This is a genomic window from Tenacibaculum sp. E3R01, assembly GCF_003318185.1.
GTDB classification, from domain to species: Bacteria; Bacteroidota; Bacteroidia; order Flavobacteriales; family Flavobacteriaceae; genus Polaribacter; species Polaribacter halocynthiae.
In genome coordinates, this window is record NZ_QOCC01000023.1 from 110,018 (window position 1) to 167,688 (window position 57,671).

Consider the following 57,671-nt stretch of genomic DNA (forward strand, 5'->3'; position numbering starts at 1 on the left):
CCTTTATTTGTTTTTTAAATTAAGATATTTAGCCTCCCATTGGATCTTTAACAGCAGTTTCTGTTCCTCTAGATCCTTCAGGGTCTTCGTCCCATAGATATGTTTTTATTTTGGTAATTCCCATAGATTTATAATCTTGATCTTTAACCTTAAAAGTAATACCATAAATATGAAATGAATTATCAGGAGTTGGTGCTTTATCAACCCCAATATAAAAAGCTAATTTGTTTGAGTTAGTTTGTAATTGATTTATAGTAAAAGTTTTGTTCTCTGTTCCAAAACTAGCTGGTAAAAACACAAATGTAGATACATTTATAAATCCCTCTTTATCAAAACTAGCCATTGTTACCGGTGCTACAGGTCTTGATTTACTTACATCTTTACCAAAATCAAACGCTAATGGGTTTGCGCTTTGGGTTATTTTTGTTATTGTTTTTCCAGGTATAGGAATCATTGGTTGAGTACTCATAATTTTAAAATTTAAGGTTAGTATTTATTATTTTGTTTTCTTAGTTTAAAGAAACAACAAAATAGTAAACTATAAAAAAAGAATGAGTTTAAAACCTTATTTTTTTGGTATAAGTTGAGAAATTATTGGAACGGAATAAATTCAACATACCAAAAACGTGAATAAAATGTTTAAACACTTTATTCACGTTTTATAAAATTAATTTATTTGCTTAATTAGCAACATTAATAAATGGATCCCATAAGTAAAAACCTAAATCAGCTCCATGCTCATCTAATAATTGAAAAGTAATATAGTACTGTACATTTCCTTTTTTAGTTAACATTCCTGCAAAACAATAGTTTTGAAACTCTACTGGGTTAGGAGCAACAGTTGCACTACCCACATATAAATCAATGTCAATATCTAAAGAAATTGGATCTATAATACCACTAGCAGAACTAGAGTTCCAATCCATTAATATAACATTATTTCCTGTTCCTCCCCCTGGACAAGTAATCATCCAACGAACAGTATCTCCAACATTAGCAGTTATTGTTAACTCTGATTTTGCTTGGTCATTTACTACGTAGTTATTTGCTGTAATCATATAAATATAAGCATCAGATGTACCATACGACCCTAAAGATGTAGGGTTTGTTTTTGTTCCTTTTTTTAATTTTCCTGACGCTACCGCTTCTTGTAAAGATACTGCGTCAACTACTGTTAAAATATCGATTGTATTAGACATAGTTATTAGTTTTAAAATTCCTACTCATAAGGCTTTTCGGATATCGCCTCGTTTTTTATAGTGGGTACTGCTCCACAAGTTTGGTTTTTAAAAGAAAAAAATAACTAGCTAGTGTTTATGTTTCTCGAAGTAAAATTAGGTAACAAACCAAAACAAAATAATTAAAACCCTATAAAACAGGCATTTTCGGCTATAAGAAAAGGAAAATTGAGGATATAGCTTTTAAATCGACAGATTGTTTCGTCGTACCTCCTCGAAATGACATATATAATCGTCATTACGAATGTAGCCTAGCGAAGTGAAGTAATTTTTCTAATCGAATAGCAGGTGCTTTGTTGTACTTCCTCACAACGACATGTATAATCGTCATTACGAACATAGCCCAAGCGAAGTGAAGTAATCTTCTTAATAAGAATAGCAGATTGTTTCGTCGTACCTCCTCGTAATGATGTATATGTAAGTACCCATAGGTAACTTATCAATAATAACTAATCGTTATTTTAATGTACGCACTTTTTTTATAACTCCTCTATATTTTTCACTAAGAGGTACTTTATGTTTTTTATCTAGTATAATAAGGTTATCAACAGGAATAATCTCTTCAATTTTTTCAATATTAACGATAAAGTTTCTATGAGTTCTACAAAACAATGAATTATCTAAAAGTTTTAAAATTTTTGTGAGTGATATTGATATCACAAACTTTTCTTTTGCTGTAACTATAGAACAGTATTTCTCTTCAACTTCAATAAAAATAACATCATTAATATGTACTTTTTTTAAACTCTTTCCTTTTTTTATAAAAACATAATTTTCACTTATAATTGTTTCTTCTTCCTCATTCAAAAAAGTATTGTCTTCTGTATAAAACATTGAAACAGCCATTTCAATAGCATACAAAATTTCTAACTCGTTAAATGGCTTCATCAAATAACTATAAGGTCTTGTTAATTTAGCTCTCAAAAAAAGTTGTCGGTCTACCGAGTTAGTTAAAAACACAAAAGGTTTTGCTGTTTCAGGATTGGCTTGGATCATTTCTGCAAACGCAATTCCATCAGGACTACCATTCAAAAAAACATCAATTATAACAATATCTACTTTAACTTTATGAAATAGAATTAAAGCTTCTCTAAAGCTTTTAGCTACACCAGATATAGAATAACTATTAGCTTCAAGAAATTTTACTAATCGATTGCTTTCTGCGGGGGTATCCTCAATAATAAATACATTAATATTATTCATTGAGTATCTGTTTTAGATAAAATTTACTATTACAAAAAGACCGATTTTTTAACCAAATTCATTAAAAAAGGTTACAAAGCATTAAAAATCAAGTATAAAACAAGGGGAGAAAGGAATAGAAAAATAGCTTCTATAAATTAGACTCGAAAAGTTATTTTTTTTAAAAGACGTACAACCTCAACATACAACCAAATTAATGTTATTAGAAAGCCCCAAGTAGCCAACCATTCTCTTTCTTTAGAAGCTTTACCAAGGTATCTGTGTATATAATCAAAATCTAATAACAAACTCAACGATGCTACAATAGCTGTACAAATATTAAAAGCAATAGCAAACCTTGAATTGCCTGATAAAAAGAAAACACTAATTCCAAACCACCAAAATATCCATCTTATAAAATACAGCAAAAATATAGTTACAGATGTGGTTATTATAGCTGATCGAAACGCCTTAGTAACTCTAATCACTCTCCATTTATATAAAAAGAACATTACAAAAAATGTAAGTAAAGTAACACCATCAGCCTGAAAAGGTAAATTAGGAATCTGTTTATGAGCATACGCACTAATACCTCCTAAAAAAAATCCTTTTGCCAAGGCATAAATGGGTAATAAATATTTTGCTGCATTATGTTTATAAGAAATATATACGCTACAAAAAACAGCTACCAAAGCTCCAATAGACATGTACCATGTTACTACTACTCCACTAAAAAACAAATGCCAGGTATAAAAAGCAGTACAACATACTAATACTAACATGAAAAGGGTTTTTGTTATAATCTCTTCTAAAGTCATTTTATTTGATGAATAACTTTTTGACTTCTTCCAAAAGTAATTGGTAAATGCAGGATTTGAAGTTCTAAGCCCGAATACACTCATTAAAAATATATTTGATTAGTTTTGTGCATGTACAAAGTACAATAAAATTTGAAGACAGAAAAAATCATATTAGGTATTGACCCTGGAACCTCTATCATGGGGTTTGGTATTATTAAAATCATTGGTAAAAAAATGGAATTTGTTCAAATGAATGAATTACTATTAAAAAAATATGACGACCATTATTTAAAATTAAAACTCATTTTTGAACGTACTATAGAGTTAATAGATACTTACAACCCTGATGAAATTGCATTAGAAGCTCCTTTTTTTGGCAAAAACGTTCAATCAATGTTAAAACTTGGACGTGCTCAAGGTGTAGCTATGGCTGCAGGTTTATCTAGAGAAATACCTGTTACTGAATATGCACCAAAAAAAATTAAAATGGCTATTACGGGTAAAGGAACAGCAAGTAAAGAACAAGTTGCTTTAATGCTTAAGTCGTTACTTAATTTGAAAGAGTTACCTAAAAACTTAGACGCAACTGATGGTTTAGCTGCTGCTGTTTGTCATTATTATAACTCTGGAAAACAAATTGGAGGAAAAAATTATACTGGATGGGCAGCTTTTGTAAAACAGAATCCTAAAAAAATAAATTAACTAATATTTATAATGGCAGGAATTTATTTACACATTCCCTTTTGTAAGCAAGCATGTTTTTATTGCGACTTTCACTTTTCAACTTCCTTAAAAAAGAAAGATGAATTAGTTCATTGTTTAATAAAAGAATTAGTACTAAGAAAAAACGAATTACAAAACGAAATAATAGAAACTATCTATTTTGGAGGAGGGACCCCTAGCCTATTAACAGCTAGTGAAATTGACCAACTTCTTAATGCCATTTATAAAAATTACAATGTAATAGAATCTCCTGAAATTACATTGGAAGCAAACCCTGATGATTTATCTAAAGAAAAAATAGAAGAATTAGCAAAATCTCCTATTAATAGATTAAGTATTGGTGTTCAATCTTTTTTTGAAGAAGATTTAAAAAGCATGAATCGCGCTCATAATTCAAAAGAGGCAAAAGAATGTTTAGCTATAGCTACTCGCCATTTTGATAATATTACCATCGATTTAATTTACGGAGTACCAAATATGAGTACTAAACGATGGAAAGAAAATTTACAAATTGCTTTTGATTTTGGAATTAATCATATTTCATCATATGCCTTAACAGTTGAACCTAAAACTGTATTAGATAGTTTTGTGAAAAATGGAAAGTATCCTGAACCTGATGAAACCGAAGCAAAAGAGCATTTTAATATTTTAATGGAGGAAACTTCTAAAAATGGATTTGTTCATTATGAAATTTCTAATTTCGGAAAACCTGATTACTTTTCAAAACACAATACAAGTTATTGGCTAGGTAAAAAATACATTGGTATTGGTCCTTCAGCTCATTCTTTTAACAATACTCATAGAAGTTGGAACATTGCTAATAATGCTAACTACATTAAAAACATACAACTTGGAAACTTACCTAACGAAGTTGAAAAACTAACCAAAGAAGATCAATTTAATGAATATTTAATGACAGGTCTTAGAACAATTTGGGGTGTTTCTTTAACTAAGATAAAACAAGATTTTGGTGACGTTTTGTATAAAAAATTAATTACAAACTCTCAAAAGTTTATAAATGAAAAATTATTACTAATAACTGTTTCGAAAACAGGAAACGAAGTATTAAAAACTACCCAAAAAGGAATGTTCTTAGCAGATGGATTAGCTAGTGATTTATTTATAATTTAAGTATCTTTAGCCCATGATTGCAACTATTAAACATCGTTTAAAAGAGTATACCATTGATTTATCTAACCCATTAGATATTTCAATTCCTATAAACATTTCTAAACAAAATATTAATGCTTGGTATTTAGAAGAACCTGAAATATCACCTGTTTCAACTGATAATTGGGTAGGAAGTGTTGCTGCAGGTTCAGCAGTGAATTTTAATAACATTGCATTTAATCCGCATGCACATATAACACATACTGAGTGTGTAGGACACATAACTAAAGATGTGCATTCAATAAATAAAAATTTACAAAAATTTTTCTTTATTGCAGAAGTGGTGACGATAGCACCTGAAAAAAAATCTAATGGCGATCAAGTAATCACATTACAACAACTTCAAAAAGTATTAAAAAACAAAACATGTGAGGCTATAGTAATTAGAACACTCCCTAATTCAGAAGAAAAAAGATCAGCTAGATATTCTAATACAAATCCTCCATATATGTTAGAAGAAGCGGCTGTTTATTTACAAGAAATTGGGATTAAGCATTTGCTAATAGACCTTCCTTCAGTTGATAAAGAAAAAGATGAAGGAAAGTTATTAGCGCATAATGCATTTTGGAATACGAAGGGAATCATTCGTTTTAATGCTACCATAACAGAATTTATTTACGTTCCTAATAGTATAAAAGATGGAACATACTTTTTAAATCTTATGATTGCACCTTTTGAGAATGATGCTTCTCCAAGCAAACCAATTTTATATAAACTGGTTTAAAGTGTGTAGGTCTAGCGATTATCGTTTGTAATAAAAAAGCTATTACAATTAAAAGGTAAATAGGTATCATAAACATACTTATATAATTTTTTCTATTTGTTTGTATTATTACTGTAAATGTTTCTTTTTAGTGACTTCTATCTATTTGGCGAAATTTACTTTATGTTTCATCTACACTTCAAAAATAGCACAACTATTCAAATTCAATTTACAATTTAAGTTGAAAGGTAAATTACTATCGACGAATTGAATACAATTACCTTTTAAGTCGAAATACCTTTCGATAATTTACATTAAATACTAGTTTTATTTTCTTTGATTTTTACTTAACTAAATCAGTATTACTTATCTAAAATCAATATAAAGAAGAAATTAATAACCATCATTTGTAAAAGCTATTCCTTTTTTTTATAGTTTTACGGCATAATTATATAGAAAAATGACAATTTATAATACATATAAGCAATGTAAATCATCTGTTAGGCACAGAAGATATCGGGCTATTAATGTATTATGATTATATGAAAATAAAATATTACTATTATAAAAAGTCCGACTTCACAGTCGGACTTTTTACTTTTATATCACTTCCAAACAACTAAATTTATAACACTATGAAAAAATTGTACTTCAATTATTTAGACACATTTAAAGGCCTCTCAAAAGAAGTTTGGTGGTTGGCCTTAATTACGCTCATTAATAGAGCTGGAACAATGGTTATTCCATTTTTATCGTTGTATTTAACCAAAAGTTTAGAATTTACCAAAATCGATGTCGCTTGGATTATGAGCTGTTTTGGACTAGGTTCAGTAGCAGGGTCATGGTTAGGTGGTAAATTAACGGATAAAATTGGATACTATAAAGTAATGAAAGCTAGTTTGCTTTTAACAGGTTTATTATTTATAGCATTACAATTTGTTGATACTTTTTCAGGGTTTTGTATTGGTATATTTTTAGTAATGCTAGTTGCTGATACTTTTAGACCAGCAATGTTTGTTGCATTAAGTGCCTACAGTAAACCTGAAAACAAAATACGTTCAGTAACTTTAATTCGTTTAGCGATAAATCTAGGTTTTTCAGCTGGACCAGCGGTTGGAGGAATTATTATTACCTCATTAGGGTATAGCGGACTTTTTTGGGTAGATGGTGTTACTTGTATTTTAGCTACTATTTTATTAATAAATGTATTACATCCTAAAAAATCAAAAGTCGTTGATGAAGTAAAAGTAGAAAATCCAGTATCAGTTTTCTCTGATAAAGCTTTCTGGATCTTTTTTGTGAGTATGTTTATGTTCGGGTTTATATTCTTACAGTATTTTTCAACAATGCCTCTATATTATAAAGATGAACATCATTTGTCTGAATTAAAAATTGGTTTACTTCTAGGGTTAAATGGTTTTATAATATTTGCCCTTGAAATGCCTTTAATTGCGTGGCTGCAAAAAAGTAAATACTCAAAAGAGTTTTTAATGTTTTTTGGATTGTTTTTAACCGGCTTAAGCTTTTTAGTATTAAACCTTACTGGCTGGATAGGTGTATTAATAATAGGTATGTTACTTATGACTATTGGTGAAATGATAGCCTTTCCTTTTTCAAATGCATTTGTAATGGATAGAGCTAAAAAAGGAAATCAGGGAGAATATATGGCATACTATAGCATTGCTTTTTCAGCATCTCATATATTTGGTCATAATGCAGGATTACAATTAATTGACAAATTAGGTTTCGATAGTACATGGAGTATCATGACAGGCTTATCAATTGTAGGAATGTTAGCGCTTCTACTATTAATGCGTGTAATTAAAAAAGAAAAACATGAACTTAAACCAAGTAACTCTGCCTTCAACTAATGTTGATAAAGCAGTAATTTTTTACACAAAACTAGGCTTGCATCTTATTGTAGATGCAAGTCCTAGATATGTCCGTTTTGAATTACCTAATGGAGATAGCACACTATCTATTCATAAAGTTGATCACATTGCAACAGAAAATATTCCTATAATTTATTTTGAAGATGAAAACCTTGATGCTCTTGTAGAAAAACTACAAGAAAAAGGTATAGAATTTTCTCAGTTGCCTAAAAGTGAAACTTGGCTTTGGCGTGAAGCTCACCTAGAAGATCCTGATGGAAACAAGCTTATTTTATATAAAGCTGGAAAGAATAGAAAAAATCCGCCTTGGAGAATTAATTAGCAGTAAGAAACTTTATATTTGAACTCTTAAAAGAAGATTAAAAAAACTACCTAATGAATATTCAAGACGCACAAAAACAAGTAGATAATTGGATTAAAAATCATGGAGTTCGTTATTTTAACGAATTAACCAATATGGCACAATTAACAGAAGAAGTTGGTGAAGTTGCCCGAATTATTGCGCGTAGATATGGAGAACAAAGTGAAAAGGAAAGTGACAAAGAAAAAGATTTAGGAGAAGAGCTAGCTGATGTTATGTTTGTGGTACTTTGTTTAGCCAACCAAACAGGAATTAATTTACAAGAGGCTTTTGATAAGAAATTAGATATAAAAACAAAACGAGACCATAATCGTCATCACAACAACGAAAAACTAAAATAAATGAGTTTATTACAAAAAATACAGCAACCAATATTTTGGAAAAACGTAGCCAAGGTTGCTATTCCTTTTTTTATAGTGGTAACAATTATTACGCTATTTATGAATAGCTGGCGTGATATTTTTGCAGGAAACTTTGATCTTGTTAACCAAACAAATTTTTCAGAAGGAAAATGGAAACAATTTTGGGGTTTCAAAATCGTACTAAGCTTTTTATATGGAATTTGGATGACTAACAAAAAAATGGCATAAACCCCATGAACTTACAACTAAACACAACAACTACAGCTTTAGATGCTGAAATTACTATTTCAGGTTCTAAAAGTGAATCGAACAGGCTATTAATTTTACAACAATTATATCCTAATTTACACATTGAAAACTTATCTGATTCTGATGATACTCATCACTTACAAGATGCTTTATCTTCTAAAAAAGAAATAGCAGATATTGGTCATGCAGGAACAGCTATGAGGTTTTTAACTGCTTTTTTTGCATCTCAACAGGGAGTTACAAAAATTTTACAAGGATCAGATAGAATGCATAACCGTCCTATTGAAATTTTAGTAGATGCATTACGCTCTTTAGGTGCTGATATAACTTATTTAAAAAAAGAAGGATATCCTCCTTTAAAAATTGTAGGTAAAGAATTAACTAAAAATACCGTTTCTATTAACGGTAATGTAAGTAGCCAATACATATCTGCATTAATGCTTATTGCACCTAGTTTAAAAAATGGCCTTAGTATTGAACTTGTAGGTAAAATTACTTCTGTACCTTATATAAACATGACACTTTCACTGCTACACCAATTGGAAATTGAAGCTAGTTTTAGTGGACAAAATATAAACATTTCTCCTAAAACTGCGACAAACAATCAAACTATCGTAGTAGAATCTGATTGGAGTTCAGCGTCTTATTTTTACTCATTAATTGCAATGAACGCAATAAAATCAACAGTAAAATTAACTGCTTATAAAGAAAATAGTTTACAAGGAGATAGCTCTTTAGCTACTATATACAGTCATTTTGGAGTTTCTACTCATTTTGAAAAAAACAGTATTATTTTAACCAAAAATGAAACTCATATTAATGATACTCTTATTCAAGATTTAAAAAATGCTCCAGATATAGCACAAACAATTGCTGTAACTTGTTTTGGTTTAGGTATAGCTTGCGATTTAACTGGATTACACACCTTAAAAATCAAAGAAACAGACAGATTAGAAGCTCTACGTGAAGAACTTACCAAACTAGGGGCATCTATTACAGTTACCAATGAAAGTTTACATTTAAAACCTTCAACAAAAATTAATAAGGACATACAAATTTCAACCTATAACGATCATCGAATGGCAATGGCTTTTGCTCCATTAGCTTTAAAAACAACCCTTACAATAAAAGAAGCAAAAGTGGTAACAAAATCATATAGAAGTTTCTGGAATGATATGAATAAAATAGGGATAGATACTTGCGAGTTATAAAATAATACGCTATTAACTTGACAACGCCTATTTCGATATTGTATATTTGCCATCGTTTAGAAAATTTTACATATGAAGTTATCAAATTTTGAATTTGAATTACCAGAAGAATTATTAGCAGAATATCCTTCAGAACATAGAGATGAGGCTCGTTTAATGGTATTACACCGTGATACTCAAAAAATTGAACATAAATTATTTAAAGATTTAATCAATTATTTTGATGAAGGTGATGTAATGATGTTAAACAATACGAAAGTATTTCCTGCCCGTATGTTCGGTAATAAAGAAAAAACAGGAGCTCGTATTGAAGTATTTTTATTACGTGAATTAAATGCTGAAAATCGTTTATGGGATGTACTAGTTGATCCTGCTCGTAAAATCAGAATTGGAAATAAATTATTTTTTGGTAATGATGATAGTTTAGTTGCTGAGGTAATAGACAATACAACCTCTCGTGGTAGAACTTTACGTTTCTTATTTGATGGTTCTTATGAAGAATTCAGAAAAAAATTACTAGAATTAGGAGAAACTCCTTTACCAAAATATATAAAACGTGATGTTGAACCAGAAGATGAACACCGTTACCAAACTATTTTTGCAAAACATGAAGGAGCTGTAGCTGCACCAACTGCTGGATTACACTTTTCTAAACACTTAATGAAGCGTTTAGAAATTAAAGGAATTGATTTTGCAGAAATGACTTTACATGTTGGTTTAGGTACTTTTAACCCAGTTGAGGTTGAAGATTTATCTAAGCATAAAATGGATTCTGAAAAAATTATAATTCCAGAAGAAAGTGTTAGTACTATTAACAATGCAATAAACACAAAACGTAAAGTTTGTGCCGTAGGAACTACAGTAATGCGTACAGTAGAATCTTCTGTATCTTCTAGCAACAGATTAAATGATTACAACGGATGGACAAATAAATTTATTTTCCCTCCTTATGACTTTAGTATTGCTAACTGTATGATTACAAACTTCCATACACCTAAATCAACTTTATTAATGATGGTCTCTGCTTTTGCAGGTCATGATTTTATGATGGAAGCATATCAAGAAGCTATCAAAGAAAAATATAAGTTTTACACTTACGGTGATGCAATGTTAATTTTATAATTAACACAATAAATTATAACAGAAAACTGGTAATCAAAAATGGTTACCAGTTTTTTAGTTTAACTTTGCAACTAAATTTTAACAATCAATTTTCAATCTAATAGGTTTGAGTAAGAAAAAAGACATACGCGCATTAACTAAAGAACAATTACGTGATTTTTTTGTGAAAAATAACGATAAAGCTTTTCGTGGTAACCAAGTGTATGAATGGTTATGGCATAAAGTTGCCCACTCTTTTGATGACATGACTAATTTATCTAAAGAAACACGTAAGATGTTAGATGATAATTTTGTTATCAATCATATTTTAGTTGACACCATGCAACGCAGTAAAGATGGTACCATTAAAAATGCCATAAAACTACATGATGGTTTAATTGTTGAATCTGTTTTAATACCTACTGAAAAAAGAACTACTGCTTGTGTTTCTAGCCAAGTTGGTTGTAGTTTAGATTGTAAATTTTGCGCTACTGCTCGTTTAAAACGTATGCGAAACTTAAATGCAGATGAAATCTATGATCAAGTAGCTGCAATTGATAAGCAAAGTAGATTGTACCACAACCATAAATTATCAAACATTGTATTTATGGGAATGGGAGAACCTTTAATGAACTATAACAATGTTATTAAAGCTATTGATAAAATTACTTCACCAGAAGGATTAGGAATGGCTGCAAGAAGAATAACAGTATCTACTTCTGGAGTTCCTAAGATTATAAAAAAAATGGCAGATGATGAAGTGCGTTTTAATTTAGCTGTGTCATTACACTCAGCTATTGATGAAGTAAGAACTTCTATCATGCCTTTTAACAGTACTTTTCCTTTAAAAGATTTAAAAGAATCTTTAGAATATTGGTATGAGAAAACCAACAAAACAATAACCTACGAATATGTAGTTTGGAATGGAATTAATGATAAGAAAGAAGACATTGATGCCTTAGTTAAATTTTGTCAATATGTTCCTTGTAAAGTTAATTTAATTGAATACAACCCTATTGATGATGGCGAATTTCAACAAGCTTCCGAAAGAGCTTTAAACAATTATATTTCAAATTTAGAAATGAATGATATTGTGGTTAATGTTAGACGCTCTAGAGGAAAAGATATTGATGCAGCTTGTGGACAATTGGCCAACAAATCGTAAATGATTTTTTCAAAAACACTCTTAGGTCAAACTTTACAAACCCTAGGATGGTTATTTTTTGCTATTTCATTAGGCCTTTTTTTAGATAGTAAATTTATTGCGGAACATTATTATCATAATACGCAACATATAATTACGCTATTAATTATTCCATTATTTCTCTTTTTATATTATAAAGCAACATCTAGAACAAGAGAACTTTTAATATACGCTACACTTATAGCAATTGTAGGAGAATATCTTTTTTCTAAAACTTTAGGCATGTATACCTATCGTTTGAAAAATATTCCACATTATATACCACCAGGACACGCAATCGTGTTTCTTTTAGTATATTATTTTAGCAGAAAGTCACAAGTAAAATACAATAGAAAAAAAATAGAAGTCTTTTGTACTTCACTTATTATTCCTTTTTCTTTATATTTTTTAATTCTTAAAAATGATATTTTAGGCTTTGTATGTACTTTTTTTGTTTTTTACTTTTTAAGAAAACATCCTAAAGAACGTTTATTTTTTCTAGTTATGTATTGTGTAGTAGCAATTACTGAACTTATAGGAACTAGTTTAGAATGTTGGCAATGGCCATCAGTTGCCTTTAATAAACTTAATTTCTTACCAAGTGCTAATCCTCCAGCTGGAATAAGTTTATTTTACTTTGGCTTAGATAGAGGAACTATGTCTTTTTATAAACGACGACATAAAGCAGCTTGGAAACGATTAAAAAAAGTGAGAAGTTTTAACTAATTTTTCTTTTTTAAATAAGCTCGCTGAACAACTGAAATAGGGTATCCATATACAAAGGGTATTTCCTTCGTTCCTTTTCCTGTAGTTATTTTATTTTTAGTTGCAGTAAATAAAATTTCAAAATCAACCTTATCATCTGTAAAAGCCAAACGACTAGTTAACATATTTCCTTGTACTTCAAAAAAACTATATAGAACATTTCCAACTACACGTACAGGTAAAATAATGCCATTATTTTCGTCAATATCAAAGATTCCTTTTATTTTATCTTTTACAACTAATGTATAATTTCTTGGTTGACCATTATACACTAACTTGTAATCATATTTTCCCTCTGTTTTAGTTTCTAACAAATGAAACTCCATAGGTATTTTTTGAACTCCTCTTTTGCTATTTATAGTTAAGTCTCCTTTATAAATTCCTAAAAAATCATCAGGAAATATTTTTGATGTTTGTGCTGAAATCGAAATTGTAAAAAATAAATAAAAAACTACTCCTAAAAAATGTTTCACAGTTATGCATATTGTTTATTCTTCAAATATAAACAATCCCTAATTTATTCTTACTTTTGTCCACTATTATGAAGCCAGTAGAGCAAATAAAACTTCCTATAGCAAAAGAAATGGAACTCTTTGAAACAAAGTTCAAAGATGCCATGTTGTCTAAAGTTCCATTATTAAACCGTATTACCTATTATATCGTTCGTCGAAAAGGAAAACAAATGCGTCCAATGTTTGTATTCTTAGTTGCCAAAATGGTTTCTGATGGCGGTTTTGATGAACGAACTTATCGTGGTGCTTCAGTTGTAGAATTAATTCATACTGCTACGCTAGTTCATGACGATGTGGTTGATGACAGTAATCGTCGAAGAGGTTTCTTTTCCATTAATGCTTTATGGAAAAATAAAATTGCTGTTTTAGTAGGTGATTTTCTACTTTCAAAAGGGCTACTTCTCTCTATTGACAATGAAGATTTCGATATTTTAAAACTTATTTCTATCGCAGTTCGAGAAATGAGTGAGGGTGAGCTATTACAGATCGAGAAAGCTCGTAAATTAGATATTACCGAAGAAATTTATTTTGAAATTATACGTCAAAAAACCGCTACACTAATTGCTGCTTGTTGTGGTATAGGTGCTGCTTCTGTTGGCGCAAACAATGAAACTGTACAACAAATGCGTAAATTTGGTGAATATATCGGTATCGCTTTTCAAATTAAAGATGATTTATTTGACTATACTGAAGACAAAATAGGAAAGCCAACAGGAATTGACATTAAAGAACAAAAAATGACATTACCTTTAATTTACACGCTAAATAACTGCTCTAAAAAGGAAAAAGCTTGGTTAATTAATTCTGTAAAAAAACATAACAAGAATAAGAAACGAGTTAAAGAAGTTATTACTTTTGTTAAAAATAATGGCGGATTAGAATACACTACTCAAAAAATGCATGATTATAAAAATAAAGCATTAGCTATTCTTAATAATTACCCTGACTCTACTTATAAAGATTCTTTATTGCAAATGATTGATTACGTGGTAGAGCGTAAAATTTAATTCCTTTAGCTATACCTTTAGCTTTATTTCTGAGAAGTGACTTGAAATATAATAGAAGAATGACTTACCTCAAGAAGGTATTGTTTTAATTTTAAATTGTTTTTTATAGATTTTAAAACGAATTAAGCTACTGCTCTCTTTTTTTCTAACCACGAATTAACTCCTCCTAATCGTTGTGCTTCATAAAAATTGGCTTCTTTTAAAATACAGTTTTCTGGAGATAAATTATTATCAACTTTTATAAATCGATATAAAACTAGCTTCAATATAGATTCTTTAACATCTTCATACGTAATATCGTTATTGCTATCAAGTACCTCTTGAATAAAATTTTCAATTCTAGTAAATTTTGTATTAAATAATAACGCTTTAAAAACTACCTCCTCCATAATTAAGTATATTATATATACAAAGTTATTTATAAGGTTCTTTATTAAAAAGGTGATGTCCGCAGAAAATAATGTGATTTTCCGTAAAAATTCAAGTATCATTTCTCTAGAAAAAGTGACAAAACAATCTATTTTATTAACGTTTAAACTTAACTATCTAAAATATAAAAACAGCTTTTTAAAAATTATTTCTATAACAACAAAAAAGCCTCAGGAAATCCTGAGGCTCATTATATAGTTTTTTACTAAAAGTTATTACAAGTTAAAACTCTCTTTAACTTTAGCTACGTAATCTAATTTTTCCCAAGTAAATAACTCTACGTCCATTGTTTTACTTTCACCATTTGGTTGAGTAAAACTTTTAGACACTACTTCATTTACACGTCCCATATGCCCATAAGCGGCTGTTTCACTGTACATAGGTGTACGTAATTTTAATCTAGATTCAATTGCATGTGGGCGCATATCAAAAATCTCAGAAACTTTTTTAGCTACTTCACCATCATTTAAATTAACCTTAGCAGTACCATACGTATCTACAAAAATTCCCATTGGCTCCACTACTCCAATTGCATATGAAACTTGTACTAAAACTTCATCAGCTACACCAGCAGCTACTAAATTTTTAGCAATATGACGCGTAGCGTAAGCAGCAGATCTATCTACTTTACTAGGATCCTTTCCTGAGAAAGCTCCACCTCCATGTGCTCCTTTTCCTCCATAAGTATCTACAATAATCTTACGTCCAGTTAACCCTGTATCACCATGAGGTCCACCAATTACAAACTTTCCAGTAGGATTAATATGATATTTAATATCATCATTAAATAACGCTTGAATTTCTGGTGTTAATTGAGCTTTAACTCTAGGAATTAAAATATCAACAATATCTTTTCTAATTTTTGCTAACATTTCTTCATCATCAGCAAAATCATCATGTTGCGTAGAAACAACAATCGCTTCAACACGTTGTGGTACATTATTATCAGAATATTCAATAGTTACCTGACTTTTTGCATCTGGACGTAAATATGCAATTGCATCATTTTCTCTACGTAAAACCGCTAATTCCTTTAATATTAAGTGCGATAAATCTAACGCTAAAGGCATATAGTTTTCAGTTTCTTTAGTAGCATATCCAAACATCATTCCTTGATCTCCTGCTCCTTGTTCTTCTTTACTAGCTCTATCTACACCTCTATTAATATCATCAGATTGTTCGTGAATTGCTGATAAAACTCCACATGAGTTTCCATCAAACATATACTCACCTTTTGTATATCCAATTTTGTTAATTATATCTCTAGCTATTTTTTGAACATCTAAATACGTATTCGACTTTACTTCTCCAGCTAATACCACTTGACCTGTTGTAACTAATGTTTCACAAGCTACTTTAGACTCAGGGTCAAAAGCTAAAAAATTATCTATTAAAGCATCAGAAATTTGATCAGCTACTTTATCAGGATGTCCTTCTGAAACACTTTCAGAGGTAAAAAAATATGGCATAATTTTCTTCTTTTTTATGTTGAATGAAAGAAGTTTATTTTGATTGCTGCAAAAAGAAGTAGTAGATACTGCTTTAGCATTTTTTAATGAGGTTGCAATCAGAACAAATTTCTCCTCTTATTATTATCGAACAAAAATAAAGATTATTTAGATACTAAAAAACAAACTAGCAATAAAAACTATTGATATAGTGATAATAAAAACTAATTTTCTTAAAATTGAAATGGCAAAATATTTGTTTACATTTGTAATAGTAAACGAGAAATAATAACCTCTAAATAAAAATATAATAGAATGGCATTAGAAATTACAGATGCTTCTTTTGAAGAAGTAGTATTAAAATCAGACAAACCAGTATTAGTTGATTTTTGGGCAGCTTGGTGTGGACCATGTAGAATGGTTTCTCCTATTGTTGATGAAATAAGTGGTGAATACGCAGGTAAAGCAGTTGTTGGTAAAGTTGATGTTGACGCTAACCAAGAGTTTGCTGCTAAATACGGGGTAAGAAATATCCCTACTGTATTAATTTTCAAAAACGGAGAAGTAGTTGACAAACAAGTAGGTGCAGCTCCTAAAAAAACATATACAGATAAAATTGACGCTAACTTATAGTAGTTAATTTTACTAATTATAAAAAAAAGGTTTAGCAATTGCTAAACCTTTTTTTTTATTTTTACTTTTTAAACAAACAACCTCAACACGAACTACTATACTTAAATTATGAATAAATACATACTCTCTTTAAGTTTATTGGTATTGTTTTTTTCTTGTAATAAAGAACAACAGCCCATTAATAAAAATATTGAAAAAGGTATTTCTTTAAACTTAGCTAAGCTTAGAAATAAACAAATAAAAGATGTTATTTATAATTTAAATTTCCATATACCATCCAAAAAAGAAGAAAAAATACCTGCTAAGTTATCTTTATCCCTCAATATAACTAACATAAAAAACGACTTAGTTTTAGATTTCAATGAAAAAACGAATCATTTAAAATCAATAATCGTTAATAATTCTACTAGTTCCATCCTACATAAAAATGAGCATATAATTATAAACAAAACTCTTTTGAAAGTAGGTATTAATAAAATAGTAATTGAATTTGATGCTGGCGAACTTTCTTTAAACAGAAACGAAGAATATTTATACACCCTTTTAGTGCCAGATAGAGCAAGTACTTTATTTCCTTGTTTTGATCAGCCAGACATTAAAGCAATTTACAATTTAACAATTACAGCTCCTAAAGACTGGAAAGTACTATGTGGTGCATTTGAAAAGAATGTAATTCCTAAAGGTGATTTTTCAGAACATCACTTTAAACAAACTGATAAAATGAGTACTTATTTATTTTCGTTTGTTGCGGGTAAGTTTAACGAAGAAATTAAAAACCCTGGTGCATTTCCTATGCGCTTTTTATATAGAGAAACAAACCCTAGCAAAATAAATGAAAGTTTAAATACTATTTTTTCTATTCACCAAAACTCATTAAACTTTTTAGAAAAGTATACTAACTACAGTTTTCCTTTTCAAAAAATGGATTTCGCAACCCTCCCTCCTTTTCAATATGGTGGTATGGAACACACTGGGGCAATTCAGTATAGAGAAAACTTACTTTTTTTAGATGAAAACGCTACACAAACTCGTAAACTACGTCGAGCAAAATTAATAGCGCATGAAACTTCTCATATGTGGTTTGGTAATTTAGTTACAATGCGATGGTTTAATGATGTTTGGATGAAAGAAGTTTTTGCAAATTTCATGGCTGATAAAATCATGAACCCAGTTTTTCCTGAGGTAAATCATGACTTAAATTTTATGATGTCTCATTACCCTAGTGCATATTCAGAAGACAGAACCAAAGGTACTAACCCTATTCGTCAAAATTTAGACAATTTAAAAAATGCAGGTTCATTATATGGGAGAATCATCTACAATAAAGCTCCAATTATGATGCGACAATTAGAATTACTAGTAGGAAAAGACAACTTTCAAAAAGGAATTCAAGAATACATTACTACTTATGCTAATAGTAATGCTGATTGGAATGAACTTGTAGCTATCTTTGATAAAAACTCATCTAAAAACATTACTCAATGGAGTACTATTTGGGTAAATTCATCAGGACGTCCTATTATATCTGATGCTATTAACTATAAAGATGGAAAAATAGATTCTTTTACTGTTAAACAAAAAGCAGAAGATGGTTCGTCTAATATTTGGGAACAATCATTCTCAATTGGTTTAGTATACCCAAATGAAGTAAAAATACTTTCATGTAATTTAAACAATCAATCAATTACTATAAATGAAGCTATTGGACTTCCTAAACCTTTAGAAATAATATATAATTATAATGGTTTTGGTTATGGTATTTTTCCTTTTAACAACGATGCTATTTTTTTAATTAAAAACGATATTGCTAGAGGGCATAGCTATATTAATTTATTCGAAAATATGCTTTCTGGAAAAACTCCTATCAAAACAGCCATGTATTCTTTTTTAGCAGGATTACGTTCAGAAAAGAATGAATTAATACTCAATTATATTACCAACAGTATCAATACTATCTTTTGGAAATTTTTAAATGAGAATGAACGTATAGAAACTGGTACTAATTTAACCAAAATGATTACTACCGAATTATCAAAATCAAATTCTAAAAACATACAAAAGACACTATATAATTTACTTACAAAAGTAGCTTATCAAGAAAGAGGTACTGCAATTTTATATAGATTATGGAGCGGACAAGTTTCTACAAAAAACTTTACATTAAATGAAAGTGAGTTAACGAGTTTAGCCATGAAATTAGCTATATATAAGCATCCTGAATCTGATATAATTTTAGCAAAACAACTTGAAAAAATTACTAATAAAGATAAAAAGGAACGTTTTACCTGGTTACTTCCTTCTCTTTCTTCAGATGAAAAAATTCGTGATGATTTTATGCATTCCTTAAAAGAAGCTAAAAATAGAGAAAAAGAATCTTGGGTTACAGCTGCTTTAGCTAATATTCATCATCCTCTTAGGCAAGAAAGTGCTACTAAACACCTAAAAACATGCTTAGAACTTTTAGAAGAAATTCAATTAACCGGTGATATATTTTTCCCAAAAAGATGGTTAACAAGTTCTGTTGGTAATTATACATCTAAGAAGGCACACTCAATAGTTCAAGCATTTTTAAATGACAATCCAACTTACAATCCTATATTATTAAAAAAATTATTAATGGTAGTTGACACAATGGACAGAGCACAACAAATAAAAAAGTAACTTACTTAAAAGATATAAACTAAAAGGTTTGGCTATTGCTAAACCTTTTTTTATTTTCGGTACTTATGATTGATTTAAACAACTCTCTTTCGTCAGAAATAAAAAACCTTGAACTACACGCCAAACAAGTAGTAGAAGGCTTTATTACAGGGATGCATAAAAGTCCTTTTCATGGGTTTTCTGTGGAATTTTCAGAGCATAAATTATACAATAAAGGTGAAAGTACTCGGCACATAGATTGGAAACTTTTTGCTAAAACAGAAAAGCTATACACTAAGAAGTATGAAGAAGAAACAAATTTAAGATGCCATATTATCATTGATAATTCTGCATCCATGCACTATCCTATTATTGAAAAACAAACTATCACTAACCTTAATAAGATTGGTTATTCAGCAGTTGCAAGTGCATGTTTGATGGATATCTTAAAAAAACAACGTGATGCAGTAGGTTTAAGTATCTATTCTGACAAATATGAGTACTATGCACCTGAAAAAGGAAGTGAACGCCATAGGAAGATGATTTTAAACCAATTAGAAACATTAATCAATTCAACTTCAAAATCATCTACCCGTACTTATGAATATCTACACGAGATAGCAGAGAAAATTCATAGACGATCTTTAATATTTTTATTTACCGATATGTTTCAAACAACTAAAGATAATGAAGAACTTTTTGATGCTCTTAGACATTTAAAACATAATAAACACGAAGTAGTTTTATTTCACACATATGATAAAGAATTAGAATTTTCGTTCAATTTTGGAAATTCACCCAAAAAATTTATTGATGTAGAAACTGGAGAAGAAATAAATTTATACGCAGAAAATGTACAGCAAAAGTATACAGAATTAACAAACGATTTTTTTAAAAACTTAAAGAACAAATGTTTACAATACAAAATAGATTATATACCTGTAAACATACATGAAGGCTACAATGACATACTTACGTCTTATCTTATTAGTCGTCGAAAATTTTTATAAAATTTCCTTTTTTAATTAAAATAAAGTTATATATTTGCATCCGCTTAACGCAACGGTCTGGTAGTTCAGCTGGTTAGAATACCTGCCTGTCACGCAGGGGGTCGCGGGTTCGAGTCCCGTCCAGACCGCGAAAAGTTTCTCTTACATAAAGAGACGTTCTTTATAAAATATTTGTAAATAACAGAAGTAATTCTATATTTGCAATCGCTTTAAGCAACGGTCTGGTAGTTCAGCTGGTTAGAATACCTGCCTGTCACGCAGGGGGTCGCGGGTTCGAGTCCCGTCCAGACCGCAAAACCTCTTCAATTTTTATTGAAGAGGTTTTTTTTTACACAAAAGTTTGGTTATGTAAAATTAATTTCTAAGATTTGTCACGTACAAATTAAAGACACAAAGAATGTTACAAAACGTATGGCAAGGTTTCTATTTTTTCTTTTACTATTTTAGTAAGAGCAGAGACTTTATATCATATATTTAAATAACAAAAAAATATTATAACCATAAAGTCTCGATAACATCGAGGCTTTTTTTTTACACTAAAATGAAAAAAATAGCCATTCAAGGAGCCGAAGGTTCTAATCATCATAAAGTAGCTCGCGATTTTTACGGGAAAGATGTTCAGTTAGAAGAATGTTTGTCTTTTGATATTCTTGTAGATTGCTTATTAAATAAAACATCAGATAAAGCTGTTATGGCTATAGAGAACACAATTGCTGGCTCTATTATACCTAATTACGCTTTAATCGACTCTAATAATTTACACATAAGTGGAGAGGAGTACTTAAATATCCATCATCATTTAATGGCTTTACCGGGTCAAAAAATTGAAGAAATTAAAGAAGTATGCTCACATCCAATGGCTTTATTACAATGTAAAGAGTTTTTTAAAAAACATCCGCACATTAGATTAGTTGAAGATGTAGATACAGCTGAAGTTGCTAAACGTATTGCAAAAGAACAATTAAAAGGAGTTGCAGCAATTGCACCTAAATTAGCCGCTGAAATTTTTGGTTTAGATGTTTTAGAAGATGAAATACAAACCATGAAAGACAACTCAACTAGGTTTGTAATTATTCAAACAGAAAAACCTAACAATGGTATTGACAAAATAAACAAAGCTTCTTTTAAGTTTCAATTAGATCATAAAAGAGGAAGTTTGGCAACTATTTTAAATGTATTAAGCGATTGTAAAATGAATTTAACAAAAATACAATCATTACCAGTTATAGAATCACCTTGGAAATACTCATTCTTTGTTGATGTAACTTTTGATAGTTATAAAGATTATGAAAAAGCAATTGCAATTATAGAAATAATGGCAGAAGAATTTAAAGTTTTAGGAGCTTATAAAAACGGAAGAAAATGATTCAATCAGCAAAAAGACTAGAAACCGTACAAGAATACTACTTCTCAAAAAAATTAAAAGAAGTAAGGCAATTAGCCTCTGAAGGAAAGCCAATAATAAATATGGGAATCGGTAGCCCAGATTTACAACCACCTTCTACTGTAATAAAAGCTATTCAAGATAGCTTAACAGATGTAGGTGCTCATAAATACCAAAGTTACCAGGGCTTACCTGAATTTAGAAATGCTGTTGCCAATTTTTACAAGGCTAAGTATAATGTTATTATAAACCCTGACAACGAAATTCTTCCTTTAATGGGAAGTAAAGAAGGGATTATGCATATTTCATTAGCTTTTTTAAATGAAGGTGATCATGTTTTAATTCCAAACCCTGGTTACCCTACTTATAGTTCAGTGACCAACCTAGTAGGAGCTAAATCGGTTTTTTACGAATTAGACGCTACTAACAATTGGCAACCTAACTTTAATGAGTTAGAAAAACTTGATTTAACAAACGTAAAATTAATGTGGGTAAATTACCCACATATGCCAACAGGTACAAAAGCCTTAAAAGAAACCTATCAACAATTAATTGAATTCGGAAAAAAACACCATATCATAATTGTAAATGATAATCCATATAGCTTCATATTAAACGATACTCCAAAAAGTATTTTGCAAGTTGAAGGAGCTAAAGATATAGCACTTGAGTTAAACTCCTTAAGTAAATCATACAACATGGCAGGTTGGAGAGTTGGTAAATTAATTGGTAATCAACATTTTTTAAACGAAGTTTTAAAAGTAAAAACTCAAATGGATTCTGGTATGTTTTATGGTATTCAAAAAGGAGCTATAAAAGCACTAGAACTTGACGATAGATGGTTTAAGGAACAAAATAAAATATACCAATCAAGACAACAATTAATTTTCAAAATAGCTGACACATTAGGCTGTACTTATAACAAAAATACTTCAGGAATGTTTGTTTGGGCTAAATTACCTGAAGGCCAAGAATCGGAAAAAGTAGTTGACGATTTATTACATAACAAACACATATTTGTTGCCCCAGGAACAATTTTTGGAAGCCAAGGTGAAGGATACATTCGATTTTCATTATGTGTACCCGAAGAAAAGATTAAAGAAGCAATAACTCGATTTTAGAATGAACGTATTTGTAATAGGATTAGGATTAATAGGTGGAAGTTTAGCACTAGATATTCAACATGAATTTAATGAAGTGATTATTTACGGAATAGACACAAATGAAGAGCATCTTAATCAAGCCTTGGAAATTGGAATTATTCAACAGAAAGCTGCGTTTAGCGACTTAAATAATGCAGATATTGTTATTATTTCTGTACCAGTAGATGCTTCTCTTAAATTAACCCCAAAAGTGTTAGATGAAATTTCTGACAACACATTAGTTATGGATGTAGGCTCTACTAAGGAAGACGTTTGTGAAATCATAAAAAACCACCCAAAAAGAAGAAACTTTTTAGCTACCCATCCAATAGCAGGAACTGAATTTTCTGGACCGAAGGCGGCTCTTAAAAACCTATACAGAGGCAAAACAAACATTATTTGTGAAGTAGAAAAAACAGCTTTTAAGCTACAAGAAAAAGCATTAGATATTTTCTCAAAAATTGGAATGCGTATTCGTTATATGGATCCTAAATCACATGATAAACACATTGCTTATGTTTCTCATTTATCACACATAAGTTCTTTCATGCTTGGAAAAACAGTAATTGAAAAAGAAAAAAATGAGCGTGATATTTTTGATATGGCAGGGAGTGGTTTTGCTTCAACTGTACGTTTAGCTAAAAGTTCACCTGCAATGTGGGCTCCTATTTTTGAGCAAAACAAGACTAATGTTATAGAAACATTGGAAGAATATATTCAAAACTTACAACAGTTTAAAGAACTCATGCTTCAAGATAATTTTGCAGAAATTTATCAAGAAATGGAAAGTACAAATCATATAAAACAAATTTTAAACGGCATAAACTAAAAGCCACAACAACAAGTAAAATGGAAAATACAAAAGAATTAAAAACATGGTTGGATGATATGAATCTTGCTCATCCACTAGTAATAGCAGGGCCTTGTAGTGCAGAAACCGAAGATCAGGTTTTAAAAATTGCACATGAATTAAAAGATTCTGATGTAAACTATTACCGTGCTGGGATCTGGAAACCAAGAACAAGACCTGGTAATTTTGAAGGTGTTGGCGCCTTAGGTTTAAAGTGGTTACAAAAAGTAAAAGAAGAAACAGGAATGAAAACCTGTACTGAAGTAGCGAATGCTGCTCACGTAAAACTAGCCTTAGAACACGATATTGATTTGCTTTGGATTGGTGCCCGTTCTACAGTTAGTCCGTTTATTATGCAAGAAATTGCTGATGCTCTTCAAGGTACCGATAAAATAGTTTTAGTAAAAAACCCTGTTAATCCAGATTTAGCTTTATGGCTAGGTGGAATAGAACGTTTATACTCAGCAGGAATTAAAAATCTTGGAGCTATACATAGAGGTTTTTCTACCTATGAAAAGTCGAAATATAGAAACATTCCAGAATGGCAATTAGCTATTGAATTTCAAAACAGATTCCCTGATTTACCTTTAATTTGTGATCCTTCTCATATTACAGGAAAAAGAGATATGGTTTTTGATGTTTCACAAACTGCTTTAGATTTAAATTTTGATGGTTTAATGATAGAAACTCATATTGATCCAGACAATGCATGGAGTGATGCCGCCCAACAGGTAACACCAGATACTTTAAAGCAAATGATGATCGACTTACGTGTTAGAAAAGAAACAACTACCGATCAAACCTATAGAGAGTCTCTTGATAACCTAAGAGCTCAAATAAATATTACCGATAATCAATTGATTGACATGCTTGGAAAAAGAATGACAATTGCTGACAAAATTGGGGAACTAAAAAAAGAAAAGAATGTAGCTGTCCTTCAATCTAAGCGATGGAATGAAATTCTAGGAAATATGATTTTAGAAGGAGAACGAAGAGGATTGAGTGAAGAGTTTGTTTTAAAAATGTTTAAAGCAATTCACCAAGAGAGTATAAATCATCAAGAAAAAATCATTAAAGGATAACATCTATTTTAATGTTAATAAATGCTATAAGGTTGCCCAAAAGGCAACCTTTTTATTTGTGTTTTTTTTGTAATTTCAACACAACCAAACTTATATTAAAATGCCACCAATTGAAACTATAGATGATGTAATTGAAACATTACAAAATATCATTGAAGATGCTATTAAAAATGAAAGTACTTTAGGCTATTTTGCTGCTCTCTACCTTAAAGTAACTAAAAAAGTTAAACAAGGTATTTCTGAAAATTTCTTCGAAGATGGAAAACGAATGGAAAAATTAGATGTCATTTTTGCTAAAAGATACATCACGGCGTATTATGATTACAAAGAAAACAAACCAATAAGTGCATCATGGGAAAAAGCATTTAGCATCTCTACAAAATACTGGCCTATTGTTTTACAACATTTACTAATAGGAATGAATGCGCATATAAATTTAGATTTAGGTATTGCCGCAGCTCAAGTTTCTGAAGGCCAACCAATAGATAATCTTAAAGGTGATTTCAATAAAATAAACGTAATTTTATCTTCTTTAGTAAACGAAGTAGAACAAGACTTAAGTACAATTTGGCCCTTTTTAAAAAAAATACTAAAGTTTACTCATAAAATTGACAGCTTTTTAATTGATTTCAGCATGAAATTAGCTAGAGATGGTGCTTGGAATTTTGCAGTAAAGCTTTCCTCTACTCCAGAAAAAGATAAATTACAATCAATTAAAGAAAGAGATGAAAAAGTTTCACAAAAAGCATCTATTATTATAAACCCTGGATTAATTCCGCAAATTATATTTATGATTGTTAGAGTTGGCGAACGAGGCTCAATTGCTAAAAAAGTAGGTGATTTGATGCAAAAATAACTCTATTTACATTCATTTTTTATTCTCATCTTTGTTATATGATTGGAACGGTTTATAAATCTACAGGAAGTTGGTATTGGGTAAAGTCTGAAGATACTTTTCATAAATGTAGAATTAAAGGAAAATTTAGGATGAAAGGTATTAAAAGTACGAATCCTATCTCTGTAGGTGATATTGTTGAGTTTAATTTAGAAGCTAAAACAGATGATGAAACTGGAGTAATTTCTGAAATTAAAGAACGAACTAATTATATTGTTAGAAAATCAGTAAACTTATCAAAACAAACTCACGTAATTGCTGCGAATATTGATCAAGTTTTTCTGTTGATCACAATAGACAATCCGCCTACTTTCACCACTTTTATAGATCGTTTTTTAGTAACTGCTGAGGCATACTCAATAAATGTTGTTTTAGTTTTTAATAAAATTGATGCTTATCAAATAGATCAAAAGGCTGAAATATTATATTTAAAAAATATATATGAAGCTATAGGTTATAAATGTATTGAAGTGTCTGCTAAAGAGAATAAAAATATTGACCTAATAAAGGAGTTAATGCTTGATAAAGTTAGCATGTTTGCAGGCCATTCAGGAGTAGGAAAAACAACTTTAGTAAATGCTATTGAGCCAGATTTAAATTTAAAAACTAAGGAAATTTCAGAACAACACAAACAAGGTCAACACACTACTACTTTTGCTGAAATGTTTGATCTTAGCTTTAATGCTAGAATTATTGATACTCCTGGTATAAAAGGTTTTGGTGTAGTTGATATGGATAAGGATGAATTAGGCGATTACTTTCCTGAGTTTTTTGCATTAAAACAAAATTGCAAATTCAACAATTGTATTCATATTAATGAACCTAAATGTGCTGTAAAAGATGCTCTTGAAAAGGATGAAGTATCTTGGTCTCGTTATAAAAGTTATTTACAAATTCTAGAAGGAGAAGAAGAAAATTATCGAACAGACATTTGGAAATAAGTTATAAATGAAAGCCATAATACAAAGAGTTTCAAAAGCTAGCGTTACCATTAACAATAAAAAAGTTGCTGATATTAAAAACGGGCTTCTTGTTTTATTAGGAATTGTTAATGAAGATACTTCTGATGATATCAGTTGGTTGTCAAAAAAAATATGCAACCTTCGGATATTTAATGATGACCAAGGTGTTATGAATACATCTATCATAAATAATAAAGGAGATATTATTATTGTTAGTCAATTCACTTTACACGCTTCTACAAAAAAGGGGAATCGTCCAAGCTATATAAAAGCTGCGAAACCTGATATTGCAATTCCTTTATATGAAGCATTTATTAAGCAGGTAGAGACCGACCTAAATAAAAAAGTTCAAACTGGGCAATTTGGAGCTGATATGAAAGTTGAATTACTAAATGATGGACCAGTTACTATCATTATCGATTCTAAAAATAAAGAATAAAATTAACTTTATGGATTTTATTGATATTCATACGCACGCAACTAAAAAATGTCCTGAGATTTTATCAATAATTAATATCTATCCCAATAATATTGTTCCAAAAAACAATCCTTTTTCTATTGGAATACATCCTTGGTATATTACAGAAAATAACCTCCAATTAGATTTTAAAAACGTAGAACAAAAACTATATGCAAAAAATTGTTTAGCAATTGGCGAGTGTGGCTTAGATAAATTATCTAAAACAAACTACAATCTTCAAATAAGCGTTTTCAAAAAGCTTATTTTGTTATCAGAAAAATATAACAAACCTTTAATTATTCACTGCGTAAAAGCTTTTAATGATATTATTCATCTTAAAAAAGAATACAAACCTCAACAGCAATGGATTATTCATGGGTTCAATAAAAACAAACAAATAGCTAATGATTTAATAAAAAACAATATTATTATTTCAATTGGCGCAAGCTTTTTAAGAAACGAGAAACTTCAGAATACTATAAAAGAAATACCTGTAGAAAACATTTTTTTAGAAACTGATGATTCTAATGAACCTATTAAAAACATTTACAATAAATTTGCCCAAATAAAAGAGAAAGACTTAAGCATAGTTAAACAAAAGATAACAGAAAATTTTAATAGAATATTTATTGTATGAGTTGGTTAGAACGTACTGAATTATTAGTACAACAAGAAGGATTGGAAAAAATTAAAAAGGCAAATATTTTAATTGTTGGTTTAGGCGGGGTTGGTTCATTTGCTGCAGAATTTATTGCAAGAGCAGGAGTACAAAAAATGACAATTGTTGATGGTGATGTATTTGACAAAACAAATATTAATAGACAATTACCTGCATTAAATAGTACCATAGGCAAATCTAAAGCAAAAATTGTTGCTGAACGACTTAAAGATATTAACCCAGATATTGAACTTACTGTGTTTGAAGAATTCCTTTCACCTGAAAGAGCTTTTGAAATTGTAGATAGTAAATATAATTATGTAATGGATTGTATAGATAGTATCACTCCAAAACTAAATTTAATGATTGCTGCCAAAAGAAAAAAAGTAAAACTTATTAGTTCTATGGGAGCTGGTGGTAAACTAGATGCTTCAAAAATTAAAATTAAAGATATAGGTAAGACTAAGCACTGCACTATGGCTAGAGTTTTAAGAAAGCGTTTAAAAGAGCATAACATTGATAAAGGTATAAGGGCAGTCTATTCTGAAGAAATGCAAAAATCAAATAGTTTAAAACTTACTGACGGTACAAATTATAAAAAATCTTTTTATGGTACTATTAGTTATATGCCAGCTGCATTTGGCTTACAAGCAGCATCTTATGTTATTAACAAATTAATAACTAAAAAATAATCTCCACGGAAACTATTTTTTATTTACATTTGTTCTAAATTAGAAAATCAATCATTAAAATCAATATTATGAAGAAATCAATTTTAGCAATTGCTTTTATAGCATTAACTGTTATTTCATGTAAAAACGACAAGAAAAAAGCAGCTACTGGTGAAGAGGTTAAAGATGTAAAGAAAGTAGAAAATGTAATCAACTCATACAAAGCAAACGTTGCTGAATCTGTTGTTGCCTGGAAAGGAAACAAACCTACTGGATCACACAATGGAGTTTTAAAAATTCAAAATGGTATTTTTGATATAGAAAATGGTACTTTAAAAGCTGGTGAATTTACTATTGACATGAACACGATAACTTGTACTGATTTAGAAGCAGGACAAGGTAAAGAAAAATTAGAAGGACATTTAAAAGCTTCTGATTTCTTTGATGTTGAAAAATTCCCTACGGCTAAATTTGTAATAGCTAGTTCAGAAAAAAAAGATGGAAAATTACACGTTACTGGTAATTTAACATTAAAAGATGTTATTAAAAGCATTACAATTCCTGTAACTGTTACTGAAGATGGTGATTCAGCTACATTAAAAAGTGAAACTTTTAGTGTTGATAGAACTGAGTTTGGTGTTACTTATAGCTCAAAGAAATTTGATGCAGCTTTAAAAGATAAATTCATTAATGATTTAATGGAAATATCTTTTGATATTAAAGCTAAAAAATAAAAAAAAGCTTTTATTATAAAGTAAAAAAAGAGGTTGATAATCAACCTCTTTTTTTACTTTATAAACTCTTTAACTTCAAATAATGATTTAAAGTGTTTTAATATTTTTTCTTTTACAGCTTCTTCAGAAACTTTCTCACCTAATTCTACTTCCATAGAAGTAACAGCTTTACCTCTAATTCCGCAAGGAATAATATTATCAAAATATCCAAGATTAGCATTTACGTTTAATGCAAAGCCGTGCATTGTTACCCATCTACTAGCACGAATTCCCATAGCACATATTTTTCTAGCAAAAGGAGTTCCAACACCTAACCATACTCCCGTTTCCCCTTCACTTCTTTCACTTTTAATACCATATTCAGCTAATGTTAAAATAATTGCCTCTTCTAATAATCGTAAATATTTATGAATATCTGTAAAAAAATTCTCTAGATCTAAAATAGGATAACCAACAATTTGACCAGGACCATGGTACGTAATATCTCCTCCTCTATTAATTTTATAAAATGTAGCTCCTTTTTCTTTTAATTGATTTTCATTTAATAATAAGTTATTAAAATCTCCCGATTTACCTAGTGTATATACATGAGGATGCTCTACAAATAAAAAGTGATTTGGAGTTATAATATCAACCGATCCGTTCCTTCTTTCTCTTTTTAATGCAACGATTTCATCTAACAACTTTGTTTGTAAATCCCAAGTTTCCTTGTAATCTTTTATTAACAAATCTTTTACATGTACATTTTTATTCATATTTTCGTTGTTTATCCCCATCTCTACTTAAGAAATTCATTTTTTTAAACTTTAAAATTAAACAACAAATGAAAAAAATTACCCTTTTGTTACTCTTGTTGTCATTAGCTTCTATTTCTAATGCACAAAATTACTGGAAAAAAATGGAATCCGGTAATCAAAGAAGTAAATCAGAATTATATCAACGAGAATACACTCCTAAAAAACACTACCTTTTCTCTTTAGATTTAAATAGCTTCACTTTACATTTAAACTCTAAATCAAAGAAAAGTTCAAATATTATAGATCTTCCTAACGAAAATGGTACAACTTCTAAGTACAAAATAGTTGAGACTTCTAACTTTGAAGATGGACTTGCTAAAAAATTTCCTTCTATAAAATCGTATTCAGCAAAAGGTATTGATGATCCTTCTGCAACCGCTAAAATAAGTATTGGAACAGATGGTGTTCATGTTATGATAATGTCTGGAAACTTTAGTACTTTATTCATCGACCCTTTAACTAAAGACAATAAAAATTATATTTCTTATAAAAAAGAAGACTTTATTTCTAGTAAAGATGATTTTCAATGTAAAGTTGATGAATTAAAAAATAAATATACTTCTAACACTAATAAAACTGCAAGTAGAAATGCTAACGATGGAAAATTAAGAACTTTCAAAATAGCCATAACTTCTACTGGAGAATATTCTCAATTTCATTTAACCAATCAAAGCGTACCTTCAACAGCCACTGATGCTACAAAAAAGGCAGCTATTTTATCTGCAATGAACACCACAATGGCTCGTGTAAATGGTATTTATGAACGTGATTTATCAGTTAGAATGGTTATAGTAAGTGACAATGAAAAATTAATTTTTCTTGATGCCAATACAGATAATCTAACAAATTCAAATGCCGAAGCTCTTATAAATGAAAGTCAATCAGTTTGTGATAACATAATTGGTAATAGTAATTATGATATTGGTCATACATTTAGTACTGGGGCTGGTGGTCTTGCTGGTTTAGGTGTTGTTTGTATTACTGGTCAAAAAGCAAGCGGGGTTACTGGTAGACCAAATCCAATTTCAGACCCTTATGATGTAGATTATGTAGCTCATGAACTTGGACATCAATTTGGTGCAAATCATACATTTAATAATGCATGTAGTGGCCAAAGATCAAATACAACATCTGTTGAACCTGGAAGTGGCTCTTCTATTATGGCTTATGCTGGTATTTGTCTTCCTAATGTTCAAGCTAACAGTGATGATCATTTTCATTCTGTTAGTATTGCTGAAATGTGGAGTACAATTCAGAGAACAGCAACCTGTGCAACAACAACAAATACAGGAAACAATGCTCCAACTGCTTATGCTGGTGTGAACGTTAGTATTCCTAAATCTACCCCTTTTGTTTTAAAAGGTAAAGCTACCGATGCTGATGGTACTTCAAGTTTAACCTATAACTGGGAACAAATTGATACAGAAATTGCAGTAATGCCACCTGTTGGAACAAATACAGCTGGGCCGTTATTCAGATCTTCTCCGTCATTAACTTCACCTAATAGATATTTTCCAAAATTAGAGGATGTAATTGGTAAAACAACTTCTGCTTGGGAAGTATTACCTTCTGTTGCTAGAGAAATGAATTTTTCACTAACAGTTAGAGATAATAACCCAGGAGGAGGAGCAAGTGCAAGAGATGATATTAAAATAACTGTTACTGATGCAAATCCTTTTACTGTAACTGCTCCTAGTACTGCTGTTACTTGGAACTCTGGATCATCACAAACTATTACTTGGGATAAATCTACAACTGACCAAGCCCCAATTAATTGCGCTAATGTTCGTATTAAACTTTCATTAGATGGTGGAGTTACCTTTCCTATTACTTTAGTAGAAAGCACTCCTAATGATGGATCTCAAAGTATTTCTATTCCAAATAATCCTACTACCAAAGCAAGAATATTAATTGAAGCTGTTGGTAATGTTTTTTACAATGTTAACTCTATAAATTTTACAATTGTTTCAACAACACCTACTTTTGTTTTTTCTAGTGTTACAAGTACTAATTCAATTTGTAACAACACTAATAATACTGTTAATTATACTTTAAATTTAGATTTTATAAACGGTTTTAATGAAACAGTATCTTTCAGTGCTCAAAATTTACCTAGTGGCGCATCTGCTACATTTTCACCTACTACTATTAATAAAAGTGGCAACGTAACTATGACAATAGGTGGACTAAATGGTACTAGTGCTCAAAAATACAATGTAAAGGCTATTGGTACCTCAACATCTTTAACTCAAAACACAAGTGTTAATTTAACTGTTTTTGACTCAACTTTTTCTAAAATAACTACTACTAAACCTAGTAATAACAGTACTAATATTGAATTAGCCCCTACATTAACTTGGAAAGAAGAAACAAATGCATCCTTGTATAATGTGCAAATAGCAACTGACTCTAACTTTACTAACATAGTTTTAGATATAAATGCATCTACAAATCTATATACCTTAGTTAGTCCATTAACAAGTAATACAAAATACTATTGGAAAGTTAAACCTAAAAATGACTGTGGAGAAGGTACTTTTTCAGATGTTTCAAATTTTACAACTTCCAATCCTTCTTATTGCTCATCTACATTTACTGATGAAGCAGGTGGTACTGAACATATAACTAATGTTACTTTTAATACAATTAATAATAACTCAGCAAATGATACTTCTGATGGATATGAAGATTTTACATCCATAGCAACCACAATAAAGAAAGGTGAAACTTACCCTATAAGTGTTACTTTTGACACAGGTGGTTTTCAAGATCATTGTTATGTTTTTATTGATTGGAATCAAGATTATAAATTTGACAACACTACTGAAAGATATGATTTAGGGACTAAGGTAGAAGATGTGGACACTGCTACTTTTAACATTAAAGTTCCTGATAACGCTGTAAAAGGCAATACTAGAATGAGAGTAATAATTGAATATGATGATCCAACAAACAACTATGGAGAAGGAGCTTGTGATGCAGATCACAAAACAGAATGGGGTGAAACTGAAGATTATAAAATAACTATTGACGCTACTGCTTCAACTGATGAAGTTTCGTTTAATAATTTCAATTTATTCCCAAATCCTTCAAATGGTAGATTTAAATTAACTTTTGAAACTAAAACACAAGATAAAGTATCTGTAAAACTATTTGATATTAGAGGAAGATTAATAGAGTCTAAAAACTTCTCTAACTCTTCTTTAATTTTTTCTGAAGAGTTATTATTCAATACTGTTAATAGTGGTATGTATTTACTACAAATTCAAAATGGTGGACTACAAACTACCAAGAAATTAATAATTAAATAATTTTATTTATTACTATAAAACAAAAAAGGCGAGCATAATATGCTCGCCTTTCTTTATTCAAATAATCTATCTATAAATTGTACTTAATACTAAGTACCGCTATTCTTGGTTGAATTATATATGTACTATTACTTATAAAAATATCATTACTACTGTTCTGATTTAAACTTCTTGAATTTAAAAGGTTAGTAACTCCAATTTTATATTCCCATTGACTGTCCTTCTTTTGATACGTTAAATCAGCTCTTAAAAACCCATACTTGTCAATTGTTTCTCCATCTCTAACAACCTGATTGTAGGTATATTTAGAAGTAAATCCAAATTCTTTTAGAAAAAACACATCTAAATTCATATACGGACTATGTGTTGTAAATGTATTTTTTACACCACCTATATTAGAATTATTGATTGCAACATTATACCCAACATCAAAGTTTGGAGCAGATCTAAAATTTGTACTAAACTTAGTTGTATAACTTTGTGTAAATGTTTTGGATAGCCTGTTTGTAGTCTCATTATTAAATCTATTCGTTATTAAACTATTTGATTTAGCATAAGAAACATTTCCTCCTAATGTGATTTTAAACTTTCTGTAACTCTTTTGAAAATTTAACCTTCCTGAAATTGTTTCATCTGGAAACAATGAATTTATAGAAGTTCTTACTTGATTGACTCCTAAAAACTGAGTATTTGATTTAATTGCATCGATTCTTTTACTATAATTAATAGATCCGAAAATATTAGTATAATTAAACATATTAAAACTAAAATAACTCAAGTTTACATTATGTGATAATGAATTCTCTAATTCTCTATTACCAGAATACAAACTATTGTAATTATTGAATACATATCCTTGAGCTAATTGATTTACATCTGTAAAACTAGTTTGCATACTATAACGTAAACGTAAAGTTTCTGATTTCTTTAAATTCACTTTTATTGAAGCGTCTGGAAGAAGTTTTGTAAAATTATTATCAACTACTGATCCTAACTGCGTGTTTTTTGAGGTATAATTATGTAATGTAAACCCTTGGTTGAAAGTAAAAATACCAGTAATAAATTTATAATGTAAACCAAGATATAAATCATTAAATGTAAAATCTACATCATTTATAGACTCTGTTTTATTTACCGAAGTTCTATTTCCATTTAAAATTTCAAAAATAGTAGAGTTAAACTTTTGATTACTTAATGTACTTCCAAAAGTTACATTTATATTACTTTTTGAATTTAAAACATAGTAATAGTCTAATTTTGCATCAAGCTTGTTTGTTTTAATTCTTTTCTCTTGCATCACGTCAAATGGATTTGCCGTTAAGTTTAATCCTATTAAATTAGCAAATGACAATTGTTCAAGTTTAGCATTATAAAAAGGATCTTCATCTTGCCATAAATGCTGGGCTTCAAAAGCAAAAATATTTTTATCATTTAACGTATAATAATAATTCAGATTTTGATTTAAAGAAAATGGATTTTGAGTAGAAATTTGATTAATCGGAACAATTTCGTTATTTGCATTTAAAAATGTTCTATTTGAAATTGTAGACTGTTTTTGCTCTTGTCCAGAAACCTTTGCAAAAATATCATAGTCAAATTGATTTGCCGAATTTGGTTTATAACTAGAGCTTAATTTAAACAAACCTAAATCACTTACTTGAGCTGTTTGATCTTGAGTAGTTTCAGTCTCAATTATTTTACCAGCTGCAGGTGGTATATTATTTTTATCAATAGTCGCATTTGAATACGTTCTACTTGTCATTTGCTCAATATCAGTTTTATTTCCCGAATAAATTGCAAAACCACTTAAATCCCATGTTTTTTTAGGTGAATAACTAAAATTGACCGCTCCAAACTTAGTTTCTATCTCTTTAGCTCTATTATTTTGGAGTGTTAAGAATGATATATCATTAGACCCAACATTGAAATTAGTTCCATTACTACTACCCCCTAAACTTCTAAATCCACCAGTGAATTTAAAATAATCTCTCATTGTAAACGGAACTTCTCCTATATTATTTACATCTGTTATTATATTTACACTATACTTAGGATTATAATAAAAGAGCTTAGGATGTGCTATATAACGTTCTTTACTAGTTCCCATTCCTATACCTGCTGTAACTTCTCCAAACCAAAAATTCTTTTTTCCTTCTTTTAATTTTAAATTAATAACAACATTATCTTCATTATCAGTAACACTACTTAACTGACCAACTTCACTATGATTTTTTAATACCTGAACCTTATCAATAGCATCGGCTGGAATATTTTTTGTAGCTAATTTACTATCTCCATCAAAAAAATCTTTTCCCTCTATCATCACCTTCTTAACTGTCTTACCTTCCACTTCAATTTCTCCATCATCATTTACCTCAATACCCGGTAATTTTTTAAGAACATCTCCTAATTTTTTTTCTGTACCACTTTTAAAACTGTCAGCATCATATACTATAGTATCTCCCTTAACTGTTACAGGCATTTTATAAGTTATGTTAACCTCATCAAGAGTGTCATCTGTTAACATGCTAATACTTTTTTCAATATCTGAGTCCTTTGAATTCACAGAAACTTCAACTGTTTTCTTACCTATATAACTAACCTTTATACTATAATTAGAATTCTTTTTTAAATTTAATTTATAATTCCCTTTACTATCAGTAAAACCATAGGAATCTAACTTTTTTGTTTGTTTGTTTATAGCTATTACATTAGCCATTTCTAGAGGATTTCCAATGCTATCTTTCACAACTCCTTTCATTGTTACTTGGGCATAAGTACCCCATGCAGTCATTAAAATGACCACTAGTAGTATTTTTTTCATTTTGTTAATTACTAAGTTATTGTTATTTATTTAAAAACGACCTCTTCCTCTTCCTCCTCCTCTTCTTCTTTGAAACATTTCTCTCATTTCCTCCATTTTTTTCTTCACAATCTTATTATATTCTTCTCTTGTCACCTGATCTCCTTTAGTTGGAGCTTCAATTTTCGTTTCTTTATCTTTTACATTCATTATTACCTCAGAGCATAGAATGGTAGTTCTCCCCTCATTTATTTCAAGGATTAACCCTGGTAACCCCCAGTATTGTCCAGGTCCATTACTTACTGGTATTTGTGGAGTATACCAAGCTGTTACAGTAATTTCTTTTGGAATTTCAATTTCTTCTGTAACTTTAGTAGTTTTTGATTTATCAGAAGGTTTCTTTCCTTTTCCTCTACCTCTTCCTCTCCTTCTCATATTTCTCCAATCAAAAGCATCAACTTTTTTTACTAGTGTAGCTTTAAAACAGGTATACTTCCCTATTTGTTTTGTATCACTACCAAGCTCCCATTTTGGTTTTTCAGTATTATCAGTTATTAAAAATTTTTTACCAAAAAACTCAACAGACTCTAGAGCTTTATTTGCCTGAAGGTTTTTATATTTAATCCCTCCTCCTGTAAAACCGCCAAAGCGAAATCCTCTAGTTCCGGGAGCTTGCAATTTTGCTTCTTCTTTATATACAGATTCTTTGGTCGTAAAGTTTAAAGTGTATGATTTTTCTAAAAAGTTTTTCATACGCGCCTTTATTTGTTTCTTTCGTTCTTCAGACATGTCTGCTCCCCAAGAACTCATATCAACAGTTGTTTTAGATTGATATACCGCTTTACCTTGAAACTGTTTTTGCGACCATAACGAAATGGTACATAAAAGAAATAAATAAGTAGTGATTTTTCTCATATCTCTGGTGTTATTTTTGAATAATTCTTAATATTTAAGAATTAGACTACAAACAACATCAAAGGTTTAATTTGCTATCCTTGAATTTCAATACTGTAAGAATTTCCGTCTTTACTTTTACGTTTATTTTTAAAACGCTCCATACTATCTTTAGAGTGTTCAATCATTATTTTATCAAACTTTTCTTGAGTTACTTTTTTTCCTTTTTTAGGCTCTTTAATAGCCATCTTCTCTGATGGGTTTAATACTATTTCTGTACAAACAATAGTCTGCTTTCCATCTTGAATTTCTAAAATTAAACCTGGTAATCCCCAAAACCTTCCTGGGCCATTACTAACTGGTATTTGAGGCGTATACCAAGCTATGGTTTCTATTGTCACAGTTTCTTTTTTCTCTTCCCTTTCTCCATCGGTCATTGAAAAAGAAGTTCTAGGCTCTTCTCTTTTTCTAGTAGCTTTATAACATGTATAGTTTCCAATGTTTTTTGTTTCACCACTCATTTCCCATCCGTAATCTGTTAGTTTGTCTTTAATTAAAAAGCGCTTACCACTAATTTCTGTTTTGTTAGAAAATCTTTTTTCATTGATATTCTTATACAAAATATCAGATCCACCGCCATTACCCATAATTTGAATTCGAACTCCATTCATTTGACCACCTGGTGATGATAATTCTTCGTTTTGCTTATACGTAGATTCTGATTTATTAAAATTTAAGGTATATGTTTTTTGAAACTGCTTCATTAATTGAGCCTTCAATTGATTTTGCAATGCATCGTCTATCATTCCTTTAGCTTTAGCCTTCCCCTTTCCTTTATCTAAATTTAAATCAAATTTTCGATGTGTTTTATAGGTTGCCTTTCCTTGAAAGCTTTGAGCATTCATTAATACTCCACTTAATATTAATCCTATTAAAATTATTTTTTTCATTATTTTATATTTAAGGTTTTTATTATATCTTCAAAACTATCTGCACTCTTTATAACCATTTTCCCATTTACTCTTTGATATGGCAATCCTGATTCTAGCACTTTTATTTTTAAATTTTCATCTAAAAAAACATTTAAAGGAAATGACTCTATTTCTAATTTATCTGTAAATTCTTTTACATCAACAATATGTTTAAAATTGAATTCCTTTTTAGATAAAAATTTATTTACTGCATCTTTATTTTCATAAGTCATAGAAATAAAATTCATTGAATTATTATATTTCTTTTTAAGCTTATTTAAATGTGGCATTTCATCAATACAAGGTGGGCATTTGGTAAACCAAAAATTTATAAGAGTAGGTTTTCCTTTTAATGACTCTAATGAAATTTCTTTCCCTGTAATATCTTTAAATTTAAAGTTTGGAAATTCCTTTCCCAATAAGCTCTCCATTTTTGACTTCTTTGATTTCTTATCCTTTACATCAAATGATATAAAATGAATTATTGAATCATTTCTTCTTTCTGTTTTTTTAATTTTTGTTCCAACAAACATTTCTTTATTAAAAATTTTACTAAATTTTTTCTTGATAATATTTCTTTCTTTTTTAAAACTTAATTCACTCATCATTTCATTTCCATTAGATGTATAAACTACAGTTTGTGCTTTTAATAAAGATGAAACCGTTAATAATGCGGTAAAAACTAGTATTCTTTTCATTTTATAATTATTTTGACACCACAAATATGTAAATCAATTAATTACCTCTTAGTTAACAAGTGTTAACGAGTGTTAACCGTTAATTTTTATATACTTTAACTTCTTACCTTTGAAATATGAATGAAAAAAAGCATCGTTGGATTTTTTATTTAATCTCTGCTACAATTTTAGCAACTATTGCTGTTCAGTTTTATTGGAATTATAAAAACTATGAGCAAAACAAACAATATGTTATAAATGAGATACAAGAAAGTCTAGACAGTTCTATTGAAGAATACTTTCTTAAACTTAGTAAAGAAAACTTTTTTGCTATTATACAACCTAAAAAACCTACTAAACAAGATAGTTTAGCTAAACAAAATATTTTAAATGATATTTTCTCTCCTCTAAAGAAAACAAAAGTAAAGGACTCGGTTTCTTTTAAAATATCATCATTAGAATTTACTACTGATAGTTCTAAGGAATTTGAAGCAATGGATTCTATTTTTATAGATTCCATAATGTGTGATATAAACTCGGATATAAATAAATCAAAAAAGAAACCAACTCCAATTGTTGGACTTACACAGTTTTCAAAAGATAAAAAAACTGGAATTCATATAAATTCTAACAACAAAATTAGCAAGGTTAAAGTTTTCACTGGTAAGCGAGCTACGGATAGTTTAAAACTTATTAAAGGTTTACAAACTATGTTTATTTCAATTAAAAATGATACAATAAACCATACAAAAATAGATTCAATATTACGTAAAGACTTGCAAAATAAAGGGATTTTAACTTCTTATTATTTTCAACATAAAAAAAAGGATTCTATCATATTTAGTAATAAAATGACACCCTATGAAACGTTTCCTTTAGTTAGTGAAGCTAAATCTACTTTTTTAAAACTGGATGAAGAAATTGCTTTGCATTATGGTAACCCAACTATTGAAGCTTTAAAAAGAAGTTCTACTGGTATTTTACTCTCATTTATTTTATCATTAGCTGTTATTAGTAGTTTATTTTATTTACTTCGAATTATTAACAAACAAAAGGAACTTGCCGAAATAAAAAATGATCTTATTAGTAATATAACACACGAATTTAAAACACCTATTACAACTGTATCCGCAGCTATCGAGGCTATTGATAATTTCAACATGATTGATGACAAAGAAAAAACTAAAAAGTACCTTTCTATTTCTTCTATTCAGCTAAAAAAACTGCACCAAATGGTTGAAAAATTATTAGAAACTGCTACTTTAGATAGTGAGAAGTTACTCTTAAAAAAAGAAGAAGTAAACATCATTGATTTAATAGAAAAAACATCAAAAAAGCATCAATTAATTAACAATTCTAAAACGATTACTTTCTCTTCTAGTATTGAAAATCACTACACAGAGGTTGATACGTTCCATTTTGAAAATGCTGTATCAAACCTAATTGATAATGCTGTAAAATATGGAGGTGATATTATTGAAATAAACGTTAACAAAGTTTTAAATACCCTTGAAATATCAGTAGCAGATAATGGAAAAGGAATAGAAAAAAACCAACAAGAACGAATTTTTGATAAATTCTATAGAGTTCCTAAAGGAAATACTCATGACGTAAAAGGATTTGGTATTGGATTATATTATACTAAAAAAATCATTGAAAAACATGAGGGGTCTATTTTTCTAATATCAAACTCTAAACACACTATCTTTAAAATTAACTTACCAAATGGATAAAAAAATAAAACTTCTTTTAGCTGAAGATGAACCTAGTTTAGGTCAAATTATTCAAGAAAGTCTAGAAACGAGGAATTTTGAAGTTCATCATGCACATGATGGTGAAGAAGCTTTAAGGTTTTATAATGAAATAAATCCTGATGTATTAGTTTTAGACGTAATGATGCCTAAAAAAGATGGTTTTACATTAGCAAAAGAAATAAGATTGGAAAACAAACAAATTCCTATCATTTTTTTAACAGCGAAATCACAAACTAAAGATGTACTTGATGGGTTTAATCACGGCGGTAACGATTATTTAAAAAAACCTTTTTCAATGGAAGAACTTATTGTTAGAGTTCAATCATTACTTGATAGAAACTTATTAAAAGTTAACCAAGAAAAAATCACAATTGGTAATTACATTTTAAACTATCCTAAACAAGTTTTAACCTTTAAAACTGATTCTGAGTTATTGACACATAGAGAAAACGAGCTGCTTTTTCACCTATCACAAAAGAAAAATGAAGTTTTGGATAGAGCTTTTATTTTAAAGAAACTATGGGGTAATGATGATTTTTTTAATGCTCGTAGTATGGATGTGTTTATTTCTAAGCTTAGAAAAAAACTTCAGAAAGATAATAATGTACAAATTGTTAACATTCGAGGTTATGGTTATAAATTGATTTGTTAAACCTCTTTTCATTTCTAATTTTTTATGTAGTTTTACGCATAGAAATTCACAAATTATGCATGTAGCTATTGCCGGAAATATTGGTGCGGGAAAAACCACCCTAACTAAATTATTAGCAAAACATTACAATTGGGAGCCTCACTTTGAATCTGTAGATGAAAATCCGTATTTAGATGATTTTTATGCTGAGATGGAGCGTTGGTCTTTTAACTTACAGGTGTTTTTCTTGAATAGTCGCTTTCGCCAAGTATTAGAATTGCGCAAATCTGGAAAAAAAATTATCCAAGACAGAACCATATATGAAGATGCTCATATTTTTGCCCCTAACTTACATGCAATGGGATTAATGACTAATAGAGACTATAGTAATTATAGTTCTTTATTTGAATTAATGGAAAATTTAGTTACTCCTCCAGATTTATTAATTTATTTACGTGCTGATATTTCTACTCTAGTTGGACAGATTCATAAAAGAGGAAGAGAGTATGAAAACTCTATTAGTATTGATTATTTAAGTAGATTAAATGAGCGATATGAGGCATGGATTAGCACATATAGCAAAGGAAAATTACTTATTATAGATGTTGACAATTTAGACTTTGTTGAAAATCAAGAGGATTTAGGAACAATCATTGATAAAATTGATGCTCAAATTAATGGGTTATTTTAAGAACATAAGAATTAATCAACCAATATACTACGTGTTGGTTCTTACATTTTATTGTTCTCAATTATATGCACAAAACAAAATTCAATTAAATTTTGATTATAAATCTCAAGAATTATTAAAAGATTCACTTAATAATATCTCAAGAGATAATAGTACTCATTATAGCCTTAAAAAGGCTGAGGACGAATGGAAAAAATTACTTTTTTTTGAACAAAACTTAAATAAGAAGCCTCAAAAAACGTATTTAAATCAAATACGTTCATATTCAAAAGATTCTTTACAAATTTTGGCTGTAAAGGTTTTAAGTTTTAAAAAACTTCATAATAAAGGACTTTTAAAAAAAGACGTTTTACTAAACATCAATTACTACAAATCATTATTAAGTGAACTAACACAAAGCAATATTATACCTGAAGAGTATGCTTTTTTAGAAAAAGAGCTTTTAAAAATAAAAATTAATGAAGTTCAAAATGCCTACGTAAAAAGTAAATCATTAAATTATTTTTTAATAAGTATTACCCTACTATTACTTATTCTCGGCATAAAAATCATTAGAAAAACAAAAAATATTTCTCAGCCTGAACTCAGTAAACAAGAAAAGATCATCAAAAATTTAATTATCTCAGGTAAAAGCAATAAAGAAATTGCTAACGAATTATATATTAGTTTAAACACTGTTAAAACACACATAACCAACATTTACCATAAATTAAATATTTCCAACAGAAAAGAATTAATACTTAATTTCAAAAAATAGTAGCGGTACTAGTACCAAAATCCCCCTCTTTCCTTTCTTATTTTATTTTTTTATTACTGTTTTTTGCTTCAAAATTTTAATTCATGAAGCACCTCATTATAGTATTTATTTTTTTCACTTCCCTTAACTCAATCTTTAGCCAAGAACAGTTCAATATTTCAGGAATTGTTTCAACCCAGAATAAAGAAGTTATAACAATTGGTGATGTTTTATTAATTTCAAAAATTGATAATAAAATTATTAAATACACTTTTATTAATAATGGGAAATTTCATCTAGAAAAGGTAAAAAAAGGAAACTATTTTTTAAAAGTAAATTCATTAGGCTATTTTGAAATTTCAAAAGAAATAAAACTAGAAAGTAATCAACATTTAAAACTTGAATTTATAGAAAAAAACAACATTTTATCTGAAGTAGAAATTACAGCTTCAAAAAAAGTAATTGAAAATAAAAATGGCAACATAATTATTAATGTAGCAAAAACAAGATTATCAAAAGAATCTAATATTTTAGATTTATTATCTAAATTACCTAGAATACAAATAGCATCTAATAAATCATCTATAGAAGTAATTGGCAAAGGAAATCCACTTATTTATATTGGCCATCAAAGGATTTCTATTGATGATTTAAATAACCTTAGTGTTTCACAAATTGAAAAAATTGAAATCATTAATAATCCGTCTTCAAAATATGAAGCAGAAGGCAGGAGTTTGTTACTTATTACTTTAAAAAAAGAAATTCAAGACGGAATGAAAATATCAGTAACTGAAACAACTTCTTTTAAAAAACACTTTAATAATTACCTTAATGCTTCTACTAATTTTAAACATCAAAAAGCAAGATTCAACTTAAACATTTCTTTTAATAATTTAAAAATATGGGAAAGTAATAGTGCAGATTATCAAATACCTTATAAAGGTATTTCTTCTGATTATTTAGTAGTAGCTAAAACAAATAGAAAGCAAGCCATTATTCAAGGTAGTTTTTCATATCAGTTTAATAAAAACAATCATCTATCTGTTAATTCTAATCTCCGTACACAAAAGGAACCTTTTACTATAAACACAATAACAAACATTAATAGTGATATTATAAATACAAAAAGCTTTAATGATGGTAATCGTTATTTTTCTACTTCAAATATAAATTATATAAAATCTCTAAATAATTCTAATGAGTTTTTCTTCGGCGCCCAGTATACCTTTTATGACCAAAGAATAACCAATTCTATCACTAATAAATTCAATGTAACACCTATTACAACTACTATAAATAGATTACAAAAATTCAACATAAACACCTATACTCTAAAAAGTAACTACACAAAAAAAATTAAGAAAAAAAAGATCTTAGAAATAGGTGTAAGCTACACTAATACCTCTACAAATTCTACTATAAACACATTTACTAATACTATAAAGCAGAATTATTATTTCACAGAAAAAAATAAAGCTGCGTATATCCAGTATTCAAATAACTTAAGCACCTTAAAATATTCTCTAGGCTTACGATTTGAAAATAACGAAACTGATGGAAAATATTCAAAAAACTCAAACATCATTTTTAAGAAAAATAATACAGTTTTTTTTCCAAAATTGAATATCGCTTATGCTATAAATAAGAAGAAAACTATATCTCTTAACTACAGTAAAAATATTACTAGACCAAATTATTCATCAACCACCTCTACTTCAGCTTTTATTAATCCTTTTTTAGAATTTAGAGGTAATTTACATTTAACCCCATCTATAACAAATGAAGTTTCCATAAGGTATCAATTCAATAAAAACTCTATTAATTTTAATTATTATCATAAACAAAATCCTATATTTTATAGTTTTCATTATGATGAGAACAATAATAAAACTCTTATTTACCCTACAAATCTAGTACATGAAAAAGGAGTGAATTTAGAAGTGAATATTCCTAAAAAATATAAGCTCTGGTCATCATCAAATACAATAAGCTTTCATTTAAATACTATCAATGATGCTAGAGCTTTAAATACTTCGCTCTCACCTTACCTTTACTACTACTCTAATCATCAATTTAAAATAAACAAATCAAGTTCTTTTGCTTTTGACTTTTGGGGACTAACAAACAGAAAAGAGGGAATATTTACGAGAGAATCAATTTTTGTTTTAAATGCTTCGTTGCATAAGAAACTATTTAACTCATTAGACTTCACTGTTAGTTTCAATGATATTTTTAATACTATGGAGTTTAGAGAAACTTATTCTTTACAAAAGTTAAATGTCAAAAATGTTTTTTTTACAGATGCTAATGAAATAGCCTTTTCATTAAAATACTCTTTTGGAAAAATTAATAAAATTAATAATACAAACAAAAACATTAATAGAAATATGAATAGAATTAGATAATCCTTTAAACAACACAATATCAATAAATTAAAACAAAATATAAGCAACTATTTTAAAAATTTTCATTTTTAATCATTTAATAAGGGTAATAAAAATAAGTACTCTATACTTGGTTATATAAACAAATAAGTGCTGACACACTTTACCCAAGTCATAGATTATTTAATTGTCAGATTAAAAAACTATGCAAGTATTTATTAACAAGAAGACTACACTTACAAACTTGTAGGCCTTACCAAAATCTATTAATCATGAAAAAATTTGAAAGTTTTAAAAAATTTGAAAACGAAAAATCAGAATTAAACAAAATAAAAGGGGGAGCTCCAAATTGGGAACAAACACAAAGCGTAGGTCCAAATGGTGAAACTCAAGGTGATTTAGCTGCTAGATGTTATATTAATGGTCATTATGACCTTGATGTGTATGCTAAAAAACAAACATTCAGATTTTAAATAACACCAACCACCACTTAAAAGTGGTGGTTTTCATTATTATTCATGAATCAAAAAATAATAAAACACCCAGAATTTTTAATACTATCTTCTGAAAATGACAGGAATTTAAAATCTATTGCTGATTGGTTAGCATATTTTAAAGTTAACTTTTTTTGCATTAATACTTATAACGATGTTGTTAGTATTTATAATTACAACATGCAAACTGAAGAGATGATTTTATTAATTGATGATAAAAAAGATGAAACTATAATAAACTTAAATAAGTTGAAAACTGTTTTTATTAGAAATGGTGAGTTAAAATTCAATGTCAATAAAATACCAGACACTTTATTAAAACAGAACTCAGTTAAAGATTACTTTTACAGTTATATTCAGAATTTAGATGAATTTCTTGCATATTTTTTTCAAAAAAAATATAATATTATTGGCTTATGGGGTTTAGCTCTTATTAACAAGCTTATTGTTTTAGAGGAGTCTAAAAAATGTGGTTTTAAAATTCCTCATACTTATTTAAAAACAAACTTCAATAATTTAAATTCAAACGAAAATTACATATCAAAAACTCTTGCGATTCCGCTAGAAATGGAAACAAAAACTCAAAAGTTTTTAAATTACACAGCACGAATAGAAAACACTTCTTCTTCTGAAGAGTTCATGACTTCCCTTATTCAAAAAGAAATAAAAAAACTATTTGAAATTAGAGTCTTCGTTTTCTTGAAAAAAATTTACGCAATGGCTATTTTCTCTCAAATGAATGAAGAATCTGCTGTTGATTGTCGTGTGTACAATACAGAAAACCCATACTTAGACGAACCCTATACGATTCCTGATTCTCTCAAAACAAAAATTTTCCAATTAATGAAGTCTTTAAAATTAAATACAGGCTCTTTTGATTTTATTTATACGGAAGATGATGAGTATTGCTTTTTAGAAGTAAATCCTATTGGTCAGTTTGGATATTTAGGTGCTGTTTGTGGCATAGATTTAAATAAAGTAATTGCACAAGAAATAATTGAATATGAAGGACACTAAAGAATATAAAGACTTTATTAAGAAGCATAAATTTCCATTAGATATGTTAAATACCCGTTCATTTTCTAAAAAAGGATTTATCAAAAAAGAGACCAATAGTTTTTACTCAAAAAACAGTAGGTCAAATTGGAACTTTTTTACAGTACCCACAAAAAAAATAGTTTAAACATGTTTGTAATTTCAAGTAACTTAACTTTAACTAAAGGCTATAAAAAAAGTATTTTAGGTAATTTTAAAAACAATGAACTATTTCATATAGAAAACAATCAAGCTGTTGAAATTCATAGATTAATAAAAAAGCGTTTTTTTAAAAAAGAAGACGTAACGCCTGGTTTATTTGATTTTTTGATAGAAAATAGAATGGTTTATAAAATTCCTGAAAATATTAAAAATAACTTTCCTGAAAAAAAGTTGCAATACGCATCAAAATATCACATTGAGTTTTTAATTTACAACTACTCTACTTCTTTAGGAATCGACAAAGTAATTGATATTTGCGAAAAAATTTGTATCCCAAATTTAGTTATCCATCTTAACAATAATATTATTAATCAGATTGAAGAAAAAATAAAAGATAAATCTTTCCCTGAATCTGTTACTATTGTAACAAACAACAAAGAAATGTTACTAGAAAAAAATAGATTTAGAATACTAATTACTCAAAAAGATAACAGACCTTTTGTACATAGAGATTCTGTAGATTTTAATTACCAATTATTCGTAGAATCTCATTTTCACCATAATTATTTTAATAAAAAAATATACATCGGAAATAAAGGAGAAATTAAAAACACACCCGAATCTGTAGATGTATTTGCTAATCTGACTGATTTAAATTTAATACAAAAACTCAATGGAGTTATTAGCAGTAATAAATTTCAAAAGCTTTGGAACGTTCATAAAGATATTTGTGATGTTTGTAAAGATTGTGAGTTTAAATATATGTGCGTAGACAATAGAGTTCCAGAGCAAAGAAATGAAAAGGAGTGGTTCCATTCAACAGAATGTAACTACAATCCATATATTGGTAAATGGAAAGAAGAAAAAGAATATGTATCTCTTAAACAGTTAGGGGTTGTTAGTAATAATCTTGAGTTCTCTTTAAACTTTACAGAAAACTAAACTAGCCTTCTTTTAAACTCACTTAATAAAATTGCTGTAGCTGTAGCAACATTTAAACTTTCAGTTTGCTGAGTTTCTCCAAATCGAGGTATAGTTAATTTATTTTCAACAATAGCAGCAACTTCTGACGAAATACCATTCGCTTCATTCCCCATAACTAGAATAGCTTTTTGTGGTAATGAATATTTTTTATATACATTTTCACCATCCATGTCTGCAGTAAAAACAGGTAAATCTATAGTTTGTAAATAATCTGATAGCTTAGTATAATAAATATTAACTCTAGTTAAAGACCCCATAGTTGATTGCACCACTTTTTGATTATAACAATCTACTGTATTACCTGAACAAACAAGCTCTTTTATACCGAACCAATCACATAAACGGATAATTGTTCCTAAATTACCAGGATCATTTATTCCATCAAGAGCTACTATAAAATCATCTTTTCTAGTCAATATTTCCTCAGGAATTTTAAATAATGCTAATACTTTATTTGGACTTTTTAATGAACTCACCTTTTTTAATTCAATTTCAGAAATTAAAATTACTTCTATATTCTTTTCAAACTCCAAAGACTCATCTACACAAAATATCTGATAAACTTCTAAACTAGATTTTAATAATTCATTTACTACTTTTATTCCTTCAGCAACAAATAAATTATGCTTTTGTCTATACTTTTTTTGTTGTAAACTAGTTATTAGTTTTATATTATTTTTAGATAAACTCATTAAATAATTTTTAACATTATAAAACCACCAAAAAACAGTATTTTTGGTAATTAAATTCGAGGCGTAAAGTTAATGAAAAAACTTTCTTTCATCCTTTTATTATTGGTATTATTCTATTCTTGTAATACAATAAAATATGTAAAAAAAAACGAGTTGCTATTAGCAAGAAATACCATATTTGTTGATAGTGTAAAAACTTCAGATGAAAGTTTAAATGAACTTTTAATACAACGCCCAAATGCTAAAACTTTTGGTCTACCTTTATCTTTATATTTTTATAATATAGGTAATCCTGAAGGCCCTAAAACGCCTAGTAAGTGGGGTAAAAAACACCCTAAAACATACTCTTTCTTTAAAAATACCTTCTCAGAAAAACAAAGTATATCTGTTGCGAAGTCTGCTATCAGCTTTAATAATTGGTTTCTAAAAAGTGGACAAGCTCCTATTATTATTAATGATAGAAAAACCAAAAGGACAATAGAAAATTTAAATACTTACTTGCAAAACCATGGTTATTTCAAAGCTAAAGTAACGTCAAAAAAAGATACTATATCTAATAAAAAGGGAGCTATATCGTATCATATAAAGAAAGGAAAAGCTTTATTTTTAGATACTATTTTTAGAGAAATTAAATCTCCAATTCTAGACTCTATATATAAGATTAACAAATACAAAAGCTTCTTAAAATCAAACCAACAATATAATGATCAAAATTTTATTGATGAAGCTAATAGATTAACAAAACTTTTTAGAAATAACGGTATTTTTCACTTTGATAAAAATAATAGTATCGATTTTTATGTATCTGATACTGCAAGCTATAAAACAAACGTTGAATTAGTTATTTCAGATAGAACAGTTGAAGAAAATGGGAATTATTTTTCAAAACCATATAAAATTCAAAAAATAAAAAGAATAAATGTTGTTACTGATTATTCTTACAGTAAAAAGAATACTCCCTATAAAGATTCAGTATTATATAAAAGCGTTAATTATCTAGCTCATGAAAAGCAAAAATACAATCCTAAATATTTATCACAATCATTATTTATAAAACCAAACAGTGTGTATAGTGATACACTCCGAAATTTAACAAGAACACACTTAAGAGGTTTAAAAAATTTTAAATCGACTTCTATTAGGTTCAATGAATTAAACGATCATGAATTAGAAGCAAACATTTATTTAACCCCAAAAGAAAAATACACTTTAGGATTTGACACTGAATTATCGCGGTCTAATATTAGAAATTTTGATATTTCTGGAAAGTTTTCTTTAGTTAATAGAAACACATTTAAAGGTGCTGAAATATTTAAATTATCCGCACTTGGTTCTTACTTTAATTCTAATAATGGTCCTGGTTGGGAATTAGGAAGTAATATTTCATTAGAAGTCCCTAGGTTCATGGCCCCTTTTGGGTTACATAAATTTGTCCCTAAAAGAATGTTTCCTAAAACAAAATTCTTTGCAGGGATAAATATCCAAAAAAATATAGGGTTAGATAAACAAAATATATCTCTTGGAATTGATTATAAATGGAAGTATAATCGAAAAAAAACAATACAATTAGAGTTAATAAACGCGCAATATATTCGTAACTTAAATGTTGAAAACTATTTTTCAATTTATAGGTCAGAATACAATAAGCTGGTAGCAATTGGAAAAGTAGCAGCCCCTTCTATACCTATTCCTTTAAATATCTCTGGAAACTTTAATCAAATAAGACAATATGTTGGAGATATAACGAGCAGCATAACCGATCCTGATGATGCAAGAACAATTTTAAATATCATTAATAGATACCAAATAGTTACTTCAGATTTTTTAATTCCCGAAATTGCTTACAGTTTCACCTACAACAATCAACAAAGTGCTAAAGATCAAAGTTTCTCTTTTTTTAAAATACGGGTAGCAAACTCCGGTAATGTAATGGGAATTTTATCAAAACAAAAAAATGAAAACAACCAATCTACTGTATTTAAAATTCCTGTAGCTCAATATTTCAAAACAGATATAGAATATAAAAAATATTGGAAACTAGGTAATAACTCTGTTCTTGCGCATAGAACTTTTTTAGGAGCTATTTTTACGTATAATAATTCAGATATTCCATTTTCACGTAGTTATTTTGCTGGAGGATCAAATGATATTAGAGCATGGAGAACCTATGATTTAGGACCAGGGACAAGACCTCCTGGTTTAGAATATAACATTGGTAGTTTTAAATTTCTAACAAGTTTTGAATATCGATTTGACATACTAGGGTCTCTTAAAGGAGCTTTATTTACCGATGCTGGTAACATATGGAGCATTAATAACTCTGATGTTATTGATGAATCTGAAAAATTTAATGGCTTTAAATCAATAAAAGATTTAGCGGTAGCTAGTGGTTTTGGTTTACGGTATGACTTCAAATTTTTAATAGCACGATTAGATTTAGGGTTTAAGATTCATGAACCATACTTACCAGAAAATAAATGGTTTAATAATTTTAATTTCTCTAGCTCAGTATTAAACATAGGTATTAACTACCCGTTTTAACGAAAACGTTATCATAAAAAAATCATCGGAACTTAGCTAAAAAAGTGTAGATTTGTCATTCAAAACAACTGTAAACTAAAAATTAAAAAATGATTAAAGCTGGAGTTGCCACAGGTAAAGAAGTTCAAGAGATTTTTAAATTAGCAAAAGAAAAAAACTTTGCCTTACCCGCAGTTAATGTTGTAGGTTCAAATACAATTAATACAGTTTTAGAAACTGCAAAAGAATTAAATTCACCTGTAATTATTCAATTTTCTAATGGAGGTGCGCAATTCAATGCTGGAAAAGGTTTATCTAATGAAAACGAAAAATCTGCCATTGCTGGAGCTGTAGCTGGAGCAAAACATATACATTTATTAGCTGAAGCTTATGGTATACCAGTAATTTTACATACTGACCACGCTGCTAAAAAACTATTACCTTGGATTGATGGTTTATTAGACGCAAGTGAAGAGTTTTATAAAGAAACAGGTAAGTCATTATATAGTTCTCATATGATTGATTTAAGTGAAGAACCACTTGAAGAAAACATAGAGATTTGTAAAAAATACTTAGCTCGAATGAGTAAAATGGGTATGACTTTAGAAATTGAATTAGGAATTACTGGTGGTGAAGAAGATGGTGTTGATAATTCTGATGTAGATGTTTCTAAACTATATACACAACCAGAAGAAGTAGCTTATGCTTACGAAGAATTACTAAAAGTAAGTGATCAATTTACCATTGCTGCAGCTTTTGGAAATGTTCATGGTGTTTATAAACCTGGAAATGTAAAATTAACTCCAAAAATTTTAAAGAACTCTCAAGAGTACATATCTAAAAAATACAATGTTCCTCATAATACGATAGATTTCGTTTTTCATGGAGGTTCAGGATCTACATTAGAAGAAATTCGTGAAGCAATTGGATACGGTGTAATTAAAATGAATATTGATACTGATTTACAATATGCTTTTACAGAAGGTATTCGTGATTACATCACTGAGAAATCAGCATATTTACAAGCACAAATAGGTAACCCTGAAGGAAGCGATGTACCTAATAAAAAATACTACGATCCTCGTAAATGGTTGCGTGAAGGAGAGCAAACATTTAAAGCAAGATTAAAAAAGGCTTTCGAAGATTTAAATAATGTTAATACTTTATAGTAATTTAGCTTTTTCAAAAAAAGAAAATAAGCAACAGAAAAAGAAAACCAAATACACATAAACAAATAACTATAGACGAATATTATGGCTTGGTTTAAACGTAAAGACAAAGGAATTCAGACCCCAACTGAAGAAAAAAAAGACACACCTAAAGGCTTGTGGTACAAAACCCCAAGTGGAAAGGTTATTGATACTGAAGAATTAAAGAAAAACTTATATGTAAGTCCTGAAGATGGATACCATGTAAGAATAGGTAGTAAAGAATATTTTGAATTGTTTTTTGACAATAATGAATTTAAAGAGTTAGATGCAAAATTAACTGCGAAAGACCCTTTAAAATTTGAAGACACTAAAAAATACCCAGATCGCTTAAAGGCTGCTCAAAAGAAAACAGGGTTAAAAGATGCTGTTAGAACTGCCGTTGGAAAATCAATGGGGAAAGACATTGTTATTGCTTCAATGGATTTTGCTTTTATTGGTGGTTCAATGGGAAGTGTTGTTGGAGAAAAAATAGCACGTGCTATTGATTATTCAATCAAAAACGAATTGCCTTTCTTAATGGTTTCTAAATCTGGAGGAGCACGTATGATGGAAGCATCTTTATCATTAATGCAATTAGTAAAAACTTCAGCTAAATTAGCGCAATTAGCAGATGCAAAAATTCCATACATTTCATTATGTACAGATCCAACAACTGGAGGAACAACAGCTTCTTTTGCAATGCTTGGTGATATTAATATTGCTGAACCAAATGCATTAATTGCTTTTGCAGGTCCACGTGTTGTAAAAGACACAACAGGTAAGGAATTACCTGAAGGTTTTCAGCGTTCTGAATTTGTATTAGAACATGGTTTCCTTGATGGAATTTATGAAAGAAAACACCTAAAACAACAGGTTAACTTATATATTGACCTAATACAAAATCAACCTATTAGAGCATAAAACTAAAAGCCAGCTAAAACTGGCTTTTTTCTTTTTACAAGATAAATACAATATCTATCTGATTACATAACAATTAACATCATTAACTGCTATTGTATTTTTCTTATCTAATTAAGTTTATCATAAAAAAATAATTGTACATTTGCACCTCCAATGAAAAATCATTGAGTACATTAAAATCATTTAAACAATATTGGTATGTATTTAACTAAAGAAGTAAAACAAGAAATTTTTGCTAAACACGGTAAAGGTAACAACGATACTGGAACAGCAGAAGGACAAATTGCGTTATTTACGCATAGAATTAACCATTTAACTGAGCACTTAAAAAGAAATCGTAAAGATTTTAACACTGAGCGTTCTTTAGTAAAGATGGTAGGTAAGCGTAGAAGTTTGTTAGATTACTTAAAGAAAAAAGAAATCAACAGATATCGTGCAATTATCAAAGAATTAGGTATTAGAAAATAATCCTTACAAAAAGAGGCAGGAATTTCCTGCCTCTTTTTTATTGTAAAAAATTGAATAAAATTCATTACTTTTAACTTCGTTTTTCATTTTAAAAACTTCAATTAAAAGTATTTATACTTCCATTGAAACAACAGCAACACAACAACACAAAAAACGAATTAAAATTTTTAGAAAAAACATTTTATGATTCCAAAAGTATTTAGAGAGGTCATTGACCTTGGAGATGGAAGAACCATTTCATTAGAAACGGGTAAATTAGCAAAACAAGCACACGGTTCAGTTGTTGTTCAAATGGGAAAAGCAATGTTGTTATGTACAGTTGTATCTAACTACAAACAATCTGATGTTGATTTTTTACCATTAACTGTAGACTATAGAGAAAAATTTGCAGCTGCAGGTCGTTATCCTGGTGGTTTCTTTAAAAGAGAAGCTAGACCTAGTGATGGAGAAGTATTAACAATGCGTTTAGTGGATCGTGTATTACGTCCATTATTCCCTAAAGATTACCATGCAGAAACGCAAGTAATGATTCAGTTAATGTCTCATGACGAAAACGTTATGCCAGATGCTTTAGCTGGTTTAGCTGCTTCAACGGTAATTCAATTAAGTGACATTCCTTTTGAAACTCCTATTTCAGAAGTAAGAGTTGCTAGAGTAAACGGTGAATTCGTTATCAATCCTAACAGAACTCAATTAGCTGATGCTGATTTAGACATGATGATTGGTGCTTCTGCTGACTCTGTAATGATGGTAGAAGGAGAAATGGATGAGGTTACTGAAGAGGAAATGGCTGATGCTATTAAATTTGCTCATGAAGCTATTAAAGTACAATGTGCTGCACAAGTACGTTTAGCGGAAGCTTTCGGTAAAAAAGAAACTCGTGAATATGAACCAGAAAGAGAAGATGAGGAATTAGCAAAGAAAATTCATGATGCTGCTTACCAAAAATGTTATGATATAGCTAAAAAAGGAACTTCTAAGAAAGAAAGAGGTTTAGCTTTTTCTGAAGTAAAAGAAGAAATTGTTGCTTCATTTACAGAAGAAGAAATTGCTGACTTTGGAAGTTTAATTGGAAAATACTTCAATAAAGCTCAAAAAAATGCTGTTAGAGAACTAACTCTTTCAGAAGGTTTACGTTTAGATGGACGTAAAACTACAGATATCAGACCAATTTGGTGTGAGGTTGATTATTTACCTTCTACTCATGGTTCTTCTATTTTTACACGTGGGGAAACTCAAGCTTTAGCTACAGTAACATTAGGAACTTCTAGAGAAGCAAATCAAATAGATATGCCATCTTATGAAGGTGAAGAAACATTCTATTTACATTATAACTTCCCTCCTTTTTGTACAGGTGAAGCTAGACCATTAAGAGGAACTTCTAGAAGAGAAGTTGGGCACGGTAATTTAGCACAACGTGCATTAAAAGGAATGATTCCTGATGATTGTCCTTATACAGTTCGTGTTGTATCTGAAGTATTAGAATCTAACGGTTCTTCTTCAATGGCAACTGTATGTTCTGGAACGATGGCATTAATGGATGCTGGAGTTCAACTAAAAAAACCAGTTTCTGGTATTGCTATGGGATTAATTTCTGATGGTGATCGTTATGCTGTTTTATCTGATATTTTAGGAGATGAAGATCATTTAGGTGATATGGACTTTAAAGTTACTGGTACTGCTGATGGTATTACTGCTTGTCAAATGGACATTAAGGTTAAGGGTTTATCTTATGAAATTTTAGTAAATGCATTAAAACAAGCTCGTGAAGGTCGTTTACATATCTTAGAAAAATTAACAGATACTATTGCTCAACCTAGTGAAGAGGTTAAAGCGCATGCTCCAAAAATGATTACCAGAACTATCCCTAATGATATGATTGGTGCTTTTATTGGACCAGGTGGTAAACATATTCAAGAATTACAAAAAGAAACAGAAACTACAATTGTTATCAATGAAGATCCTGTTACTGAAGAAGGAATTGTTGAAATTTTAGGAACAAGCCCAGAAGGAATTGAAAAAGTTATAGCTCGTATTGAGTCAATGATGTTCAAACCTGAAAGAGGTTCTGTTTATCAGGTTAAAGTAATTAAAATTTTAGACTTTGGTGCTGTAGTAGAATATGCTGAGGCTCCTGGGAATGAAGTTTTACTACACGTAAGTGAATTAGCTTGGGAACGCACAAATAATGTAACTGACGTTGTTAAATTAGGTGACGTACTTGATGTAAAGTATTTCGGAATTGATCCTAAAACTCGTAAAGAAAAAGTTTCTAGAAAAGCATTGTTACCTAAACCTGAAGGTTATGTAGCTAGACCTCCTAGAGATAATAATAGAAATAGGGATAATAATCGTGGGCGTGACAATCGTCGTGATGATAGAAAGCCTAGAGAAGCTAAAAAAGAAGACTAAAAACTTTATTTAGTTATAAAAAAAATCGCCAAAAAATATTTTTGGCGATTTTTTTTGATTTTAACGCAACCTTTTTTGATTACTCAGACTATTAAATAATACTCTAAATTATTTAAAATGAAAAAAAAGATTCATCTATTTATTATTTCTCTATCTGTATTGTTTATAAATAGCTGCGAATATTCATATAATCAATTCCCTCTTGAAAATGAAACCCCTCCTATTTTTGTTCCGGATATAATTATTTCAGAAGAATCTCCAAACGATCCAAACCAAACAGGAAGTGCTTGTAATAGTGCTTTAAAAAAAACTTCATCATCTGAGTTAATAAATTTAATTACAATCCCTGATAGTTTACCTAATATTATTGATCTATCAACCGATATGCCACCGGTTAGAAGTCAAGGTCATCAAGGAAGTTGTGTAGCATGGGCTACAAGCTATTATTTAAAAAGTTATCAAGAAAAAATACAACATAACTATGAGTACAGCTCATATAAAGATGTAATGAGCCCTTCTTTTGTCTATAACCAAACTAAAGAAAACTCAAACTGTTTATCAGGATCTAACATTCAAAATGCTCTAGAACTCTTAAAAAGTCAAGGAACAACTAGTTGGAAAGAGTTTCCTTATACAGATATCGCTTGCTCAACTTTACCTACTAACAAGCAACTTGCTTTAGCTGAAAAAAATAAAATAAAAGAATATTATTACGTGAGTGTTCCTGATACAATTACTCAAAAAAGATACACTCTAATAAACCTAATAAAAACATTACTCAACCAAAAACAACCTGTTGTAATTTCAATGGACTTTGAAAATCTAGTTTTCGAAAATCAAAAGGGACAATATATTACCAATACTTATAGCAAAAACCCTATTGAAGGGCTTTGTGGACATGCAATTTTAATAGTTGGATATGATGATACTATGAATGCCTTTAACATTGTTAATTCCTGGGGAACAAACTGGGGTAACGAAGGGTATTGTTGGGTTAATTATAATTTTTTTCTTAAAAAAAACAACAAAGACTACCAAAAGGGGCTTACTAGTGCTTATGTAGCATATGATGCAGATTAACTAAACATAAAATAATTAAAAATGAAAAAACTAACACTATTAGCATTATTATTTTTCTCAATTCAAATATTTATTAGCTGCTCAGAAGAAAAATTGAATCTAAACTTTATAGAAAAACCATCAATTATAAATTCTTCTCAAAAAACTTTTACCTCAATAAAAATTAACTCAAAGCATAACAGTAATAATTTAATTGAATATGGTATTTGTTGGAGCCTAGAACCGAAACCAACTATAAATGATTATACATTTATTGAAGATAAATCTAAAAAAAATTATATCACAAAAATTGAAGGATTATTAGTTAATACAACTTATTATTTCAGATCATTTATTAAAACTCAGAAAGATATATTATATAGTGAAGAAAAAGTATTTGCTACATTACCTTTTAAAAATACAATTTGGAAAATGCTAACTATTTATCCTAAAAATAATTATAAAATAAATTCAGAAGTAGAGTTTTATGAAAACAATTCCACAAAATTTGAGGAGTTAACAGATAATGGAGTACGTTTATATAAAACATATGGAACCTGGTCTTTAAATGGAAATACTTTAACATACATATTCAATGGTAACAAACCAGAATTAAATAAATGTACTT

54 protein-coding genes and 2 tRNA genes (1 of these 56 cut by a window edge) are annotated in these 57,671 nt (G+C 29.1%); 43 read left to right on the top strand and 13 right to left on the bottom strand.

Features of this window, described 5'->3' with window-relative positions; all coding sequences use genetic code 11:
- Positions 1–28: 28 nt before the first annotated feature.
- The 4 genes from DS884_RS11635 to DS884_RS11650 all read right to left on the bottom strand — a co-directional run bounded on the left by DS884_RS11635 (position 29) and on the right by DS884_RS11650 (position 3,322).
- Positions 29–469: a hypothetical protein gene (locus DS884_RS11635; RefSeq protein WP_113786873.1), complete on the bottom strand. Its 441-nt coding sequence runs from the start codon at positions 467–469 to the stop codon at positions 29–31.
- A gap of 211 nt (positions 470–680) precedes the next feature.
- Positions 681–1,199, bottom strand: coding sequence for an AidA/PixA family protein (locus DS884_RS11640; protein WP_113786874.1), 519 nt, complete (start codon positions 1,197–1,199; stop codon positions 681–683).
- A gap of 495 nt (positions 1,200–1,694) precedes the next feature.
- On the bottom strand, positions 1,695–2,441 hold the full coding sequence (locus DS884_RS11645) for a LytR/AlgR family response regulator transcription factor (protein WP_093870310.1): 747 nt from the start codon (positions 2,439–2,441) through the stop codon (positions 1,695–1,697).
- Between the two features lie 137 nt (positions 2,442–2,578).
- A complete protein-coding gene (locus tag DS884_RS11650; RefSeq protein WP_113786875.1) occupies positions 2,579–3,322 on the bottom strand; it encodes a Bax inhibitor-1/YccA family protein in 744 nt (247 codons plus the stop codon).
- A 48-nt stretch (positions 3,323–3,370) separates the two neighbouring features.
- Between DS884_RS11650 and ruvC the strand changes: the two genes are divergently transcribed.
- From ruvC to DS884_RS11705, 11 genes are all read left to right on the top strand, one after another.
- Entirely contained in the window at positions 3,371–3,922 is a 552-nt protein-coding gene (gene ruvC / locus DS884_RS11655) for a crossover junction endodeoxyribonuclease RuvC (protein WP_093870308.1), read from the top strand.
- Between the two features lie 12 nt (positions 3,923–3,934).
- Positions 3,935–5,074: a radical SAM family heme chaperone HemW gene (gene hemW / locus DS884_RS11660; protein ID WP_113786876.1), complete on the top strand. Its 1,140-nt coding sequence runs from the start codon at positions 3,935–3,937 to the stop codon at positions 5,072–5,074.
- A gap of 13 nt (positions 5,075–5,087) precedes the next feature.
- Entirely contained in the window at positions 5,088–5,837 is a 750-nt protein-coding gene (locus DS884_RS11665; RefSeq protein ID WP_113786877.1) for a cyclase family protein, read from the top strand.
- A gap of 614 nt (positions 5,838–6,451) precedes the next feature.
- Positions 6,452–7,687, top strand: coding sequence for an MDR family MFS transporter (locus tag DS884_RS11670; RefSeq protein ID WP_093870305.1), 1,236 nt, complete (start codon positions 6,452–6,454; stop codon positions 7,685–7,687).
- Positions 7,653–8,030, top strand: a complete 378-nt coding sequence (locus DS884_RS11675) for a VOC family protein (protein ID WP_113786878.1) — start codon at positions 7,653–7,655, stop codon at positions 8,028–8,030. The genes DS884_RS11670 and DS884_RS11675 overlap by 35 nt, the downstream gene beginning before the upstream one ends.
- Positions 8,031–8,083: 53 nt before the next feature.
- Positions 8,084–8,410 carry a nucleotide pyrophosphohydrolase gene (locus DS884_RS11680; protein ID WP_113786879.1) on the top strand — a complete coding sequence of 109 codons (327 nt, stop codon included), beginning with the start codon at positions 8,084–8,086 and terminating at the stop codon, positions 8,408–8,410.
- Complete coding sequence (locus DS884_RS11685) at positions 8,411–8,659, top strand: hypothetical protein (RefSeq protein WP_093870302.1); 249 nt, start codon at positions 8,411–8,413, stop codon at positions 8,657–8,659.
- A gap of 5 nt (positions 8,660–8,664) precedes the next feature.
- The gene (locus tag DS884_RS11690) at positions 8,665–9,891 is read left to right on the top strand and encodes a 3-phosphoshikimate 1-carboxyvinyltransferase (RefSeq protein WP_113786880.1); all 1,227 of its coding nucleotides are present in this window, start codon (positions 8,665–8,667) and stop codon (positions 9,889–9,891) included.
- Positions 9,892–9,963: 72 nt separating this feature from the next.
- Positions 9,964–11,013, top strand: a complete 1,050-nt coding sequence (queA, locus tag DS884_RS11695) for a tRNA preQ1(34) S-adenosylmethionine ribosyltransferase-isomerase QueA (protein WP_093870300.1) — start codon at positions 9,964–9,966, stop codon at positions 11,011–11,013.
- A gap of 106 nt (positions 11,014–11,119) precedes the next feature.
- Entirely contained in the window at positions 11,120–12,157 is a 1,038-nt protein-coding gene (gene rlmN, locus DS884_RS11700; RefSeq protein WP_093870299.1) for a 23S rRNA (adenine(2503)-C(2))-methyltransferase RlmN, read from the top strand.
- Positions 12,158–12,901 carry a hypothetical protein gene (locus DS884_RS11705; RefSeq protein ID WP_113786881.1) on the top strand — a complete coding sequence of 248 codons (744 nt, stop codon included), beginning with the start codon at positions 12,158–12,160 and terminating at the stop codon, positions 12,899–12,901.
- Here the strand turns inward: DS884_RS11705 and DS884_RS11710 are convergent.
- A complete protein-coding gene (locus DS884_RS11710) occupies positions 12,898–13,413 on the bottom strand; it encodes a hypothetical protein (RefSeq protein WP_093870297.1) in 516 nt (171 codons plus the stop codon). The two genes, DS884_RS11705 and DS884_RS11710, sit on opposite strands and share 4 nt — an antisense overlap.
- Before the next feature lie 68 nt (positions 13,414–13,481).
- Here DS884_RS11710 and DS884_RS11715 point away from each other — a divergent pair, with 68 nt between their 5' ends.
- The gene (locus tag DS884_RS11715) at positions 13,482–14,459 is read left to right on the top strand and encodes a polyprenyl synthetase family protein (protein ID WP_113786882.1); all 978 of its coding nucleotides are present in this window, start codon (positions 13,482–13,484) and stop codon (positions 14,457–14,459) included.
- Positions 14,460–14,581: 122 nt separating this feature from the next.
- On the opposite strand, the gene DS884_RS11720 is transcribed toward DS884_RS11715, so the two are convergent.
- The gene (locus DS884_RS11720; protein WP_093870295.1) at positions 14,582–14,848 is read right to left on the bottom strand and encodes a hypothetical protein; all 267 of its coding nucleotides are present in this window, start codon (positions 14,846–14,848) and stop codon (positions 14,582–14,584) included.
- 255 nt (positions 14,849–15,103) lie between these two features.
- Positions 15,104–16,357 (bottom strand): methionine adenosyltransferase, encoded by a 1,254-nt coding sequence (gene metK / locus DS884_RS11725; protein ID WP_113786883.1) that lies wholly within the window; start codon positions 16,355–16,357, stop codon positions 15,104–15,106.
- A 294-nt stretch (positions 16,358–16,651) separates the two neighbouring features.
- Here metK and trxA point away from each other — a divergent pair, with 294 nt between their 5' ends.
- The 15 genes from trxA (at position 16,652) to DS884_RS11800 (ending at position 29,457) form a co-directional block, all read left to right on the top strand.
- The gene (gene trxA / locus DS884_RS11730) at positions 16,652–16,969 is read left to right on the top strand and encodes a thioredoxin (protein ID WP_093870293.1); all 318 of its coding nucleotides are present in this window, start codon (positions 16,652–16,654) and stop codon (positions 16,967–16,969) included.
- 108 nt (positions 16,970–17,077) lie between these two features.
- Positions 17,078–19,630 (top strand): M1 family metallopeptidase, encoded by a 2,553-nt coding sequence (locus DS884_RS11735; RefSeq protein ID WP_113786884.1) that lies wholly within the window; start codon positions 17,078–17,080, stop codon positions 19,628–19,630.
- 65 nt (positions 19,631–19,695) lie between these two features.
- Entirely contained in the window at positions 19,696–20,619 is a 924-nt protein-coding gene (locus DS884_RS11740; protein WP_113786885.1) for a DUF58 domain-containing protein, read from the top strand.
- Positions 20,620–20,673: 54 nt separating this feature from the next.
- Positions 20,674–20,747: transfer RNA gene (locus DS884_RS11745), tRNA-Asp, on the top strand.
- 90 nt (positions 20,748–20,837) lie between these two features.
- Positions 20,838–20,911, top strand: a tRNA-Asp gene (locus DS884_RS11750).
- Positions 20,912–21,160: 249 nt separating this feature from the next.
- Entirely contained in the window at positions 21,161–21,985 is an 825-nt protein-coding gene (locus DS884_RS11755; protein WP_113786886.1) for a prephenate dehydratase, read from the top strand.
- Positions 21,982–23,124 carry a pyridoxal phosphate-dependent aminotransferase gene (locus tag DS884_RS11760; protein WP_093870289.1) on the top strand — a complete coding sequence of 381 codons (1,143 nt, stop codon included), beginning with the start codon at positions 21,982–21,984 and terminating at the stop codon, positions 23,122–23,124. Before DS884_RS11755 ends, DS884_RS11760 begins: the two co-directional genes overlap by 4 nt.
- A 1-nt stretch (position 23,125) precedes the next feature.
- Entirely contained in the window at positions 23,126–23,974 is an 849-nt protein-coding gene (locus DS884_RS11765) for a prephenate dehydrogenase (RefSeq protein ID WP_093870288.1), read from the top strand.
- A 20-nt stretch (positions 23,975–23,994) separates the two neighbouring features.
- Positions 23,995–25,077, top strand: coding sequence for a bifunctional 3-deoxy-7-phosphoheptulonate synthase/chorismate mutase type II (locus DS884_RS11770; protein ID WP_093870287.1), 1,083 nt, complete (start codon positions 23,995–23,997; stop codon positions 25,075–25,077).
- A gap of 100 nt (positions 25,078–25,177) precedes the next feature.
- Positions 25,178–25,933 (top strand): DUF5995 family protein, encoded by a 756-nt coding sequence (locus DS884_RS11775; RefSeq protein WP_113786887.1) that lies wholly within the window; start codon positions 25,178–25,180, stop codon positions 25,931–25,933.
- A 38-nt stretch (positions 25,934–25,971) separates the two neighbouring features.
- On the top strand, positions 25,972–26,913 hold the full coding sequence (gene rsgA, locus DS884_RS11780) for a ribosome small subunit-dependent GTPase A (protein WP_113786888.1): 942 nt from the start codon (positions 25,972–25,974) through the stop codon (positions 26,911–26,913).
- A gap of 7 nt (positions 26,914–26,920) precedes the next feature.
- Entirely contained in the window at positions 26,921–27,373 is a 453-nt protein-coding gene (gene dtd / locus DS884_RS11785) for a D-aminoacyl-tRNA deacylase (RefSeq protein ID WP_093870284.1), read from the top strand.
- Between the two features lie 10 nt (positions 27,374–27,383).
- A complete protein-coding gene (locus tag DS884_RS11790; protein WP_158530839.1) occupies positions 27,384–28,031 on the top strand; it encodes a TatD family hydrolase in 648 nt (215 codons plus the stop codon).
- On the top strand, positions 28,028–28,744 hold the full coding sequence (locus DS884_RS11795) for a ThiF family adenylyltransferase (protein WP_113786890.1): 717 nt from the start codon (positions 28,028–28,030) through the stop codon (positions 28,742–28,744). Before DS884_RS11790 ends, DS884_RS11795 begins: the two co-directional genes overlap by 4 nt.
- A gap of 68 nt (positions 28,745–28,812) precedes the next feature.
- A complete protein-coding gene (locus DS884_RS11800) occupies positions 28,813–29,457 on the top strand; it encodes a YceI family protein (RefSeq protein ID WP_093870281.1) in 645 nt (214 codons plus the stop codon).
- Between the two features lie 53 nt (positions 29,458–29,510).
- On the opposite strand, the gene lipB is transcribed toward DS884_RS11800, so the two are convergent.
- The gene (lipB, locus tag DS884_RS11805) at positions 29,511–30,212 is read right to left on the bottom strand and encodes a lipoyl(octanoyl) transferase LipB (RefSeq protein WP_113786930.1); all 702 of its coding nucleotides are present in this window, start codon (positions 30,210–30,212) and stop codon (positions 29,511–29,513) included.
- Positions 30,213–30,280: 68 nt separating this feature from the next.
- Here lipB and DS884_RS11810 point away from each other — a divergent pair, with 68 nt between their 5' ends.
- Positions 30,281–33,565, top strand: coding sequence for a zinc-dependent metalloprotease (locus tag DS884_RS11810; protein WP_113786891.1), 3,285 nt, complete (start codon positions 30,281–30,283; stop codon positions 33,563–33,565).
- 70 nt (positions 33,566–33,635) lie between these two features.
- Here DS884_RS11810 and DS884_RS11815 read toward each other — a convergent pair whose 3' ends face one another.
- From DS884_RS11815 to DS884_RS11830, 4 genes are all read right to left on the bottom strand, one after another.
- Complete coding sequence (locus DS884_RS11815; protein WP_113786892.1) at positions 33,636–36,389, bottom strand: carboxypeptidase-like regulatory domain-containing protein; 2,754 nt, start codon at positions 36,387–36,389, stop codon at positions 33,636–33,638.
- 30 nt (positions 36,390–36,419) lie between these two features.
- Positions 36,420–37,283 (bottom strand): GLPGLI family protein, encoded by an 864-nt coding sequence (locus DS884_RS11820; RefSeq protein ID WP_113786893.1) that lies wholly within the window; start codon positions 37,281–37,283, stop codon positions 36,420–36,422.
- Positions 37,284–37,357: 74 nt separating this feature from the next.
- Positions 37,358–38,212 carry a GLPGLI family protein gene (locus DS884_RS11825; RefSeq protein WP_113786894.1) on the bottom strand — a complete coding sequence of 285 codons (855 nt, stop codon included), beginning with the start codon at positions 38,210–38,212 and terminating at the stop codon, positions 37,358–37,360.
- Positions 38,212–38,931, bottom strand: a complete 720-nt coding sequence (locus tag DS884_RS11830) for a TlpA family protein disulfide reductase (RefSeq protein WP_113786895.1) — start codon at positions 38,929–38,931, stop codon at positions 38,212–38,214. The genes DS884_RS11825 and DS884_RS11830 overlap by 1 nt, the downstream gene beginning before the upstream one ends.
- A 116-nt stretch (positions 38,932–39,047) precedes the next feature.
- Between DS884_RS11830 and DS884_RS11835 the strand changes: the two genes are divergently transcribed.
- The 8 genes from DS884_RS11835 to DS884_RS11875 all read left to right on the top strand — a co-directional run bounded on the left by DS884_RS11835 (position 39,048) and on the right by DS884_RS11875 (position 47,739).
- Entirely contained in the window at positions 39,048–40,643 is a 1,596-nt protein-coding gene (locus DS884_RS11835) for a sensor histidine kinase (RefSeq protein WP_113786896.1), read from the top strand.
- On the top strand, positions 40,636–41,316 hold the full coding sequence (locus DS884_RS11840) for a response regulator transcription factor (RefSeq protein ID WP_093870274.1): 681 nt from the start codon (positions 40,636–40,638) through the stop codon (positions 41,314–41,316). The genes DS884_RS11835 and DS884_RS11840 overlap by 8 nt, the downstream gene beginning before the upstream one ends.
- 55 nt (positions 41,317–41,371) lie before the next feature.
- Positions 41,372–41,986, top strand: a complete 615-nt coding sequence (locus DS884_RS11845; protein ID WP_113786897.1) for a deoxynucleoside kinase — start codon at positions 41,372–41,374, stop codon at positions 41,984–41,986.
- On the top strand, positions 41,973–42,743 hold the full coding sequence (locus tag DS884_RS11850) for a response regulator transcription factor (RefSeq protein WP_199488206.1): 771 nt from the start codon (positions 41,973–41,975) through the stop codon (positions 42,741–42,743). Before DS884_RS11845 ends, DS884_RS11850 begins: the two co-directional genes overlap by 14 nt.
- 83 nt (positions 42,744–42,826) lie before the next feature.
- Positions 42,827–45,127: an outer membrane beta-barrel family protein gene (locus tag DS884_RS11855; protein ID WP_113786898.1), complete on the top strand. Its 2,301-nt coding sequence runs from the start codon at positions 42,827–42,829 to the stop codon at positions 45,125–45,127.
- A gap of 251 nt (positions 45,128–45,378) precedes the next feature.
- Positions 45,379–45,579, top strand: a complete 201-nt coding sequence (locus DS884_RS11860; RefSeq protein WP_093870270.1) for a hypothetical protein — start codon at positions 45,379–45,381, stop codon at positions 45,577–45,579.
- Between the two features lie 45 nt (positions 45,580–45,624).
- Complete coding sequence (locus DS884_RS11865) at positions 45,625–46,617, top strand: hypothetical protein (protein ID WP_113786899.1); 993 nt, start codon at positions 45,625–45,627, stop codon at positions 46,615–46,617.
- 168 nt (positions 46,618–46,785) lie between these two features.
- Positions 46,786–47,739 (top strand): hypothetical protein, encoded by a 954-nt coding sequence (locus tag DS884_RS11875; protein WP_093870267.1) that lies wholly within the window; start codon positions 46,786–46,788, stop codon positions 47,737–47,739.
- Here the strand turns inward: DS884_RS11875 and DS884_RS11880 are convergent.
- The gene (locus DS884_RS11880; RefSeq protein WP_113786900.1) at positions 47,736–48,473 is read right to left on the bottom strand and encodes a TrmH family RNA methyltransferase; all 738 of its coding nucleotides are present in this window, start codon (positions 48,471–48,473) and stop codon (positions 47,736–47,738) included. The two genes, DS884_RS11875 and DS884_RS11880, sit on opposite strands and share 4 nt — an antisense overlap.
- 72 nt (positions 48,474–48,545) lie before the next feature.
- Here DS884_RS11880 and DS884_RS11885 point away from each other — a divergent pair, with 72 nt between their 5' ends.
- From DS884_RS11885 to DS884_RS11915, 7 genes are all read left to right on the top strand, one after another.
- Entirely contained in the window at positions 48,546–51,014 is a 2,469-nt protein-coding gene (locus tag DS884_RS11885) for a BamA/TamA family outer membrane protein (RefSeq protein ID WP_113786901.1), read from the top strand.
- Positions 51,015–51,103: 89 nt separating this feature from the next.
- Positions 51,104–52,162: a class II fructose-bisphosphate aldolase gene (gene fbaA, locus DS884_RS11890; RefSeq protein ID WP_113786902.1), complete on the top strand. Its 1,059-nt coding sequence runs from the start codon at positions 51,104–51,106 to the stop codon at positions 52,160–52,162.
- An 84-nt stretch (positions 52,163–52,246) separates the two neighbouring features.
- Positions 52,247–53,104, top strand: a complete 858-nt coding sequence (gene accD, locus DS884_RS11895; RefSeq protein ID WP_093870263.1) for an acetyl-CoA carboxylase, carboxyltransferase subunit beta — start codon at positions 52,247–52,249, stop codon at positions 53,102–53,104.
- 198 nt (positions 53,105–53,302) lie between these two features.
- Positions 53,303–53,572, top strand: coding sequence for a 30S ribosomal protein S15 (gene rpsO / locus DS884_RS11900; protein ID WP_093870262.1), 270 nt, complete (start codon positions 53,303–53,305; stop codon positions 53,570–53,572).
- Between the two features lie 183 nt (positions 53,573–53,755).
- Complete coding sequence (locus tag DS884_RS11905) at positions 53,756–55,984, top strand: polyribonucleotide nucleotidyltransferase (RefSeq protein ID WP_113786903.1); 2,229 nt, start codon at positions 53,756–53,758, stop codon at positions 55,982–55,984.
- A gap of 117 nt (positions 55,985–56,101) precedes the next feature.
- The gene (locus DS884_RS11910) at positions 56,102–57,064 is read left to right on the top strand and encodes a C1 family peptidase (RefSeq protein ID WP_113786904.1); all 963 of its coding nucleotides are present in this window, start codon (positions 56,102–56,104) and stop codon (positions 57,062–57,064) included.
- A gap of 21 nt (positions 57,065–57,085) precedes the next feature.
- On the top strand, positions 57,086–57,671 hold the 5' portion of the coding sequence (locus tag DS884_RS11915) for a hypothetical protein (protein WP_093870260.1). It continues 95 nt past the right edge of the window; 586 of the gene's 681 nt are visible here — the first part of the coding sequence; its start codon is at positions 57,086–57,088; its stop codon lies beyond the right edge, outside the window.

Bases quoted from the DNA above. Each gene is read 5' to 3' on its own strand.
- DS884_RS11635 (WP_113786873.1), bottom strand. From the start codon at position 469: ATGAGTACTCAACCAATGATTCCTATACCTGGAAAAACAATAACAAAA.
- DS884_RS11640 (WP_113786874.1), bottom strand. From the start codon at position 1,199: ATGTCTAATACAATCGATATTTTAACAGTAGTTGACGCAGTATCTTTA.
- DS884_RS11645 (WP_093870310.1), bottom strand. From the start codon at position 2,441: ATGAATAATATTAATGTATTTATTATTGAGGATACCCCCGCAGAAAGC.
- DS884_RS11650 (WP_113786875.1), bottom strand. From the start codon at position 3,322: ATGAGTGTATTCGGGCTTAGAACTTCAAATCCTGCATTTACCAATTAC.
- hemW (WP_113786876.1), top strand. From the start codon at position 3,935: ATGGCAGGAATTTATTTACACATTCCCTTTTGTAAGCAAGCATGTTTT.
- DS884_RS11665 (WP_113786877.1), top strand. From the start codon at position 5,088: ATGATTGCAACTATTAAACATCGTTTAAAAGAGTATACCATTGATTTA.
- DS884_RS11670 (WP_093870305.1), top strand. From the start codon at position 6,452: ATGAAAAAATTGTACTTCAATTATTTAGACACATTTAAAGGCCTCTCA.
- DS884_RS11675 (WP_113786878.1), top strand. From the start codon at position 7,653: ATGAACTTAAACCAAGTAACTCTGCCTTCAACTAATGTTGATAAAGCA.
- DS884_RS11680 (WP_113786879.1), top strand. From the start codon at position 8,084: ATGAATATTCAAGACGCACAAAAACAAGTAGATAATTGGATTAAAAAT.
- DS884_RS11685 (WP_093870302.1), top strand. From the start codon at position 8,411: ATGAGTTTATTACAAAAAATACAGCAACCAATATTTTGGAAAAACGTA.
- DS884_RS11690 (WP_113786880.1), top strand. From the start codon at position 8,665: ATGAACTTACAACTAAACACAACAACTACAGCTTTAGATGCTGAAATT.
- queA (WP_093870300.1), top strand. From the start codon at position 9,964: ATGAAGTTATCAAATTTTGAATTTGAATTACCAGAAGAATTATTAGCA.
- DS884_RS11705 (WP_113786881.1), top strand. From the start codon at position 12,158: ATGATTTTTTCAAAAACACTCTTAGGTCAAACTTTACAAACCCTAGGA.
- DS884_RS11715 (WP_113786882.1), top strand. From the start codon at position 13,482: ATGAAGCCAGTAGAGCAAATAAAACTTCCTATAGCAAAAGAAATGGAA.
- DS884_RS11720 (WP_093870295.1), bottom strand. From the start codon at position 14,848: ATGGAGGAGGTAGTTTTTAAAGCGTTATTATTTAATACAAAATTTACT.
- metK (WP_113786883.1), bottom strand. From the start codon at position 16,357: ATGCCATATTTTTTTACCTCTGAAAGTGTTTCAGAAGGACATCCTGAT.
- trxA (WP_093870293.1), top strand. From the start codon at position 16,652: ATGGCATTAGAAATTACAGATGCTTCTTTTGAAGAAGTAGTATTAAAA.
- DS884_RS11735 (WP_113786884.1), top strand. From the start codon at position 17,078: ATGAATAAATACATACTCTCTTTAAGTTTATTGGTATTGTTTTTTTCT.
- DS884_RS11740 (WP_113786885.1), top strand. From the start codon at position 19,696: ATGATTGATTTAAACAACTCTCTTTCGTCAGAAATAAAAAACCTTGAA.
- DS884_RS11755 (WP_113786886.1), top strand. From the start codon at position 21,161: ATGAAAAAAATAGCCATTCAAGGAGCCGAAGGTTCTAATCATCATAAA.
- DS884_RS11760 (WP_093870289.1), top strand. From the start codon at position 21,982: ATGATTCAATCAGCAAAAAGACTAGAAACCGTACAAGAATACTACTTC.
- DS884_RS11765 (WP_093870288.1), top strand. From the start codon at position 23,126: ATGAACGTATTTGTAATAGGATTAGGATTAATAGGTGGAAGTTTAGCA.
- DS884_RS11770 (WP_093870287.1), top strand. From the start codon at position 23,995: ATGGAAAATACAAAAGAATTAAAAACATGGTTGGATGATATGAATCTT.
- DS884_RS11775 (WP_113786887.1), top strand. From the start codon at position 25,178: ATGCCACCAATTGAAACTATAGATGATGTAATTGAAACATTACAAAAT.
- rsgA (WP_113786888.1), top strand. From the start codon at position 25,972: ATGATTGGAACGGTTTATAAATCTACAGGAAGTTGGTATTGGGTAAAG.
- dtd (WP_093870284.1), top strand. From the start codon at position 26,921: ATGAAAGCCATAATACAAAGAGTTTCAAAAGCTAGCGTTACCATTAAC.
- DS884_RS11790 (WP_158530839.1), top strand. From the start codon at position 27,384: ATGGATTTTATTGATATTCATACGCACGCAACTAAAAAATGTCCTGAG.
- DS884_RS11795 (WP_113786890.1), top strand. From the start codon at position 28,028: ATGAGTTGGTTAGAACGTACTGAATTATTAGTACAACAAGAAGGATTG.
- DS884_RS11800 (WP_093870281.1), top strand. From the start codon at position 28,813: ATGAAGAAATCAATTTTAGCAATTGCTTTTATAGCATTAACTGTTATT.
- lipB (WP_113786930.1), bottom strand. From the start codon at position 30,212: ATGAATAAAAATGTACATGTAAAAGATTTGTTAATAAAAGATTACAAG.
- DS884_RS11810 (WP_113786891.1), top strand. From the start codon at position 30,281: ATGAAAAAAATTACCCTTTTGTTACTCTTGTTGTCATTAGCTTCTATT.
- DS884_RS11815 (WP_113786892.1), bottom strand. From the start codon at position 36,389: ATGAAAAAAATACTACTAGTGGTCATTTTAATGACTGCATGGGGTACT.
- DS884_RS11820 (WP_113786893.1), bottom strand. From the start codon at position 37,283: ATGAGAAAAATCACTACTTATTTATTTCTTTTATGTACCATTTCGTTA.
- DS884_RS11825 (WP_113786894.1), bottom strand. From the start codon at position 38,212: ATGAAAAAAATAATTTTAATAGGATTAATATTAAGTGGAGTATTAATG.
- DS884_RS11830 (WP_113786895.1), bottom strand. From the start codon at position 38,931: ATGAAAAGAATACTAGTTTTTACCGCATTATTAACGGTTTCATCTTTA.
- DS884_RS11835 (WP_113786896.1), top strand. From the start codon at position 39,048: ATGAATGAAAAAAAGCATCGTTGGATTTTTTATTTAATCTCTGCTACA.
- DS884_RS11840 (WP_093870274.1), top strand. From the start codon at position 40,636: ATGGATAAAAAAATAAAACTTCTTTTAGCTGAAGATGAACCTAGTTTA.
- DS884_RS11845 (WP_113786897.1), top strand. From the start codon at position 41,372: ATGCATGTAGCTATTGCCGGAAATATTGGTGCGGGAAAAACCACCCTA.
- DS884_RS11850 (WP_199488206.1), top strand. From the start codon at position 41,973: ATGGGTTATTTTAAGAACATAAGAATTAATCAACCAATATACTACGTG.
- DS884_RS11855 (WP_113786898.1), top strand. From the start codon at position 42,827: ATGAAGCACCTCATTATAGTATTTATTTTTTTCACTTCCCTTAACTCA.
- DS884_RS11860 (WP_093870270.1), top strand. From the start codon at position 45,379: ATGAAAAAATTTGAAAGTTTTAAAAAATTTGAAAACGAAAAATCAGAA.
- DS884_RS11865 (WP_113786899.1), top strand. From the start codon at position 45,625: ATGAATCAAAAAATAATAAAACACCCAGAATTTTTAATACTATCTTCT.
- DS884_RS11875 (WP_093870267.1), top strand. From the start codon at position 46,786: ATGTTTGTAATTTCAAGTAACTTAACTTTAACTAAAGGCTATAAAAAA.
- DS884_RS11880 (WP_113786900.1), bottom strand. From the start codon at position 48,473: ATGAGTTTATCTAAAAATAATATAAAACTAATAACTAGTTTACAACAA.
- DS884_RS11885 (WP_113786901.1), top strand. From the start codon at position 48,546: ATGAAAAAACTTTCTTTCATCCTTTTATTATTGGTATTATTCTATTCT.
- fbaA (WP_113786902.1), top strand. From the start codon at position 51,104: ATGATTAAAGCTGGAGTTGCCACAGGTAAAGAAGTTCAAGAGATTTTT.
- accD (WP_093870263.1), top strand. From the start codon at position 52,247: ATGGCTTGGTTTAAACGTAAAGACAAAGGAATTCAGACCCCAACTGAA.
- rpsO (WP_093870262.1), top strand. From the start codon at position 53,303: ATGTATTTAACTAAAGAAGTAAAACAAGAAATTTTTGCTAAACACGGT.
- DS884_RS11905 (WP_113786903.1), top strand. From the start codon at position 53,756: ATGATTCCAAAAGTATTTAGAGAGGTCATTGACCTTGGAGATGGAAGA.
- DS884_RS11910 (WP_113786904.1), top strand. From the start codon at position 56,102: ATGAAAAAAAAGATTCATCTATTTATTATTTCTCTATCTGTATTGTTT.